Below are 54,684 nucleotides of genomic sequence, written 5' to 3' on the forward strand. Positions count from 1 at the left end.
GATGGCGGAGGCTTAGCAGACAACATGGCGGGAGGTACAGGAGATGACATCTATGTGGTGGACGTCTTCAACGATGTGGTGACCGAAGCGCTGAATGAAGGCATTGATACCGTAATGAGCTCTGCAGCTAACTGGACGCTGGCTGCCAACTTCGAGAATCTCACGCTGATCGGAACTGATGCGATCAACGGCACAGGCAACCTGGGGGACAACGTTCTCACGGGCAACAGTGGCGTGAACGTTCTGAGTGGTGGTGCTGGTAACGACACTTACGTTGTGACCGCAGGAGACAGCACCATAGAAACGGCCAATCAGGGCATTGATACGGTACAAAGTTCAATCACCTGGACCTTGGGCGCCAACATTGAGAACCTCACGCTGACCGGGACTGCTGCGATCGATGGAACAGGCAACGCCCTAGACAACGTGCTGACGGGCAACAGTGGCATGAACGTTCTGATTGGTGGAGCAGGTAACGATACCTATGTTGTGACAAGCGGCGATACCGTCACAGAAGTGGCCAATGAAGGCATTGATACTGTCCAAAGCTCAGTCACGTGGACCTTGGGGGGCAACTTCGAAAATCTCACGCTGACTGGAGCCGCCGCAATCGACGGCACTGGCAACGAGCTGAACAATGCGCTCACGGGCAATTCGGGCAACAACACCCTATCCGGTGGTGCTGGCAATGACCAACTGGACGGTGGTGCAGGTGCAGACACCCTGTTGGGCGGAACAGGCAACGACACCTACCTAGTGGACAACGTTGCTGACGTGGTGATTGAGGTATTCAATGAAGGCATTGACACCGTGCAATCCAGTGTGAGCTACACGCTGGCGGCCAACGTTGAGAACCTGACACTCACAGGAACCGCAGCGATCAACGCTACGGGCAACGTCCTGGACAACGTCCTGACAGGCAACAGTGGCGTGAACGTCCTCACGGGAGGAGCAGGTAACGACACCTACTACGTGGACGCTAACACGGACGTGGTGGTAGAGGCTGTCAATGAAGGCATTGATACGATAGTGAGTTCGGTGAGCTTGAACCTGGTAGCCAACGTCGAGAACATTACGTATACCGGGACTGGTGCGTTCAGCGGAACTGGCAACGCCTTAGACAACGTCATGACAGGCAATAGCGGAAACAACACGCTGCTCGGAGGCGCAGGCAATGACACTCTTGATGGAGGAGTGGGTGCAGATGCTCTGCAGGGAGGTATCGGAGACGACACCTACGTAGTGGACAACGCCAGCGACGTTGTGACAGAAAATGCCAACGAAGGCATTGATACGGTGCTAAGTTCAATCACCTGGACCCTGGGTGCGAACATTGAGAATCTGACGTTGACTGGAAACAATGCAGTCAGCGGCACGGGTAACGCATTGGACAACGTTCTGAAGGGGAATTCAAACGCGAACACACTGACCGGTGGAGCAGGCAACGACACGCTCGATGGCGGAGGCTTAGCAGACAACATGGCGGGAGGTACAGGAGATGACATCTATGTGGTGGACGTCTTCAACGATGTGGTGACCGAAGCGCTGAACGAAGGTATTGATACCGTTCAAAGCTCAATTGACTGGAGTCTGGGTGGCAACATTGAGAACCTCACACTGACCGGAACAGCAGGACTCAGTGGTACGGGCAACAACCTGGACAACGTGATCAAGGGTAACGCAGGCTACAACACGCTGACCGGAGGTCTAGGCAATGACACCCTGGATGGTGGAGCGGGACTGGATACATTGGTGGGTGGAGCCGGTAATGACACCTATTGGCTGGGCCGTGGGTATGACGTTGACACTATCAGTGAAAACGATGCGACAGCCGGGAATATCGACATGGCAAGGTTTGATGCTGGTATTGCTGTGGATCAACTCTGGTTTACCAAGGCCGGAAACAACCTGGATGTAAACATAGTTGGCACCAGCGACAAGTTCACATTGACCAATTGGTATCTTGGCAACCAGTATCACGTTGAGCAGTTCAAAACCAGCGACGGAAAAATATTGCTGGATAGCAAGGTACAAAACCTAGTGGATGCAATGGCTGCGTTTGCGCCACCCGCAGCTGGGCAAACTACGCTGCCTGCCAATTACGCTACTTCACTCACCCCAGTGATCGCGGCCAACTGGCAGTAATGCAGTAATGGATGTGCCTATAACAGGGCACATCCATTTGGCGATTTTCGGTGTCCCAACAATGACAGGAGCGATTCCATGAAGGTAAAGTTCATTGAAGCGCTCACCAAATGGGCGGAGGCCTATTCCGATGCGTTGTTCAAGAAGGATGGAAAAACAAGACCGAAATTCCTGCGTTCCCTTTAGTTCCTGAACAGTAGGCGCTGCCCGCCGTGGGGCGTCGTTGGAAACTAAAACAGCTGCCCGGTCAGCGTGTCTTCTGCTCCTGAATTGCTAGCTGCCTGCGCAATAGATTCAGGGGCTATCGGCCTGTTTGACTTGTAATTGAGGGCTTCCTCGGCGTTCAGCAGCGCGCCCATGCGCACCCCCAGCAGGCGCAGCTTCTTTTGCAGCGGCGCGCGCTTTAGGCACAACCCGGCCACGCGGCGTATCTCCTTGGCGTTGTCGATGTGGCGCTCAATCGTGATGTCGCGCGTGACCGCTGTGAAGTCCTCGTACTTGAGCTTGATGCCAATGGTTTTGCCCACATAACCCTTGCGCTGCAGGTCGTCGGCTAATTGTTCGCACAGGCGGGTGAAGATGGCGCCCAGTTCGGCCTTGTCGCGCACGGCGTGCAGGTCGCGTTCGAACGAGGTTTCGCGGCTGATGCTGACGGGTTCGCTCTCCAGCGAGATGGGTCGGTCGTCGCGGCCATGCGAGGCCTCATGCATCCAGGCGCCGGTGCGCTGGCCAAAGATGTCCATCAGCCATTGCAGGTCTTTGGCGGCGAGCTGGCCTATGGTCTCTATGCCGTGACCCCTGAGCTTGGCGTCGGCCTTGGGGCCAATGCCGTTGATCTTGCGGCAGGCCAGCGGCCAGATCATGGTCTCGAGATCACTTTCATGGACGACGGCAATGCCGTTGGGCTTGTTGAACTCGCTGGCCATCTTGGCCAGGAGCTTGTTGGGCGCCACGCCTACCGAGCAGGTCAGGCCCGTGTCGTCAAAAATGGCTTTCTGGATCAGCCGCGCCAGCACGCGCCCGCCTTCGCGCTGGCCGCCCGGCACGTCGGTGAAATCGATGTAGACCTCGTCCACGCCACGGTTCTCCATCAGCGGTGCGATCTCGGTGATGATGGCCTTGAAGCGCTGGGAGTAGTGGCGGTACTGCGAAAAGTCCACCGGCAGCAAGATGGCTTGCGGACACAGCTTGGCCGCCTTCATCATGCCCATGGCCGAGCCCACGCCAAATTGGCGGGCAGGGTAGGTGGCGGTGGTGATGACGCCACGGCCGGTGTAGTCGCGCAGCAGCGGAAATGCGGCCACCGGAATTTCATGCAATGGAAGCTCGGCGTACTCGGCACGCAGCGCATCGTCCAGTGCGCGCCGCCCACCGCCAATCACCACCGGCAGGCCCTTGAGCTGCGGGTAGCGCAGCAGCTCCACCGACGCGTAAAACGCGTCCATGTCCAGGTGGGCAATGCGCCGGATGGCGGGGCTGGGCGAACTCATGGGCCCAAGGATAGCAAGCGCCTGCCGCCCCGGTGGCGGTTAAGCGCAGTTGGTCAGTAGGTGCCGGGAATCAGGATGCCTTGGTCTACGTTCTGGATGTTGGTGTGGCCGCAAAAGGCCATGGTTACGTCCAGCTCTTTGTGGATGATTTGCAGCGCCTTGGTCACGCCGGCCTCGCCCATGGCACCCAGGCCGTAGACCATGGCGCGGCCGATCATCGTGCCCTTGGCGCCCAGCGCCCAGGCCTTGAGCACGTCCTGCCCGCTGCGCACGCCACCGTCCATCCACACCTCAATCTGGCTGCCCACGGCCGCCACGATGGCGGGCAGAGCGCTGATGCTGCTGGGCGCGCCATCCAGCTGGCGTCCGCCGTGGTTGCTCACCACAATCGCGTCGGCCCCGCTGGCCACGGCCAGTTGCGCGTCTTCCACGTCCTGAATGCCCTTGAGGATCAGCTTGCCGCCCCATTTCTCCTTGACCCACTTCACGTCGTCCCACGACAGGCGCGGGTCAAACTGCTCGTTGGTCCAGGCTGCCAGCGACGACATATTGCTCACCGCCTCCACATGGCCTACCAGGTTGCGGAAGGTGTGGCGCTTGGTGCCCAGCATGCCCAGGCACCAGCGGGGTTTGGTGGCCAGGTTGATGATGTTGGCCAATGTAGGCTTGGGCGGCGCGGTCAGGCCGTTCTTTAAATCCTTGTGGCGCTGGCCAATCACCTGCAGGTCCAGCGTCAGCACCAGGGCGCTGCAGCGCGCTGCGCGGGCGCGCTCGATCATCTTCACCATGGCGCCGCGGTCGCGCATCATGTAGAGCTGGAACCAGAACGGTGCGCTGGTGTGCTCCGCAATGTCTTCAATCGAGCAGATGCTCATGGTGGACAGCGTGAAGGGGATGCCGAACTTCTCGGCCGCGCGCGCAGCGTGGATCTCACCATCGGCATGCTGCATGCCGGTCAGGCCCACCGGGGCAATGGCCACGGGCATCTTGGCGTCTATGCCAATCATCTTGGTGGCGGTCGTCCGGTTCTCCATGTTCACAGCCACGCGCTGGCGCAGTTTGATCTTCTGGAAGTCGTCCTCGTTGGCACGGTAGGTGCTCTCGGTCCAGGAGCCCGAGTCGGCGTAGTCGTAAAACATGCGCGGCACGCGCTTTTCGGCCAGAACGCGCAGGTCTTCGATGTTGGTGATGGTGGGCATGCAGTCTCCAGTAATGGCGCAAATGGTAGCGGGGAGGGGCGCGGAACATGCGTGAAATCTGCCCGGCGCGGATTGAAATAATTTGAGCGTCTTGGGCTAGACTGGCCCGCCACACAGGCAGACAACGACAACAAGGGAGCAGCAGCATGGTGCTATGGGGAGTGATTTGGGGGGCCATCATCGGTTACCTCACGGTGCAATATGACGAGGGCCTGGGTCTGTTTGCGGGTGCCATCCTGGGCGCAATCGCCGGGTGGACCCTGCGCCGTGCGGTGCGCAGCGAGATGGCTGCCCAGCGCCAGTCGGCCACAGCCGCCCCAGCAGTTCAGCCACCGGAGCAGGTGGACACCGTGCCCCCGTTTGTGCCCGCCACCGCGTCAAACGCACTGCTGGACCCCAATGAGCCCGATGAATTCCTGGACGCGGTGGACACCGTGCCAACGCCTGCGCCTGCCATGGCTCGCAGTCAGGTGGTGGACTTGCCCGAGGCACGCGAATGGGGGGCACAGCCGCCCGATGTGCTGATGCGCCTGGTGGACCAGGCCAAGGCTTGGCTGCTGGGCGGCAACACCATCGTGCGTGCTGGTGTGCTGGTGCTGTTCGTGGGCCTGGCCTTTCTGGCCAAGTTTGCTGTGGACAACGCGCTGCTGCCGCCCGAGCTGCGCCTGGCCGCCATTGGCGCCGCCGGCATCGCGCTGTTTGTGTTCGGTTTTCGCCTGCGCGGCCGCCAGCCTGAGAAGCTGGCCTATGCGCTAACGCTGCAGGGCGCTGGCGTGGGGGTGCTCTACCTCACGGTGTTTGCGGCCTTTAGGCTTTACCAGTTTTTGCCAGCGAGCGCGGCGTTTGGCGTGCTGGCGCTGGTGTGTGTGTTCTCTACCGCCATTGCCCTGATGCAAAACGCCATGCCCATGGCCTTCATCGGGTTTGCGGGTGCGTTTGCGGCGCCCATCCTCGTGTCCACGGGGCAGGGCAACCACGTAGGCCTGTTCAGCTACTACCTGGTGCTGAACCTGGCCATCGTCGCCGTGGCCTGGCTGCGCGCTTGGCGCCCGCTGAACCTGCTGGGTTTCTTTGCCACCTTTGGCGTGGCCACGGCCTGGGGGGCGCTCAAGTACCAGCCCGAGTACTTTGCGACGACCGAACCATTTTTGTTGGCCTTCTTCGCCATCTACCTGCTGGCCAGCCTGCTGTACGCCACGCGCCATTCGCTGGCGCCCAAGCAGGCGGTGGACGCCACACTGGTGTTTGGCACGCCGCTGGTGGCCTTTGGCCTGCAGGCTGCGCTGGTGCGACACATGGAATACGCCACGGCCTTCTCATCCCTGGCCCTGGGAGCCTTGTATTTGGCCTTGGGCTGGTGGGCGGTGAAGCGCGAAGGCGCCAACAAGGAAGTGGGCCAGTGGCTGGCCGAGTGCTTTGCGGTGCTGGGCTTGGGCTTTGTGACCTTGGCCGTGCCACTGGCGTTGGATGCACGCTGGACCAGCGCCGTCTGGGCCGCTGAAGGTGCGGCCGTGTACTGGATGGGCCAGCGCCAGGGCCGCTGGCTCGCGCGCTTGGCCGGGCTGGTGCTGCAAGTGCTGGCCGCGGGCAGCTACCTGCAGGGCTTGGACGAGATGCAGGCAAGCGTCTGGTTCATTGCCAATCCGGCCTTCATCGGTGCGACGCTGCTGGCCGTATCAGCCCTGGCACTGGCGCACTGGACGCGCTTTGCCACCGAATCGGTGCAGACAGGCTCGGGCGCCAGCTGGCTGCTGGCCAAGGTGGAGCAACAGATCTCGCCGGTGCTGTTCTGGGTGGGGTTTGCCTGGTGGCAGTTTGCGCTGGTGCACGACATTGAGCGCGCTGTGCAGAATGCCGACGGCAACTGGGGCGCAGTGCTGAGCAAGAATATGCAGTCGCACCTGGAGATGCTGGGTTGGCTGGTGAGCGCCTGGGTGGCGCACCGCCTGGCCCTGCCCACGCGCACCAAGCCCTGGGCCGTTGCGGCCACGCCAGCGTGGTTCTCGCTGCCCATCATGGTGTTGTTTGCGCTGGACGACATAGTGTCGCTGGACCATGTGTTCCAGGCCTGGGGCTGGCTGGTCTGGCCGGTTGCGCTGGTGCTGCATTTCGCCACGCTGAGAAACCTGGATGCACTGGCGCCCCGCACGTGGTGGAGCGCGGTGCACACGGGCGGCGTGTGGCTGGTGGCACTGCTGGTGGGCAACCTGCTCGTGTGGGCCGTGGAGCAGGCGCAACTGCAAGGCACTTCGTGGGCGGCGGTCATCTTCTTGGTGGCCAGCGTGCTGGTGCTGCTGGTGCTGTGCACGCGCAGCCTGTATGACGCGGGCAGTCGCGTGCGCCAGGCTTGGCCGCTGGACCGCTTTGCCATCGCCTACTTATGGCGCGCCGCCGCACCGCTGGCCGTGGCTGTGGGTCTGGGTGCCCTGCTGGTGGCCGTGTCGTCCAATGGCAATGCGCGCCCACTGCCCTATGTACCTTTGCTGAACCCCACCGACATCACCGTGGCGCTGGCCTTGCTGGCCTGCGCCCTGTGGCTCACCCGCGTGCGCCAGAGCGACCTGGCCGTGCCCGCCTGGGTGGGCCACGCTCGCTGGACGCTGGTGCTGGCGGGCCTAGGCTTTATTGCGCTGAATACCGTGTGGCTGCGCGTGGCGCACCATTACGCCGGTGTGCCTTGGGATGCCGAGCGCCTGTTCGAATCCTTCCTGGTGCAGGCGGGTTACTCCATCTTGTGGACGCTGTTGGCTCTGGGCCTGATGCTGGTGGCGCACCGCCGCCATGCGCGCCCGGTCTGGATGGCGGGCGCGGCCCTGCTGGGGCTGACCGTGGCCAAGCTGTTCCTGGTGGATCTGAGCAACCGCGGTGGCTCCGAGCGCATCGTGGCCTTTATTGCCGTGGGCGTGATGATGCTGGTGGTGGGCTACTTTGCGCCCATTCCCCCGGCCCAAACGGCGCCCCAAGAAGAGGAGGGTGTGGCATGAAGGCACGCATGGTGTTGGTGGCAGCCTTGGCCGCTACGGTGGTGACATGGGCGCTGGCGGCCGAAGCGCCGGCGCCGGTCGAATTTGCCTGGCGCGGCACATTGACTTTGCCCGCAGGCAGCAGCCTGGTGCGAGCCGAGGTGCCGGCGGAGGCCCTGCTGCGCATGCAAAGCAGCGCCGCCCACGACCTGCGCGTGTTCAACGCCGAGGGTACGGTGGTGCCTTACGCATTGCTGCGCTCGGCCGATCTGGAGCGCACGGCGCCTTTGGTGCAAACCCGCACCTACACCGCCTACCCGCTGTTTGCCACCGCTGCGGGTGCCAAACCCGTGCGCGGTGCTGTGGAGGTGCGTGTGTCTGCCGATGGCAGTGCCTGGGTACAGTGGGGCGCCAAGGCCGCAGCACTGCCGGACGACGCACAGCCCTTGCAGGCCGCACTGTTTGACACCCGGGCCGAGAAACATGCATTGGCGGCGCTAGACATCAAGGCCGAGCTGCCGCGCAACGCGCTGGTGCACCTGGCGCTGGCCAGCAGCGACGACTTGCAGGACTGGCACCCCGTGCCCGTCAAAGGCCCATTGTTCCGTTTTGATGGTGCCGACGCGCCCGCCAGCAGCACGCTGGAGCTGCAGCAGCCGCTGAACCCGCAGGGCCGCTACCTGCGCCTGAGCTGGGCCGGGCAGAGTGGGGTGAAGCTTGCGTCCATTACCGGCCGCGTGGCGCCGCAAACCGCGGTGCTGCCGCGCGTGCGTTCGGCCTTGTCGGCAGGCACACCCGATGGCAGCAGCCTGAGCTGGACCTTGCCCTTTGCCACACCCATTGCGGCCCTGCACCTGCAGGCCACGCAAGACAACACCTTGTTGCCGCTGCGCATCTCGGGCCGTGCGGACGCCACCCAGCTGTGGCGCACGCTGGCGTCCACCGTGGTTTACCGGCTGGACACCGTGGGCCAGGGCAGCAGCAATCCGCCGGTGCTGCTGCAGGGTGCCTCGGTGCGCGGGCTACGGGTGGAGGCCAGCAATGGCCAAGCCCTGGCTAGCAGCAGCTTGCAGGCGAGTGTGGAATTTGCGCCGCTGCAGGTGGCCTTTCTGGCCTCAGGCCCTGGACCGTTCACGCTGGCCGTGGGGCGTGCCAACACTGCTTCTGCGGCCGTAGACGCCTCGTTGTTGGGATCGGTATCACCCGCCAAGCTGGCGGAACTGCCCGCAGTGGCGGTGCAGCAGGTGCGGGCCGATGCGCCCGATGCCCCCCACGTATGGGCCGCAGCTTTGCTGCCCGATGGGGTCACCGTGCGCACCGCTCTGCTCTGGGCGGTGCTGGTGGTGGGAGTGCTATCGCTGGCTGGCGTGGCTTATGCCCTGCTGCGCCAGATCACTGGTTCAAAATGATCTGCGCAATGATGCCGGTGGCAATGGCGATCAGCACATAGTCGGCGCCCACCTGTACCCATTGGTGGCCGCGGGGTGGCGAGGGCAGGTGGTGGCCGTAGTAGTTGTTCACCACATAGACCGGGCGGCGGTACTCGTAGGGCAGGTGGCCACCGCGGCGGAATTCGGGCCCGCGGGCACCGTAGTAGCCACCGGGGTGGCCATCCCAATGGTTGTCCCATCGGCCGTCGCGACGGTCATCGTGTCGGTCGTCGCGGTCATTGCCACGCCCGTTGTCGTGGCGTCCCCGGTCCTGCTGGCTCCAACGTTCGTCGTCCGGCCCGTGTCGACCACGGCCCTCGGCCTGCGCCAGGGTTCCGAACCCCATGCTGGCGATGACGATGGTGCACACAATGGCGGTGGATTTCATACAGTAGCCTATGGAAGTGAAGGAGCTTGCATAGTCCCCCTCCCAGGTGTCGGCCATGTAAAGCCTTGGCGCATTTGTGCAACCAATGGTTGGGCGCTGCGGCGGCCAGCGCCGCATGAAAGCTTATTTCTTCTCTTTGCCGCGGGGGATGACGGCGGTGATGGGGGGCATGGGGCGGTCGGACACGCCACCGGGTTTGGGAGCGGAGGTGTCCTTCTTCGGCTTCTTAGCCATCTTGTTGCTGCGTTGTTCGCCTTTGGCCATGGGCCTCTCCTTGGTGTGGTCTCGACATGAGACGTTCAGACGGGATGTTACGCCAGACTGACTCTAAAACGACGCGCCGGTTTGCGTGGCGGATGCGCTGTTTACTCTTCCTCGTCGAAGAAGTTCTTCAGCGTGGGTGCATCGGCCGGGTCACGGGGTTTGCGAACCCCGTGCTTGGCTAGAATCTCCACGTAGAACTGGGTGCCGCCGTCTTTCACCAGTGCGTCGATCAGGGGCGTGATCTCGGCCAGGTGCACCACCACGGCGCTGTCCTGGTTGGCGCCAAACTTGCAGTCGAAGTCCCAAAAATCCACGCCCTTGGGCAGGTCACGGCGGCGTTCACGCTGGATATATTTGCGGATTTCGTGCTTGGTGGCTTCCAGCAGGCGGTCGGGGTGTTTGCCTTCTACGGCGAGGGGGAAAGTCTTTTTCATGGGTGTCCTGGGCCAATACGGGCGGGTGGGCGATGATACGCCCCATGCAGGAACGCCACCCCACCCCCGACAAAGACGCCATTGCCTTATTGCCCCCGTTTGAGCGCCTGGGGCTGGACCGCATCACCTTGGTCAGCACTGGCGCGCAGGCCCAAAAGGCCTACGCCGCGCTCACCGCTGCACCTGCCTGGGGCTTTGATACCGAGTCCAAACCCACGTTTAAAGTGGGCGAGGTGTCTGACGGACCACACATCCTGCAGCTCTCCACGCCTGAGCGGGCCTGGGTGTTCCAGCTGCACGACCCCGCATGCCGCGCCGTGGCGGCCGAGCTGCTGGCGCTGGGCGGCATTGCCAAGGCCGGCTTTGGTCTGGGCGACGACAAAAAGCGCATCGTGCAAAAGCTGGGCGTGCAGCCCCAGGGCATTCTGGAGCTCAACACCATCTTCCGGGAGCGCGGCTACCGCAAAGACATGGGTGTGAAGGGCGCGGTGGCCGTGTTGTTCCACCAGCGCTTCATGAAATCCAAAAAGGCGGCCACGAGCAACTGGGCCAACGCGCACCTGACCGAATCTCAGCTCGTCTACGCTGCCAATGACGCCTACGCGGCGATTCGCGTGTTTGACGCGCTGGGCCTGTAGCCTTTGCAGCCTTAAGGCACCAGCACCGGCTGCGCGCGGTACACCGCGGGCATCAGCTTTTGCAGGTTGGCGATCTTGGGCAGGTCAAACCGCGCGATGTAGCCCGACTCCGGGTGCAAGGTGGCGTAGTTCTGGTGGTAGCCCTCGGCCGGGTAGAAGCCCTGCAACGCATTGAGCTGCGTGACGATCTTGTTGGGAAACACATGGGCCGCATCCAGCTGCGCCACATAGCGCTCGGCTGCGGCTTTGTGCGCGGGCTCCTGGAAGAAGATGGCCGAGCGGTACTGTGTGCCCGAGTCCGGGCCCTGGCGGTTGAGCTGCGTGGGGTCGTGCGCCACCGAGAAATAAATTTGCAACAGCTGCGCGTAGCTGATCTGGCGCGGGTCGTAGGTGACTTGCACCGCCTCGGCATGGCCGGTACTGCCGCTGCTCACGCGGTTGTAGTCCGCATCGGCGGGAGATCCACCCGCGTAACCCGACACGGCATTGAGCACGCCCTTGGTGTGCTGAAACACCGCTTGCACACCCCAGAAACAACCGCCTGCGAAGACGGCGGTTTCGCGGTCTTTGGTGGCTGTCGGCAAGGCGGCCAATACCGCAGCCGATGGGGCTGGCAGCACCGTGGCCTTTTCGGCACTGGCGTTGGGGCTGAAGTACAGCGCGGCCAGGACCATTGCCCCTGCCAGCAGAAGAAGCTTGCTTTTGGTCAGGCCGAGGGCCGTTGAACGTGGGGTGGTTGGCAGGTGGGGCATGGCAGTTCCTTGCAGTGGTTCCCCGTTGGTCGGTGGCGGCCTTGGGTTCTTACACCCGTGCCCAGACCAGCAGCAGGTTGTTGGCGGGCAGGGCGTGGCGTGCCTGCAGGCGCAGGCCGGCACGCTTGGCCTCCTCGGCTACATCGGCCAGTTGGCGGATGCCAAAACTGGAATCGTGCGCGCGCAGGCTTTTGTCAAAGTCCAGGTTGCTCTGCGTGGGCACCACGTCGGCTTCAAAGTAGGGGCCATAAGTGACCAGCACGCCGTCCGGCGTCAGGTATTGCGCCGCACCGCGCATCAATGCGGCGCAGGCCGCCCAAGGTGCGATGTGCAGCATGTTGATGCACAGCACCAGGCCGTAGGGGCCAGCCTGCGCGCTGCCGTCGGGAAACCAGGGCTCCTTGCACACATCCAGCTGCAGCGCCGTGTCGATGTTGACCAGGTCGGCTTCGGTGGCGCGCACCTCGACGTTGTAGAGCGCGCCTTGGTGCACCTCGGTGGGCTGCCAGTCCCACAGCGGCAGGTGCTGCGCAAACCACACCACATGCTGCCCGGTGCCGGAGGCAATCTCCAGCGCCCGGCCGCTGGCGGGCAGCAGGCTTTGCAGCACCTCCAGAATGGGTTGCTTGTTGCGTTCTGCAGCGGGGCTGTGGTCGGGTTGCGCCATGGGCTTAGGGGCTGCTTAGTGGGTCACAAATTCGTACGACACTTCTTCGCTTTCCACCATGTCCAGGATGTCGTTGAGCTCGTCTTCGCTCTCTGTGCTGCTCCAGGTGTCTTCGGGGTCGGCAGAGAACAGGGGTTCGATGGCGATGTCCAGAAACTGGCCATTGGGCAGGCTCAGTACCGGCGTGCCTTCAGAAGTTTCTACCAGCGCCCAATCGTCGGGAACAGACATTTCGAGCTTGATGGTGACATTGAGTTTTTTCATGGAATGGTCCTTGTTGTGCCGTTTAGGTGAGGCGGCGAGGGTAACCCAGTTGGGTGACACGGGATTCAGTTGGGGCTGATGTCTGCAGCCACCACGTCCTGTGGGTAATATTTTTCAAAGTAGGCACGCAGGCTGCCGTCTTTAGACGTCTTGAGCATCTGGCTACTGAGCAGGTCCAGATCTGTCGTGCTCAAGGTCTGGCGTGATAGGTAGGCGCCCACCTTGGACCTGGGCAGCCCGGCCAACGCCGTGTAGCGAAACTCGCCGGTTTGGATGCCCGCAGACGCGATCTGCAGCGCCGAGTACAGCAGCGTGGGCGGCAAGATGGTGAAGTCCACCCGGCCTATGCGCAGCATGCGGCCTATGGTCTCCAGGTCATTGACAAAATCCACGCGGTTCTCGGCCATCAGTTCGCGCACCAGGGCTTCGTATTCATCGCCCCAGCTGTAGCTGCGCACCAGCGCCGCGCGCATGTTTGTCCGGCCCAGCAGGGCGCGCACATCCCGTGGCACATTGGGCAGGCCGTGCAGGGTGATCAGGGAGGGGGTGAGGTTTACTACATGGACAAACTGCGCCTTCTGGTCCCGCTCGGCATTTTGCGAGGCGGGTAGCAGCATGTCCGACTGGTTGGACACAAACAGCATGGAATCCGCACGGGCCCGCGGCATTACCGGAAACTGAAACTGGCATCCGGCCCTGCGGCCCACATCACGCAGCCAGTCGGGGTAGACGCCTGTTACCAGGTCATCCACCACCTTGACATTAAAACCGGTGGGGGCGGCCGGAACCACGATAACCCGCGAACAGTCGGCCCAGGCGGATGCGCTGCACATGCCTGCTACGCCGCATACCCATGCGCGCCAAGAGCCCCAGTGACGCCGAGAAATGGTTCCAACTTCCATCGGCCAACTATACACACGGGCCACTTTTGGCGTTGTGTGACCAGAGACAACATACATTACGGATTTGCCGATGTTTGGGTCTTGAAAGGGAGCGTAATGAAAAAAATAGTGTCTTTGTGGTGCTTGGTTCTGAGCGGTTTGTTTGTGGCGCATAGCGCATGCGCACAGGGCAGCTCGGCTGCGATTCAGAAAGACTGTGATGTATGTCCCGACATGGTGCAGATACCTGCTGGCAGCTTCACCATGGGGAGCGCCGCAGGCTTGTCTATTGAGCGCCCTGTGCATCAGGTGACAGTGGGTAGCTTTTACATGGGACGTATGGAAGTGACTCAGGCGCAATGGACTGCGGTGATGGGTAGCACTCCGAGCGCCAACGCCACATGTGGGGCGAACTGTCCGGTGGAGATGGTGAGTTGGGATGAGGTGCAACAATATCTCAAAAATCTGAGTGTGTTGACTGGCAAGAAGTACCGCTTGCCCAGTGAGGCTGAATGGGAATATGCCGCACGTGCTGGTACTACCACCGCATACTGGTGGGGAGATACAGCGAGCCATGCCTATGCCAACTATGGCAGTGAAGAGTGCTGTGAAGGCCTTGTACAGGGGCCAGACCTGTGGACCTCCACGGCCCCTGTGGGCAGTTTTTCCGCCAATGCCTTTGGGCTGTTCGATATGCTTGGCAATGTTGCGGAATGGACCGAAGATTTTTACCACAAGAGCTATGCGTTCGCCCCCTACGATGGCCGCGCCTGGCTGGACGATGACCTGCGGTTCCAGTATGCACGCGTTGTCCGCGGCGGTGCGTGGAACAGCGGTGCCGAAGGGATCCGTTCGGCCAAGCGGTCTCAGGCAATCACGGTAGAGCCCGCTGACAGCATCGGCTTTCGGGTAGCGCGATCGCTCTGATTGGGCGCGCAGTGCTTGCCTATAACCAGCAACCCAACCGCGTATTCATCGCGTCTGTGTCGGGCGCATCAAACACCATGTTGTGCTGGTCTGTCAGCGGGCCACCACCGGGCTCCACGGCGCCGGTCGCGTCGTAGCCCACGGCCTTGAACTTCCACACCGCGCCTATGCGTTTGAGGTTGCCCACATGCGCCCCGCTAGGCAGGTGCACGCTGTGCACATTGGCGTTCACTTCTGTCAGAGTAAGTTCGGTCATGGCAGGTACCAGGCCTGGTTGGCAAACGGCTGGCCAAATTCAAACTTTTCGCCCACGCGCGGTGTCGCTACCTGCACATCCGCGCCCTTGGCTGCAGCCAATGTGCGCTGCACGGGTTCTGCCCAGGCATGGTAGGCCAGGTTGAAGGTGGCCCAGTGCACGGGCAGCAGCGTGGTGGCGCCTAGGTCTTGCACGGCCTCGATGGCCGATTCGGGGTTCATGTGAATGTCCATCCAGCTGTCGCCATAGGCGCCTACCTTTACCAGTGCCAGCTCCGGCGTGCCCAGCTTGGTGCGGATGGCCTTGAAGTGCTCGGCATAGCCCGTGTCGCCGCTGTAGTAGGCCGAGTGGTTGGGGCCTTTGAGCATCCACGAGGCCCACAGGGTGGAATTGTTCATGCTGGTGCGGCCTGAGTAGTGGCGCGCTGGTGTGCAGACAATCGTCACGCCCTTGATATTGGCCTGCTCCCACCAGTCCATTTCATGGATCTGCTCGGCGGGCACCTGCCAGCGTTCCAGGTGTGCGCCCACGCCAAGGCCCACATAAAAGTGGGTGCCACTCTGTGCCAGGTGCTGGATGGTGGCCATGTCCAGGTGGTCAAAGTGGTCGTGCGAGATTACGACCGCGTCAATGTTCTGCCACTGCTCCAGTGGCAGCGGGGCCGGGTGCAGCCGCGCAGGGCCGGCGAACTGAAAGGGCGATGCGCGCTTGGAAAACACCGGGTCGGTGAGGATACGCACGCCGTCCACCTCTATCAGCGCGCTGGCATGGCCCAGCCACCAAGCGCGCAGCCCGGGCGCTGCGGGGAGGGCCAGGTCCTCGGTGCGCATCTTCTGCACCGGCACCTCGAACGTGGGCGCGCGTACCTCGTCACCCATCAGGTCGTGCAGCTCGAGCAGGATGGACATGTCGCTCACATAGGGAGGGGTGTTTTCAAACCGGCCGTTGTGCCACTGGGGCGACGTCTGCATGCGCGCCAGCCGTGCGCCCTGGGCCATGCCGCCAAAGCTGGGCAACTGCAAGACCAGCCAGGTGGTCACTCCCAGTGCCACTACCACGAGCAGTAGCCCTTTAATCCGCTTTTTCCAGCGTGTCATACCTCTCCTTTTTTCCGATAAACAGAGTCAACTGTTGTTATTAGGGTAAACCCTTGCATTGAGACTAGGGTTTACCCTATACTGCAGTGCAGCAAGCAATCTTTTTGCTGTTTTCAGGAGAACCTTATGGCCAGCACTACTTTGAACGCGCTTTCTTTGCCCTCCACTGCCCAGCCCACCGTGGGCGCATCGGTTCGCGAGTTGCTGGTGGCAGGCCAACATCTGGCCGCCGCCCTCTGGTACACCGCTTTTGCCCCCGCAGCGGCGCAATCTACCGCCCAAACCGCCTTTGAAGAAGCCGAAGCACTGCGCTCCTTTGCCGCCACGCTGCAGCGTACCGACCCCGAGTTTGCCCGCGATCTGTTCGCCGCTGCCGACCGCCACGAAGCGGCCTAAGCCACCCAGCCCAGCGCCGCTATGGGCGGCAAGTCCTGGCTCACACCGTGCCAGTGCTCGCCTGCATCAGCGCTGACCCACAGCCCACCCGTGGTGGACGACATGGCCAGTGTGTTCCGGTCCGGGGCTAGTTCCAGGCTGTGGCGGTAGACCAAATGGTAGGCGTGGCTCTGTGGCAGGCCCGCGCCGAAGGTCTTGAACGTTTTCCCGCCATCGTCCGTGCGGTTCACCACCATCTTGCCGTCCACCGCATAGCGATGTGTATCAGCCTTGGCCGGTACAAACCAGGCCCGCTGAGGGTCGTGCGGATCACAGGCCACCGCAAACCCAAACTCTGAAGGCGCAGGTGCCGCAATACGGGCCCAATGTTGCCCGCCGTCGGTAGACCGGTAGATGCCGCAGTGGTGCTGCACCCACAGCACATCGGGCTGGGCCGTGCACTGCACCATGCGGTGCGGGTCTTGCGTGTTCTGGTCTTCCGCACTGTCTGCGGGCAGATAGTCCGCCGTCATGCCCGCAGCCGTTAGCGCCCAGTGGTCTCCCCCATCATGCGTTTGCCACACTCCGCCGCAGGAAATTGCCACGCTGATGTGTTGCGCATTGCGCGGGTCTACCAACACCGAATGCATGCCCGGGTAATCGTTGCCCCCGCCAAACCAGCCTGGGCGCAGGGGGTGCTCCCACAGCGCCGTGTTCAGCGCCCAGCTGTGCCCACCATCTTCCGACTTGAACAAGCCCGCGGGCATGCAGCCAGCCCACAGGGTGCCGGGTTGCGTTGCGCTGCCGGGCGTCAGGGCCCAGACCAGGTCCACATTCCAGGGCGTGGGGTCGGTCGCCAGTGGACCCTCTTTGGGTTTGGGGGGGAAGGCCGGCGCGGTGATGTCTGCCCACGTGGCGCCCTGGTCGGTGCTCTTGCGCAGCTTCACGCCAAAGTGGCCCATGCGCAGGGCGGCGTACCAGTGGCCGTCGCGCGGGTCGGCCAGTACCTGGGTGACCGGGTCGCCCGCAAAGTGGTGGGCCACTACGGCCCATTGCGTGCCCTGGCCGCGCACCACAAACAAGCCTTTGCGGCTGGCTACCAAGAGGGTTTGCATCATGAAGTCTCCATGCAGGGGCAAGCGTATTAGCCGCCGCTCAGGGCCTGAATCACCAGCACGCGGTCGCCGTTGGCGATGGGCTGGCTGAGGTCTTCACGGTTTGCCACCAAGGCCTGGTTCACAAACACGGCCACGTGCTTGCGCACGTTGCCTTGGTCGTCAAACACATAGTGGCCCAGCTCCGGGGCAGCCAGCAGCGCGGTGTCCAGCACCGCACGCAAGCTGCCCGCAGCGACTTGCTGCGGCGCGCACTCCACGTGGCGCCGCAAGCTGGACGCGAACTCCACCTTCACCATGGCATTCCCCATTCAGACGCCGCAGTATTGCAACCGCAGCGGCAATTGGCAATACGGGGATGCGCTGGTGGGCTTACAGCGTCGGGTAGTCCGTATAGCCCTTGGCGCCGGGGCTGTAGAAGGTGGTTTGGTCCGGCGTGTTCAGCGGCGCCTTGGTTTTGATGCGCGCGGGCAGGTCCGGATTGGCCAGGAAGGCGGTGCCAAAGGCCACGGCATCCAGCGTGCCAGCAGCAATGGCTGCCTCGGCTTCTTCACCCGTGTATCCCATATTGCCCACGATCACGCCCTTGTACTTTTCGCGCGCCACGGTCAGCACGTCGCCCTGTTGCGCGCCAAAGAAGTCTGCGCGCATCACATGCAGGTACGCCAGGTTGAAGGCGTTGAGCTTCTCGGCCAAGAAGCCGATGAAGGCCAGCGGGTCGCTGTCTTTCATGCTGTTGTAGCTGTTCAGGGGCGATAGGCGCAGGCCCACTTTGTCCGCACCAATCGCAGCGGTCACGGCAGTCAGCACTTCAAACAGGAAGCGCGCACGGTTTTCCAGCGAGCCGCCGTAGGCGTCGGTGCGTTGGTTGGGTGTGTCGCGCAGGAACTGGTCGATCAGGTAGCCGTTGGCACCGTGCACTTCCACACCGTCAAAGCCGGCGGCAATAGCGTTCTTGGCGCCTTGGGCGTAGGCAGCCACCAGGGCAGGAATCTCTTCGGCCGTCAGCGCGCGTGGCACGGCGTGGGGCACTTTGCCATTGGGCGTGTGGATGTCGCCTTCGGCCGCTGTGGCGCTGGATGACACGGTGGGCACACCGCCGTTGATGTCCGGGTGGGCGGCGCGGCCGGCGTGCCAGATCTGCATGAAGATGCGGCCGCCCTTGGCGTGCACGGCTTGGGTCACCTGCTTCCAGGCGGCGATTTGTGCGTCGCTGTAAATGCCGGGCTCGTTGATGAAGGCCGAGGTACCGGGCGCCACCATGGTGCATTCGGTGATCAGCAAGCCGCCGGAGGCGCGCTGTGCGTAGTACTCGGCCATCAGGGCGTTGGGCATGTGGCCGGCGTCGGCACGCGTGCGCGTGAGCGGCGCCAGCAGAATGCGGTTGGGGAGGGTGAGGGCGCCGAGTTTCAGGGGATTGAAGAGCATGGTGTTGAACGTGAGTGGGTGACAGGGAAACGGAAGGTACCAGCCGCGGAATATTCGGACCTCGGGCGGGTTACTGCAAAGTGATGTATTAGGGGCCCAGGTGTTTTAGCGCGGCGTGTGCTGCTGCACCCAGCGCACGATGTCGGCCGCGCCCATGGCGCCGGCCTGGCGCGCCACCTCGCGGCCGTTCACAAACAGCGCAAGGGTGGGAATGCTGCGAATCTGGTAGCGCGCGCCCAGGGCCTGGTGCGCCTCGGTGTCCACCTTGGCCACGCGCACACGCGGCTCCAACTGGCCCGCGGCCTGCACATAGGCGGGCGCCATCTGGCGGCAGGGGCCGCACCAGGGTGCCCAAAAGTCCACCAGCAGAGGAATCTGGTTGCGCTGCAGGTGCTTGTCAAACGCGGCTACGTCCAGGTCCGTCGGCTTGCCGATGAACAGGGGCTTCTTGCAGCTGCCGCAGTCGGGCGCACTGCCCAGCTGGTCGGTGCGCACGCGGTTGGTGGTGTGGCAATGGGGGCAAACAATGTGCAGGGCTTCGCTCATTCAACGCAGATAGTGGCGGAGGGCTGGTTTGCAAGGTGTTTATGGGAAAAATTGGCTCCTGGCCCCCGTGGAGTATGCATGAGCAGCTCCTAAATCAGTAGCAACTAGACGCCGAAGAAGAAAAACCCGTCGCGCGAAGCATCGGCCTGGTGGTCAAAGTATTTGTTCTGCCAGCTGTCAGTTTCGCTGAGGTCGCCCCAGGCCTGGTCCAGCTTGTTGTCACGCGCCAGCTGCGAGAGCTTGTAGCGCCAGGAGAAGTGGTTGGTCACGTCCAGCACGTGGGCGGCATAGGCCTGGGCCAGGCGCTGGTGGCCGCGCACGATGACCAGGTTCTCGTCGTTCTGGTAGCTGGCCTTGTAGCCCAGGTTGTGGCTGCCGGTGACCACCACGCAGTGCGGGCTGAAGGGGTCGATGACGATGATTTTGTCGTGGATGACGGCGTGGCCCAGCTTGTACAGCTCTTTCTCCCAGTAGCCGAAGGTGTCGGGCACACCGGCCACGCCGGACACCAGCACATCGGGCGCGGCCGTGGCATTGCGCTTGGTGATGAAGGTGGCGAACTGGCCCAGCGGTGCGGGATCGGTGATCGCGCCGCGCACGTAAAAGGGCTTGCCGTCCTCCTGCATCTGCACCGCCTTGTCGTGCACCTGTTCGAGGAAGCTGGGCGCACCGGGGTTGAACGCCAGAAACAGCACGCCCTGCTTGGCCGCGCGTATCAGCCCAAACACCTGGTCCAGGTCGGGTGGGGGCGTGTCGGCATCCTTGGTTTTTGCCTTGGTGTTGGGGGAGAACCAGACGGATACGCTGCCCGTGCCCAGCGCCGCATCCACCGCGCCACCGCCGCACCATTCGCGCAGTCCATGGCCCTGGGCGGGGTGCTCTGCGGCGTCCTGCACCAGCCAGTCCCAATAGTCCCGGTAGCCCGCGGCCACGGTGGGGTTGCGGATGATGAGCGTGTTGTTGGTTTGTGAGCACAGGCCGGTGGAGGTCCAGTTGGTGCTGCCCGTCAACACCTCTTGCGGGCCCGCCGCGTCGGACCACACCACAAACTTGTTGTGCCCAATGGAGCTGGACGGCACAAACCGGTCGGTCAGCGGCACCCCGGCTGCATGCAGGGCCTTGCGCGTGGCCGCGTTGGTGCCGTCAAAAATCTTGCGCGTGTGCTTCTTGCCGTCCTCGCTCTTGTATTCCTCGGACGTGTCGGCGTTGGCCAGGCACAGTGCCAGCTGGTTGTTGGCTGCCAGCGTGGTGATGGCGTCCAGGAGCTGTGCGTCGGTCAGCTCATACAGCGCCAGGTGGCAAAAACCGCCCTGGGCCTGTGCCTTGTTCAGCAGCGACAGCACACCCTTGTCCAGCACATCGCCGCTCAGCAGCTTGCGGATGGGGCTGCCCACCTTGGCAATTTCGCCACGCAGCGCCGTGGTGATGTTGTCGTAGCTGCCATTGGCTACCAGCGCGTTGATCTTCTTGGTGACCGCCTGGGTAGAAATCAGCCCCACGTTGAAATAGGCTGCCACATCGCCATAGTCCCCGCCTATGGTCACTGGGTTGGACTGCAGCGCAATGGTGGGGTGGGGCGTGAGCGCGTCTACGTCGGGCCCCATCATGGGCACCACGGCGTAGCGGTAGGTGCCGGGCGCGGCAAATACGTCTTTCCACTGGAAGGACTGCACGGGCCACACATCGGTGGTCTGGCGCGCATGGGGTTGGCCCGGCACCCCGGGCGCAAAGCCCACAAAGGCGGGCAGGGCAGTGGCGCTGCCATCGGCATCCAGGCGCCGCACCGAAAACCCCAGGCAGCCCGGCACCTTGTGCTCCAGCTGCCAGAAGATGTAGGCAATGTCGTTGTTGGCGAGCGCCAGGCATGCGTCGGACATGGTTTCCTCCCTGTGTTGGTCTGTACCCTATTGATAGTCAATATGCGGCGCACGCGCATCAGTGAAAGTCACTAGGGCGGGTGGCCTGTTTTGTCACGCGCCTGCCATGCAAAACGAGTAGCCATGTCGCATTCACATGCAGCCTGTACGATGGGGCACACACAAGGGAGGTACCGCCATGGCCACCAACACCAACCAGAAGCTCGCCGTCCTCATCGACGCCGACAACGCGCAGGCTTCTGTCATTCAGGAGCTGCTGGCCGAGGTGTCGCGCTACGGCACCGCCACCATCAAGCGCGCCTATGGCGACTGGACCACCACCAACCTCAAGGGCTGGAAAGAGGTGCTGCACACCATGGCGATCCAGCCTATCCAACAGTTCAGCTACACCAGCGGCAAGAACGCCACCGACTCGGCGCTCATCATCGACGCCATGGATGTGCTGCACACGGGCGCAGTGGACGGCTTTTGCCTGGTTAGCAGTGACAGCGACTTCACCCGCCTGGCCACGCGTATCCGCGAGGCGGGGCTGGTGGTCTACGGCTTTGGCGAACGCAAAACACCCGAGCCCTTTGTGGCCGCGTGCGACAAGTTCATCTACACCGAAATTTTGCGTACCGAGCCCGAAGAGACCAAGCCTGACCAAGTGCCTCTGGCCGAGCTCCCCAAGCTGCCCAAGCTCAAGCCCCTGCTCTTGAACGCGTTGAACGCCATCGCGCGGGAGGATGGCTGGACCACGCTGTCGGCTCTGGGCAGTCAGATCACCCGCAGCAACCCGGCTTTTGATCCACGCAACTATGGCGTTCCCAAGCTGGGCGAACTGATCCGCCAGCAGGCCGCTTACCTGGAAGTCAAAGAGGTGAAGTCGGGCGAGGGCGATGCCGTGCAGACGCACCTGCATGTGCGGCGCAAGGCCACGGGCAAGGGTTGAGATGCACGTCACTGTTTACAGCACTCGCCCGTACGACCGCCAGGCGCTGGAGTCGGCTCCAGGCGTCTCTGTCCACAGCTTTAGTTTTTTGGAGGCGCGGTTAGACGCCGACACCGTGGCTACGGCTGCCGGGGCCGATGCCGTGTGCGCGTTCGTCAACGACCAGCTGGACCGCAAGGTGCTGCAAGGCCTGAAGGGCCTGGGCGTGCGTTTGGTGGTGCTGCGCTGTGCGGGCTTTAACCAGGTGGACCTGGTGGCGGCGCACGAGCTGGGTATCGCCGTGGGTCGCGTGCCCGAGTATTCGCCCTATGCCGTGGCCGAGCACACGCTGGCCCTGCTGCTGACGCTGAACCGCAAAATCCACCGCGCCCATGCCCGCGTGCGCGAAGGCAATTTCGCGCTGGATGGACTGTTGGGTTTTGATGTGCATGGCCGCACGATTGGCGTGGTGGGTACTGGCCGCATTGGCGAAACCTTTTGCAAATTGATGACGGGCTTTGGCTGCACGCTGCTGGCGTTTGACCCCACGCCCAACCCTGCGTGCGTGGCCATGGGCGTGCAGTATGTGCCGCTGCCCGAGCTGCTGGCGCGTAGCGATGTGGTCAGCCTGCACTGCCCGCTGACGCCACAGACCCACCACCTGATCAACGCCACCGCCTTTGCGGGCATGAAGCGTGGCGCCATGCTACTCAACACCAGCCGTGGCGCGGTGATTGACACGCAAGCCGCCATTGACGCGCTGAAGGCGCGTCAGTTGGGCAGCCTGGGGCTGGATGTGTACGAGGAAGAGGCCGGCCTGTTCTTCCGCGACCTGTCGGGTGCGGGCATTCAGGACGATGTGTTTGCCCGCCTACTGACCTTTCCGAACGTGGTGGTGACCGGGCACCAGGGTTTCTTTACCGAAGACGCGCTGGCCGCGATTGCGAGTACCACGCTGGCCAATCTGGATGCCTTTGCCGCGACCGGCCAGCCTATGTACCCGGTTGCTCCTTAGTCTCCTTGGCCTCCTTAGCTTCTTCATCCAGCGCAATGCTGTGGTCGCGCACGTACTGTTTGAACTGCGTGATTGGAATGGCCGTCAGGCCATGGGCACCGTTGTCCTCGGTCCAACTCAGCGTGGCGCTGTCGGGTGCCAGGTCCACTTCTACAGGGCCTTTAGGGATCTCCAGCGGCGCGCCGTCGCCGGGCCGGTAGGTCACGGTATCGGTAATGGTGGCGTGTTGGCTCATCGTGTTCTCCTAAAGCTTTATTACACGCCCCAGGCGCGCCGCTGTCTGTCAGACAACTGCCCGTCTGTGGTTCGCACAAGGTTGCAGCTGTAGCGGGATGTAACGACGCATTTGGGCATGAAATTGGCCTCTAGCCCCCATGAAATATGCGCTAGTAGCTCCTAAAAGCGTAGCAATTTTCGGCCCTGTACGATGCTGCACCTATGAGCAGCACCTACTTCTATCCGATAGGCATCCCCGGCCAAGCCTGGGCCCCCGCAGAGCGTGCCCAGTGGCGCGCACGCCAAGTACGACAACGCAGCTATGCGGATGACGTGCTAACGGCCGTGGAGCGCTTGCGCAACCGGTTTGACGTGGAAACCTATGGCGAGGTGGCCTATGTGGACGCGCAGCACCCGGTTGAAACATTCCCACTCATGGCGATCCGCAGCCGCCAGTGGGATAAGTCCTTGCCTACCGTACTGATCACCGGCGGTGTGCATGGCTACGAGACCAGTGGCGTGCACGGCGCGCTGCGTTTTGTGGATGCGCATGCGGCGGAGTACGCCGCCCGCGTGAACCTGCTGGTAGCGCCCTGTGTGAGCCCCTGGGCCTACGAGCGCATCCAGCGCTGGAACTTTGACGCGCTGGACCCCAACCGCAACTTCCGCGCGGGCAGCCCTGCCCAAGAGTCCGCCGCGCTCATGCGCCTGATTGCCCCTTTGCTCGGCCAGTTTGCCGCCCACATCGACCTGCACGAAACCACCGACACCGACGAGAGCGAGTACCGCCCCGCCGTGGCCGCGCGTGATGGCAAGCCGTTTGAGCCCGCCACCATCCCCGATGGCTTCTACCTGGTGGACGACACCGCCAACCCGCAGCCCGCGTTCCAGGCAGCCATCATTGACGCCGTGCAGCGCGTTACCCACATTGCCCCGGCGGATGCACAGGGCGGCATCATCGGCTCGCCCCTGGTAGCGCATGGCGTCATCCACTACGCCATGAAAGAACTGGGCCTGTGCGCCGGCATCACCGGCGCCCGCTACACCAGCACCACCGAGGTCTACCCCGACAGCCCGCGCGCTACGCCGGAGCAATGCATTGCCGCGCAGGTGGCGGCGGTGTGTGCGGGGGTGGAGTTTGTGCTGGCCTAGCGCGGCTTCAACTGCGCCAACCCCGTCACCCCAGCCTCAATCTCCTGTGGCTGCAGCGCCGCAAACCCCAGCAGCCATCCATCCACCGCACCGGGCTTGCTGTGCAGGGCGCTCAGGCTGGGGGTGGCGATGCCGCGCTCGGCGGCCTGGCGGGTTAGCGTGGCTTCGCTGCCCGGTGGCAGGGTCACGCTGATCTGCAGGCCGCCGGTGCTGTTCAGCGGTTGGGCCCAGGGCAGCTTGCGGTCTATCAAGTCCAGCAGCAGGTCGCGCCGGCTGCGGTAGAGCTGGCGCATCAGCCGCAGGTGCGCGGCAAAGTGGCCGTGGGCCATGAAGTCGGCCGTCACCGCCTGCGCCAGCTGGGCCACGTGGCCGTCGTACACGCTGCGCGCCGTCACCATGGGTTGTACCAGCGCCTCGGGCAGTACGGCATAGGCCATGCGCAGGGACGGGAACAGCGTTTTGGAAAACGTGCCTATATAGACCACGCGCCCACCATCGTCCAGCCCCTGCAGGCTGGGTGTGGGGCGGCCGTCGTACAAAAACTCGCTGTCGTAATCGTCCTCCACGATCCAGCAGCCCTGGCGCTGCGCGTAGTCCACCAGCGCCATGCGCCGCTGCAGGCTCAGCGTGCCGCCCGTGGGGTATTGGTGGGTGGGTGTCAGGTAGATCAGCTTGGGTGCGGGCAGCGTGAAGTCGGGCACCAGGCCTTGCGCGTCCACCGGCAGTGGCACCAGCTGCGCACCACTGGCGGCAAAGGCCGTGCGCGCGCCGCGGTAGCCGGGGTCTTCCAGCCACACGCGGTCACCGGGGTCCAGCAGCAGCGTGGCCAGCAACTGCAGCGCCTGCTGCGAACTGGTCAGCACCAGCACCTGCGCCGCGCTGCAGCGTACCCCGCGTGAGCTGACCAGGTACTGCGCAATCGCCTCGCGCAGGTCCGCGCGACCCTGCGGGTCACCATAGCGCATCAGCGCCTCGGGCGCGTGGCGCAGGCGTTTGTTGGTCAGCTGGCGCCATAGCGTGTGCGGAAACGCGCGCAGGTCCGGGCTGCCCGCGGCAAAGGCCTGCAGCTGCAGCGGCTCCATGCAGCCGCCCGTGTTCACCATGCCCTGGCCGCGCTGCGACAGCACCGCCTGCGGCACCAGCGGTGCGGCCTTGCTGCGCCGCTTGGCGGCCACTGGCGCTGCGCTGGCCTGCACCGCCACAAAGCTGCCGTGGCCCGTGCGCCGCTGCACATAGCCCTCGGCCTCCAGCTGCGCATAGGCCGCCTCCACCGTCACGCGGGACAGCGCCAGGTCGTGCGCCAGCACGCGCGTGGCGGGCAGGCGCGCGCCTTGGCTCAGCATGCCGTTGCGCATGGCGTCACGCAGGGCCGCACACAGGCGCTCCCGCAGACCCATGCCGGGGCGTGCGGTGGCATCCATCAGGCCCATCCACAGGCTGGGTTGCGCGGTTTTCATGGGTCTTAATTGGTCTTATTTATGTTGATAAATTGGTATCAATAATAAGTCCGCTGTTTTTTACACTGCCTGCATGGCCGCAAGGCTTTGTGTTTTGACCACCACCCGGAGAACCCCACCATGACTGCACCCGTTGCCTCTCAAGTGCTTGCCTTCCCACCCGCCAGCGCGGGCCAGACCGCCGACTACATGCTGCACAAGCTCAGCTTCCACGCCGATGCCTGGGACGTGGCCGAAGACCTGCGCAACGGCATCACCGCGCTGGTGGTCATCGACACGCGGTCGGAGTCGCTCTACGCCCAGGGCCATGTGCCCGGTGCCATCAGCTTTCCGCACCGGCTGATGGATGCGCAGAGCACCGCCGCGCTGGACCGCAGCAAGGTCTATGTGACGTATTGCGACGGCATTGGCTGCAACGGCTCCACCAAGGGCGCCTACAAGCTGGCCAAGCTGGGCTTCACTGTGAAAGAGATGCTGGGCGGGTTGGACTTCTGGGTGCGCGACGGCCAACCCGTAGCCACCGGCAGCGCACCCGGCGCCATGCCGGCAGACGCACCGGCCATCGAATGCGCGTGCTGAGCAACAGCGTCACGCCGCAGGTGGTGCGCGCAGCGGTGCCGGCCGATGCCTCAGCGCTGGCGCCCCTGTGCGCGGCCCACGCCGCGTACGAGCGCCTGCCCTACAGCGCCGCGGGCCACGCAGAGCGTCTGCTCGTGGCGCTGGCCAGCGGGCAGCTGCACGCCTGGCTACTGGAACAGGGAGGCAGCCCCATGGGCTACGCCAGCGTCACGCTGGACTTTGCCACCCTGAGCGGCCAGCGCTACGCGCACCTGGACTGCCTATACCTCACCCCCGCCGCCCGGAACCAGGGCGGTGGCCTGGCGCTCATGCAGGCCGTGCAGGCCTATGCGCGTGCGCAAGGCAGCACCACGCTGCAATGGCAAACCCCCGCCTGGAACCGCGGTGCCATGCGCTTCTACGCCCGGCTGGGCGCCCGGGCCTACGCCAAGCAGCGGTATACGCTGGCGCTGGATGGAGTGGGGCAGAGAATTGGGGAGAAATGAGGCTCTAGCCCCCGTGGAATATGCGCCAGCAGCTACTAAAAGCGTAGCGCTTTAGCCCAAGGCATCAGCCCCGATCCAGATCCCGCACCAGCGTCTTCACCTTGGTGGTGATGATGTCCACCGCCGGCCCGTTGGCGCCGTGGGGCAGGATCACGTCGGCGTTGCGTTTGGTCGGCTCGATGAACTGCTTGTGCATGGGGCGCACGGTTTCCAGGTACTGGGCGATCACGCTCTCGGCGCTGCGCTCGCGTTCGGCCATGTCGCGCTGCAGGCGGCGGATAAAGCGCACGTCTGACGCGGTGTCCACATAGATCTTCAGCGACATCATGTTGCGCAACTTGGCGTCAAACAGCGCAAACAGACCCTCGACCACGATCACCGGCGCGGGCTTCACGGTGATGGTCTTGCTGGCGCGGTTGTCCTTCGCAAAGTCGTAGGTCGGCATTTCAATCGACTCGCCGCGGCGCAGCGCCTGCACGTGCTGCACCATCAGCGGCCAGTCAAACGCGTCACCGTGGACTTGCCGCTGCCACTGCCGCCTGCGACACCGATCACGAAAGGTTTGTTGTTGGTTTTGGGCATGCGGACTCCGACTTCAGGCTGGCAAAAGGGCGTGATCTTACTAGCCAGCCGTTGCGCGCTGGAGCGACCCGCAGGCGTATATTGGCACGATGCACGCCAAGCCACCATCCCACCACCGCAGCGACCTGGTTCGCATCGCCATCCACGCCATGGCGGAGCGCGGCCTGCAGCCCGAGTTCTCTTCCGCGGTTGAGCGCCAACTGGCCGGCATCACCGCCACCGGCCACAGCGCAGACCCCGCCGTCCACGACCTCACCACCTTGCTGTGGTGCTCTATCGACAACGACGACTCGATGGACCTGGACCAGCTCACGGTGTGCGAACCCTTGCCCAACGGCAGTGTGCGCCTGTGGGTGGCCATTGCCGATGTGGACGCCCTAGTGCCACGCGACACCCCCATCGACCACCACGCCAGTACCAACACCACCTCCGTTTACACCTCGGCACGCATCTTCCCCATGCTGCCCGAGCGCCTGTCTACCGACCTCACCTCGCTCAACCCCCACCAGGACCGCCTGGCCATGGTGACCGAGATGGTGTTTCACCCCGACGGCGCGCTGGCCGGCTCCACCGTCTACCGCGCCCGGGTGCGCAACCAAGCCAAGCTGGCCTATGACGCTGTCAGCGCCTGGCTGGACGGGCAGGGCGATTTACCCGCCGCAGCGGCCGCCGCCGCCGTGCCCGGCATGGACGCCCAGCTGCGCACGCAAGACGCGCTGGCCCAGCAGCTGCGCGCACGCCGCCATGGCGAAGGGTCGCTGGAATTTGAGAGCTTTCAGCCCCGCGTGGTGTTTGACGGCGAACGCGTGTCCGCCATCCACCTGCAAGAACACAACCGCGCCCGCCAGCTGATTGAAGAAGTGATGATCGCCACCAACACCTGCACCGCGCGCTACCTGGCGGGGCGGGGCGTTGCGTCCCTGCGGCGCGTGGTGCGCTCGCCCGAGCGCTGGCTGCGCATCGTGGGCGTGGCCAAGGAATATGGCGAGGTGCTGCCCAACGAGCCGGACTCGAAAGCGCTGGAAAACTTTCTGGCCAAGCGCCGCCGGGCCGACCCGCTGCGCTTTCCCGACCTGTCGCTGGTCATCGTCAAACTCATGGGGCGTGGCGAATACGTGCTGGAGTCTCCCGGCGGCCCACCCGTGGGCCACTTTGGCCTGGCGGTGAGTGACTACACCCACTCCACCGCGCCCAACCGCCGCTTCCCCGACCTCATCACCGCGCGCCTGCTCAAGGCTGCGCTGGCCCACCAGCCTGCGCCATATTCCAACGCCGAGCTGGCCGAACTGGCCACCCACTGCACCCGCCAGGAAGACGCGGCGCAAAAGGTGGAGCGCCAGATGCGCAAGTCCGAGGCTGCGCTGCTGCTGGAATCCCGCATTGGTGAACGCTTTGACGCCATCGTCACCGGCAACGCAGCCGACGGCATGTGGGTGCGCCTACTGAACCCGCCCGCCGAAGGCAAGCTGCTGCGCGGCGCCAGCGCGCTGAAGGTGGGGGACAAGGTGCGCGTGAAGCTGGTGGCCACCAATGTGGAGCGCGGGTTTATTGACTTTGAGGCGGGTTAGCAGGGTAGTTTGCTACGTCCCCGGTGTTGAAGAAATAGGCCTCTAGCCCCCGTGGAATATGCGCAAGCAGCTACTAAAAGCGTAGCAAGCGGAAGGTCACGGGCATGAAACGATGCGTCCGGCTCATTCAGCAAAGCCAGTGCTTCTTCAGCTTTATCCGCCAAAGCCTGCGCAGACCGTTTGTTATTCTTGGGCAATGCCCTTTCGAAACCTGCAGCGCCGCTTCTGTGGCGTGCTCATTGCCTTCATCTGTTTGGGCGTTGTGGTGCCAACCTTCGCGGCCACCGCCCAGGAGCCACTGGACCTCACGCGTGTACTTGCAGCTCCTGTTTCACTGACCGCGCACTTTGAATATCTGGAGGACCCTGGCGCTGCCTGGACCTTGACGGATGTCATGGAGTCAGCCCGTGCAATGGAGTTTCGTCGGCCGAACAATCCGTCCAGCGCAGCAATCGGTTTCTCCTACACGCGGTCCGCGGTGTGGCTGCGCCTGCCGCTGGCTAACCCCAGCAACCAGCCTCTGCAGCGCGTGCTGGAGATCAACTACGCGCTGCTGGCGCACATCGACTTTTACGCACCCGATGCGCGGGGTGTTTATCAGCTCACGCAAACGGGCTACGCCCGCCCGTTTGCCAACCGCCCCTTGCCAGGCCGCTTCTTTCTCCTGCCCGTCACGCTGCCGCCCCAGTCGCAGCAGGTGGTCTATCTGCGGGTGGAAACGCCCAACTCGCTGAACATCCCGGCGCGCATGTGGGAGCCGCAGGCGCTGCAAACCCACCAGCACGCCGACTACGCCCTGCAAGCCCTGTACTTTGGCGTTGTGCTGGCCATCGCGTTCTACAACCTGATGCTGTTCGTCGTCCTGCGCGACAAAAACTACCTGCTGTACGTCATCTTCTCCGGCTCCGTCGCACTGGCGCTTGGCACCTTCAGCGGGCTGGGTACGGAATTCGTTTGGGGAGACATCCCCGCATTGACCACCATCGGCGTGAACGTCTTTACAGCCGTCGCAGCCGCGGCCATGCTGGAGTTTGCCCGGCGCATTCTTAACACTGCTGCATTGTCCAAACCGTTGGACCGGGTGCTGCAGGGGCTGATTGTGGTGAATGGCATTTCCTTCTTCGCTCTGATCTTCTGGTTTCGCACTTTCACCCCCTGGTTTATCGTGCTCAGCGTGATCACACCGCTGGTTCTGCTGGCCACCGGCATCTGGAGTGCGCTGCGCGGGCAGCGCAGTGCCTACTTCTTTGTGGCGGCGTTCGCGGCCATCCTGTTGGCAGTGGTGCTTACCCACCTGCGCAATCTGGGCTTGCTGCCCACCAATTTTTTGACGACCGATGGCACCCAGATAGGCTCTGCCATGGAAATGCTGCTGCTGTCGTTTGCCCTGGCCGACCGCTACAACGGCATGCGCCGCGACCAGCTGCAAGCACAGGAACAGACCCTGAAGGCCCAGGAAGAACTGGTGTCCACCCTGCGAGAGGCCGAGCATGTTTTGGAGGCCAAGGTAGAGGAGCGCACCGCGGAGCTGCGCATTCTCAACCGCAAGCTCGAAGCCCTCAGTGCCACCGATGGCCTCACCGGCATTGCCAACCGCAGGCACTTTGACACCACACTGGCCGCCGAATGGACCCGCGCCGCGCGCCAGGGGCATCCGCTGGCGCTGGGGCTGTTGGACGTGGACTGGTTCAAGCAATACAACGACCACTACGGCCACCAGGCCGGCGACGACTGCCTGCGCAAGGTAGCGGACACGCTTGCCGCCACCATGGCCCGCACCGGTGATCTGGTGGCGCGGTATGGCGGAGAGGAGTTCGTCTTCATTGCGCCCGCCACCAGCGCGCAAGAAGCACTGGGCATGGCCCGCAAAATGTGCGAGGCCCTGCAGGCGCTGGCACTGCCACACGCCCTGTCAGACGTTGGCTGCGTAACCGCCAGCGTGGGCGTGGCCAGCATCATCCCGGACGAAACCAGCACCCCCCAGACCCTGATCCAGGCCGCGGACGAAGCTCTGTACGCCGCCAAGGCCGCGGGACGCAACCGCGCGGTGCTGGCTAAAGGCTAAACAAGCCTCTAGCCCTCGTAGAATATGCGCCAGCAGCTACTAAATGAATAGCGGACTCTGCGTCAGTTCAGCCGGGTTTTCCAGTAGAGAGGCTTGCGGTGTTGATGCGCTATGGCCAGCACAAGGATGTCTGTGCCATCTTGTGTGTAAACCACGCTGTAAGGAAAGCGCCGCAAACGACAGCGGCGAATGTACATGGTGAGTGGATGCCACGCCTGCGGATGCTGCTCAATCAGTTGAATGGCTTTGAGGGTTTCAATCAAGAATGTTTCGCCCAGCCCCGGCGCTTGCTCTGCGTACCACGCTATCGCCTCATCCAGCTCTGCCTGCGCTGGCGCTAACAGGCGGACGGTCATTCTGCTGTCGGCGTGACTTGGTATTTGGCAATCACTTCTGACAAGGCCATCGCCTTGATTTCGCCGCGCCGGTATGCAGCCAGGCGGTCGTCCGCTTCGTGGGCCCACGCAGAGTCCAAAGATGCATCAGGCTGGTCTAGGCTGTCCAGGATGCGCTCCACCACTTCCAGGCGCTCTTCGGGCGGCAGCTTGGCGGCTTGGGCGCTTAGGGCTTCAGCGGTGGTGGTCATGGCGGCTCCAGTTAAGTGGGGTAGGACATCACTATAACGCTGACATGGAAAGCCTGCCGCATCCCTAACTTATGTGTCAAATCGTCCTCCAGTCCCCGTGGAATATGCGCAAGCAGCTCCTAAAAGGATAGTAAAAGTGTCTGCCGTAGGCCCCCCTAGAATACCCAGAACAACGTAAGAACACACAGCGCAAAGCGCCTGTGCAACGGGAGTGATAGTTGTCTTTTCCTGATTTTCTGAGCAAGCTATTCAAATCGGTCGCACTACCCACCGCAGGTATGCAAACACCGAGCGACTCGCAGTATCCGTGGGGACGAGAAGTTTATGGACTACACGACACCGCGTATTCCAATGTGTACTTTGCTTGGCGCAAAGACCAGCGCATTCCTGCGGCTCGCCTCCAAGCTTTGTCTCCAACGACAGCGATTGAGCGCCTAGACAATCGCAGCGGCTACGTCCGCGAATTCAGCCTGCGTGTGCTCATGGCGCAAGACTGGGTAGATGGTTTGCAGCCAGTGACCAAGCGGCTCAATGACTATGTGCCCGTCAACCGCGAGCTTTCTCTGCAATTGGTGTTGCACTGGCTGGCGCACATGCCATTTGAGTCTCTGGTCGATGCGTTGCCAGCCCTCTATGCGCTGGAGACACAAAGTCGCGCGGACTTTCAACAAGTCTTGGCGGCATTGCAGGCTCGCCTTGCGGAGCCTCAGAACCGCGATCTGGTGTTGGCTGGCACTAGCCACGGCAGCGCCAAAGTACGTTTCCAGTGCTGGCGACTTTGCCTGGCCCTGTATGACTGGTCGGACTTGGAGAAAGTGGAGCGCGCCATAGAAAGCGGTGACTCCGCGCTGGCCCGCTCCGTAGAGCCACTGGTTTACAAGCTGGCGGATTCTGAGCTGCAAGCGCTTTTGACCCAACGCCATCATCTGAAGGCCATGGCACTGCGCCGCGCTGTGTACCTCAGCCTGTGGCGCCGAAAGCTTGGGGACACGGACGAACTTTTGTCCATCGCGCTTTGGGACCCTTCGTTCTCCATCCGATGGCTTGCGCGGCACTGGAGCAAAGACCAACCGCAAGTGTTGGTTGCCGCTTATCGCCGCGTATTGGCGGAGCCAGTCTCTATCCGGCTTAAGCGCTACGCGCTGGAAGGCTTGGGCCAACTGGGCCGTGCCGATACTATGGATTGCTGCGAGGCAGCGCTCTTGGATGTAAACCCGTCATTGCGCAAGGCCGCACTGGTGGCGCTGTGCAGTTTTACGTCTGCAACACGCTACGCGTATTTGACTCAAGCGCTGAATGATGGTGACCTTGCCGTGGTGCGCATGTGCTTTGAGCTATCACTCAATACGGGTGACCACTTGGCCTATGACGATCTGCTGCCCGTGGTTCAGGCTCGTAGCCAAGAGCTGGACTTCTTCGTTCGCCTGGTCGAATACGCAGGCCACGTGTCGGTTTGGCTCAGTATTCACTTGGTATCACTGACTCGCTTGGCGGGTGCGGACGTGCAAGGGCCGCTGAAACCCCATGTCGACAATTTCTTGAACCGATGGGGGCAGCAGCAAATCTATTTCGCACCCAGCAAGAAACAATGGGCGGATGTAGACGCTTGGATACCCTATGAAACCCTGGCGCCTCGATCCGCCTTGCGATTTGCTCTGGAGGGAGAGGCAAAGCGCATGAAAGCCCGTGGTTAGAAAGGTTTTTGTGTTCTAGCCCCCGTGGAATATGCGCTAGCAGCTACTAAAAGCGTAGCAATTTCAAAAACCAGGGACCGGATTGCTGCCGCTGACCAAGGTCAGCTTGCCGGGTGTGGCTTCGTAGACCACTTGTTGCGCAATCTTCTGGGTGGGTTGCAGCTGGCCTTTGGTGTCGGGTTGGCTCAGGCGGCCCTGGTACGACACCAGCAGGCGGTTGCCCTGAAACTTCCACTGGCCTTCAATCTCCACACACTCGCTGGCAGGCTCGGCATTGCTGTCTGCGGAGGGCGGGGCGTCCAAGGCGCTGCAGGCTCCGCGTGCGCCATCGTTGTCTTGTGCCAAGGTAACCCCGGGGTTCAGCAAGGTGGCATGCTCACGCTGCAGGCCCACCACCACAAGCCACGTGCCGCAGTTGCCTTGCCAGCAGCTGCCCCATTCGGCGGTAACGGCAAATTGCCCATCACCTAGTTTGGCGACACCGGTTTTGCCAATATTGCTTTCCACACCACTCTCGGCCACGGAGTCCTGCTTGGACGTCAGCCGCCATCCGCTGCCGCTGTGCTCGAAGAAGTAGGCGCCCATCGCGCCCGAGCAGGCATGGCAGTCGTCGGGCACATCGCTCGCGCCCACGGGCAACGCCTGCGTCACCAGCGCCGCATGGGTGTCATCTAGCTTCACCACGTACAGCGGCGTCACTTCGGCCCGCGTGCTTGCTGCATCGGCCGTCTTGGCTTTGCTGGCCAAGGCCGACATGTCCACGGTTTGAACCCTGGCCGTGCCTGACGGCGCCCAGCCAGGGAACGGCAAGGCCATCAAGGCGTTTTTGTCCAAGGTGTCGGAATATCGAACCTCAGTTTTTTGGCAGCCGGTCACTAGCAACAGGCTGGTGGTGATCAACACGCAATGAACGGCGAACTTTTTCAATAACTTCATGGGATTTTTTGCCGAAGTGCTATCGGCATCAGTAGGCGACAACCTAGAACGAAGAACCCGGCTCGCTCAGAAAGGCCAGCTCTTCCGCGCTGGAGCTACGCCCCAGGATGGTGTTGCGGTGGGGGTAGCGGCCAAAGCGGTCGATGATGGCTTTGTGGCGCAGCTCGAAGTTCAGGTTGTCTTGTATGCCCAACTGCGTAAACAGCGCCACCGCCTGCGTATGCACCAGCGCGGACTCGCTGTGCATGTAAGGCATATACGCAAACACGCGCTGCGCGACGGGCAGGCTGCGGTCCTGCTCGCTGGCAACCAGCTCTTGCGCCAACACCAGCGCCAGCGCGTCCTGCGCAAAGGCGCGCGGCGTGTCGCGGTGCACGTTGCGCGAGAACTGGTCCAACACAATGATCTCCGCCAGCCGCCCCTCAGCGGTGGTGCGCCACGCAAACAGCTCACACCGCGCCGCGGCTTCCAGCGTGTCGCCAAACCGCGCGCGAATAGTTTCGTCCAGCGCGGCGTCTTTGACGAAGTGCTGCTTGGCGGTTAGCTCTTCGAACCAGAAGTGGAGGATGGGTTGGGGTTGCATGGGCAAAGTGTAGCTAGGGGGCAATTTTGTACCAAATAGGCCTATAGCCCGCTTGGGATGTGCGCAGATCGCTATGCATTGCATAGCGATCAGTGTTTGCGGTGCCTAGAATGTGTATAACAAAAGGGAGAGAGGCTACATGCCCAAGTTCATCAAGAAGAAGTCAGCGGCTTCTAGTGCAATCAAACCTGTGTGGTCGCATAAGACGCGTCGAATATTTCTCTCACTCAGCGAAATACCGTGGCTGAGCCTGACCGCGCTGGGAACCTTACTTGGCGTCACTATTCTCTTTTGGTACTTCCGCTCCATAGACTTCTTTCCATCTGATTACTCTGTCCTAATCGGCTTGGGGGTTGGCGCGGCGGCGAGTGCGTTTGGTGTGCTGTGCGTACTGGCCCTTGGCTTGTTTGCACCCGCGGCTCTCTATCGAGCGCACATCTCGGAATCGGAGGAGAAGAAAGCAGAGGTCAAGCAGCATTTCACTGAACTAGAAATGGTTGGGCTGCAGCTTGGCGGTGTTGGATTGGTGTTCGGCGCGACGGCCTATCCTGAGTTGCGTGACTGCGGAATTTGGTTGAGTTTCTCTAGCGTGTTGTCCGTAGGAATGCTGCTGCTTTGGTTAGTAACGCTTGTAAAAATTCTGCTTGCCAGGGAAAAGCAGACTTCATGGCGAGACACGACTTCTACGGCAGTCGGCATTGCTGCTGCGAACATGTTCACTTTCGTCATATTGGCATCTCTATTGCCGGTGTTCAGCTCGGCGTATTTGTCTGCAGGCGTGATCCTCATTACTTTGTGGATGGTTGCAATATTTGCCAATGCATCTGCAGCGGTCAGGCTGCGATTGCTTGAGATTTCTATTGCAGCTGGAATCGTCGTCGTAGTTCTTTTTGTCTTGCTACCGGCTGCCGCGAGTAAAAGGAACCTGTTCCCGGAAATGACAGCCAGTTTTCTTGGCATCCGTGATGACGCTCCTGCAGATCTGCGGGTACCCACCAAAACATGTCAGTTGATTCGCAGTGCTGTTCCAGATGGCATGGTGAGCAAGGACTTGAGATGCGACGCCGATGATTGGGGAAAGGTCAAAGCCCAAGTACTTTCCAAGGTGGGTGACCAGTGGTTGATCGAATTTTCTGCAGAGAAAAAATCCGATCCGGTGGCAGTTGCCACGTTTCGCATAACGATTCCGCGTAGCGATGTGCAGGTCATTCGAGAAATCGAGGATCGTCCATTTCTTGGTCAAACACGGGCCTGCCAGGTAGCCGGGAACTAGGGTGGCATCTCAAAAAGGCGTCCTTGCCTAGTGCCATTGTGCGCAAGGCGCGTGGCATGTCGCGGTAGATGGTGCGCGAGAACTGGTTCAGTACCACGCTGCAGCGTTTAGCGTGTCGCCAAACCGCGCTCGAATGGTTTCGTGATATTGGTATCGCGAGGTAGACTGGCGTAATAAAAATGTAAGGGGAGGTCAAGATGCCATCTGATTCGGCGGAGCTGCGTGCAGAGTTGCAGGCCTGTATTCCATCCATTGTTATAGATGGAGTGGCAAAGGAGTCTGGGCAACGAGTTGTCTACTTCTCACATTTCGAAGATCGTCAGATCCCAAATGAATTGATCCTTGACAAGGATTCTCTTTACCTCAAGGGTTGGGAGACTTGGGGGAAGGTAGTAGTCAAAGTCGTATCTGGCGCAGGAACAGTCGCTCTGACCAGGTTGCAAGCAGAAGCAAACTTGCTAGCCGAACTTCAGTCACCTCAATTTCCTCGGCTTTTGTACTCAAATTACTTTACCGAGAATCCCGTCACCGATGAAGCGTTGCCTGAAGGGCTGTATGTAAGCGTTGAAGAGTTTGTCGAGTCGGTCCCCCTTTCTGACAAGTTGCATGACTATGTGGCCAAGCCAGTAGAAGTTTTCAACATCGCGAAGAGTGTGGTTTGCGGTCTGCGTCCGCTTTGGGAGCACAAACGCAAGCTTGTCCATCGTGACGTGAAGCCAGACAACCTTCTGCTGACTTCTAAGCAAGAGATCGTAATCATTGATTTTGGAATTGTTCGCGAAACGGGTGCTGCTGGAATAACCCAAGAGGGGTGGGGAAAAGCGCCAATTTCGATTGACTATGCTGCACCAGAACACATCGCCAATGACAAGGACTTGGTGAGTTTCAAAACGGATGTGTTTTCACTTGGCGTCTTGATGTACCAACTGATTTCTGGAACGCATCCTTTTCGAACTCGTCATGGAATGGACATGATGGAAATTATTGAGGCGACTGAGAAGAATGTCCCTCCTTCACTTTTTAAATTGGGTTTTGCCAATCAAAGGCAGTCCGACCTAGTTGAAAGAATGATGGAGAAGAAGCCGTATCTGCGCCCTAGAACGGTCGATCTCTTGATACAAGAATTAAGTCACGTGGAGGAATAGAAGATGAAGATATCTGTGCACCATCAAGTCGGTCATAACGCAACATGGAATGTTGAGTCCTTTGAAAAGGATGATTGTGGCGATGGCCTTATTTTGAGTCCCGTACATCAGGCGCCAGCGAGCATTGAAAAACTGTCTGCATCGGTGCGAACAGCCTCCATTTTCGACCCGCAGTTCTATGTCCCAAGTTCACAGAAACCCAAGCTACTTCAATATGATTTCTTTCCAGAAAAGATAGTGGAGGGCGGGTTTGCAACGACTACATTTGAAGCAAACGTAAAGGACTCCGCGCAGAAATGCGTGGATTTCCAAATGGAGATGGGGTTTAGGCGGATTACCGTGCCCACTCGATTTTTAGATCAGATGTACAGTAACTATGTGGATCGACAGAAGGCGTTTTGCGTTGATGCCTTCATGGATTTGATTGATTCGAGTGAAGAAATTTGCCTGAGTTTGGCTGTTACTTCTGCAATGTTGGGAGATGAGGGCTTCCGTACCAAGTTGTTGAGTTGGATAACCAGCTATTCAAACGTGAAAGAGTTGTATCTCATCTACTCTAGTCCGCGTGATACGAAGCAGATTCACGACGCAGATTTTTTAGTTGCGTGCCACCGCTTGGGGCAAGAAATGAATGGCATTGGATTGGAGTTGACTTGGGGGCACCAAAACACTGAGGCGATTCTGTCTACCGCTCAGGGGGAGGTCGGTATATCCATCGGCAGCTTTGAGAACACGAGGATTTTCACTACAGACAAATTTATTGTCACCGATGAAGATAGAAGAGGGCCTAAAGCGCGAGTCTTTTTGAAAGGCTTACTCAATTGGGTTCAATTTGAGCAGGCCAAGGAAATTCGACAGAAGCTACCTAGAGTTTGGGCTGATATTTACGAATCCACCAGCTATGCAGAAGCCGCCTTTTCGCAGGTGTTGGAGCCCACCTTCAACCAGCCTCCACTGTATAAGCACTACTTTTTGAATATGTCCAATGAGGCCGAATTGATATCAAAAATTGATATTGATTCAAGAAAAAAATACTTGCGAGAACGAATTGAGAGAGCTCAAGCCGCGTATGCCCAAATTGGCAAAGTCATTCAATTGGAACGACATGGGCAAGGAACTCACCTTGAGTCTTGGCTCAAGGCGGTCGATGCGTTTTAAGTCTGCACTAAGTCTCGTGCGAGCAAGGCTTGAGTCCGCCAAGCCAAGGCGCTATTGGACCATGGTCGATTCACCGCTGGTACGTGAACGAAGAGTTTTCCACCTGTGGTGAAAGAGGCTAATCCCACGCCATAGGTCTGAAATTGCTCTTTGTGTCTGAGAGCAGATGACGACGTTCCATGGTCAATTAGTACCCAAGATTCATTTGCGAATTGAATGTACCTATAGGCTTGAACCAACGCTCTACGCCAATCCCGGAGCTTCGCCTCGATGGCGACTACTTGTTTGAATGGCGGAATAGCAATGGGGGAAATTTGAAAACCCGGCATTGCGTTGCTGCCTTTTTTGATTCGACCTATATCTGATAACTCTAAAAAAATACGACGTGTCGAATTCAGAGATGCACCTGTAGTCTGCGAGAGCGCCGCCAGCGTATCAATTCTTTTTGCAGTTGCTTCAGAAAGTAAAGGGGCCAGACGCGGATTGATGCAAGCCAAAGACGCGATATCTTTGGCCTTCCGCTTTTCAGGCAATGAATACAAAAGCAAATCTGGTATCCCAAAGCCGCCTTCGTATTCACGCAGCACTTCAAATTTGCTCTTCCGCGTTCTGTTCAGGAATAGAACGAAGTCGTTGACAAGAGATTCTTCAGTACGAAACCGAAGTGGTTTGCTGTTCGGCATGACCGCTATAGAGCAAGAGTTTTACAGAGCGGTCACTTCCCCCAAGAATCCTTCAACCCCACCGCCAAGTTAAACACCGGCTTGGAACCCGTGACATGGTCCACCCGATCCGCCACAAAGTACCCATGCCGTTCAAACTGAAACTTCTGGTCTGGCGCAGCATTGGCCAGTGACGGTTCAACAATCGCGGTCACCACTTTCAGGCTGTTGGGGTTCAGGCTCTCGATAAAGTCTTTGCCGCCCGCGTCGGGCTGCGCATCCAAAAACAAGCGGTCGTACATGCGGACTTCGGCGTTCACGCCGTTGGCCACGCCGACCCAGGTGATCGCGGCTTTCACCTTCACCAAGTCGCTGCCGGGCGTGCCGCTCTTGGTGTCGGGCACCACGGTGGCCAGCACTTCGGTGATGACGCCATTCGCATCCTTGGTGCAGCCGGTGCATTCGATCACATAGCCACCCTTCAGGCGCACCTTGTTGCCAGGGAACAGGCGCTTGTAGCCCTTGGGGGGCACTTCTTCAAAGTCTTCGCGCTCGATCCACACCTCTTTGCCGATGGTGAAGTGGCGTGTGGGCGATTCCACACCCTCGGGCGGGTGGGGCAGGGCGGGTTGGGTGCAGGGCTCCAGGTGGCCGGCGCCCATGACTTCGTCCCAGTTGGTCAGCACCAGTTTCACAGGGTTGATGACGGCCATGCCGCGGTGGGCCTTGGCTTCCAGGTCTTCGCGCAGGCAGCCTTCCAGCGTGCTGTAGTCGATCCAGCTGTCGCTCTTGGTCACGCCAATGCGCTCGGCAAACAGTTGCACGCTCTCGGGCGTGTAGCCGCGGCGGCGTAGGCCGACGATGGTTGGCATGCGCGGGTCGTCCCAGCCGCTCACCTTGTGGTCGTACACCAGTTGCGCCAGCTTGCGCTTGCTGGTGATCACATAGGTCAGGTTCAGGCGGGCAAACTCATACTGGCGCGGTGCGGGCGCAGCCAGCAGGCCGCCTTCGCTCAGGCGCTCCAGCAGCCAGTCGTAAAACGGGCGTTGGTCTTCAAATTCCAGCGTGCACAGGCTATGGGTGATTTGCTCCAGCGCGTCTTCAATGGGGTGCGCGTAGGTGTACATGGGGTAGATGCACCAGGTGTCGCCCGTGTTGTGGTGCGTGGCGCGGCGGATGCGGTAGATGGCCGGGTCGCGCATGTTGATGTTGGGGCTGGCCATGTCGATCTTGGCGCGCAGCACCATGCTGCCGTCTTCATGCTTGCCATCGCGCATCTCGCGGAAGATGCGCAGGTTCTCCTCAGGCGTGCGGCTGCGGAAGGGGCTGTCCACACCGGGCTTGCCAAAGTCGCCGCGGTTCACGCGCATCTGCTCTACGGTTTGCTCGTCCACATAGGCGTAGCCGGCTTCGATCAAATATTCCGCTGCGCGGTACATAAAGCCAAAGTAGTCGCTGGCCTGGTAGGCGGGGGCGTCGGGCGCGCCGTTCCAGTCAAAGCCGAGCCATTTCACCGCGTCGATGATGGAGTTGACGTATTCGGTGTCTTCCTTCTCGGGGTTGGTGTCGTCAAAGCGCAGGTGGCACACACCGCCGTAGTCGCGCGCCAGGCCAAAGTTGATGCAGATGCTCTTGGCGTGGCCGATGTGCAGGTAGCCATTGGGCTCGGGCGGAAAGCGGGTGCGGATCTTGGCGGGGTCGGGCTGGCCAGCGGCGTGGTGGGCGGCGTCGCCAGGGGAGCCAGCCCAGCGGCGGGCGGCGTAGGTGCCGTTAATCAGGTCGTTTTCGATGATCTGGCGCAAAAAGTTGCTGACTTTGGGCGTTTCGGGGGGGTTGGCAGGGGATGCAGGGGTATTGGCGCTCATAAGAACGATTCTAGACGCCACGTATATTTGCCCTGCGCCACATACACTTGGGCGCAACAGTTTCTCTGCACTTTCTTTTTCAAACACCTGTCCATGGCTTCGCCCCCTGTTGTGTCCAACGCCCTCGTCCAGCACATGGCGCGGTTGCATAAACAGTCGCCGTTGTTTGTGGCGCTGTTTGACGCGACGGACACCACGCGATACGCCAACCCGGCGTTTCTCAGCATTTTTGGGTTATCCACCTACGCCGGGCTAACTTGGTCCGACCTGATGCGCCACAGTTACATGTCGGGTGTAGGCGCCGCCATCAAAACGGATGACTTCGAGGCCTGGCTCACCTCCACCCGTTCGCGCCGGGGCAAGTTGCCGTTTCGCGCGTTCGAGACCGACCTGACCGATGGCCGCTGGATCTACATCACGGAGACGGTGGACGAGCAGGGGTGGGTGTTGCACGTGGCGTTTGACATTTCGGCCATGCGCACCAGCGAGCGTGCGCTTCGGCAGGCGCGCGATGGGGCGCTGCGGGCGGCGCAGACCGATGCGCTCACCGGCATCAGCAACCGCGCGCACATCCTGCAGCAGTTGGATCAGCGGCTGGAACAGCTGCGTACTTCGGGGCAGACCTGCGGCGTGGTGATACTGGACCTGGACCACTTCAAGTGCGTGAACGACACCCACGGCCACCACGCGGGCGATCTGGTGCTGACGCACTTTGCCCGGCTGGTAGCCGGCACGCTGCGCCGCGAAGACGGCTTTGGCCGCCTGGGGGGAGAGGAGTTCATGCTGTTGTTCCCCAACATCGAGGCGGCGGCGCTCACGCTGACCGTGAGCCGGGTGCTGGAACTGGTGCGCGCCGCCGCGCCGCTGTCGGATGTGCCAGACTTTAGCTACACCTGCTCGGCTGGCGTGGCCATGCTGAAGGCGGAGCTGGACGCGAAAGCAAACATCTGCAATGCGGACCGCGCAGCCTACGCGGCCAAGGCCAATGGCCGTGACCGGCTGGAGTGGGCGGCCTGAAGGTTGTCAGGCCTGGCCGTGGTTCCAGCCGGTGCGTAGCACCAGTTGCTCCAGGGCAAACGCGCCCAGCACCGAGTTGCCTTTGGCGTCCAGCTCGGGTGCCCACACGGCCACGGTGCCTATGCCTGGCGCAATGGCCACAATACCGCCGCCCACCCCGGTTTTGACCGGCAGGCCTATGCGGTAGGCAAAGTCGCCCGCGGCGTCGTAGGCGCCGCAGGTCAGCATCAGGGCGTTCACGCGGCGGGCGTCGTCGGCAGCCAGAAACTGTTCGTCGGGGCTGCCATCGCGGCGCAGGTCGCGGCCGTTGTTGGCCAGGAACATGGTGGCCTGGGCCAGCTGGGCGCAGCTCATTTCGGTGGCGCACTGGCGGCAGTAGTTGTCCAGCACCAGCTCGGGGTCGTTCACAAAGTTGCCGTAGCTTTTCATGAAATAGGCCATGGCCATGTTGCGGTGCGCGGTGTCGCGCTCGGACCTGGCGATGCGCGCGTTCCAGCTCAGTTCGGGGTCGTCGGTCAGGCGGCGCAGGGCGCCTAACAGCGCGTAGTCCAGGTGGGCGTAGCGGGTGGTCAAGATGTCGGTGATGACCAGGGCGCCCGCGTTGATGAACGGGTTGCGTGGAATGCCTTTTTCAGTCTCCAACTGCACCATGGAGTTGAACGCTGCGCCTGACGGCTCGCGCCCTACGCGCTGCCAGAGTTCATCGCCCACGCTTTTCAGCGCCAGCACAAAGGCAAACAGCTTGGTGATGCTTTGCAGCGAGAAAGAAGTGTGCGCATCGCCCACGCTGAAGGTGCTGCCATCTACCAGCGCCACCGCGATGCCAAACTGCCGTGGCGGCACCTCGGCCAGCGCGGGGATGTAGCTGGCCACCCGGCCCTGGCCGAACAGGGCCTGGGCGTCGGTGTGGATCTGGTCCAGGATGGCGGGCAGGGCAGAGGCGCTTGCCGCAGGCATAAGGTTTTGCATGGGCGGATTCTAGGAGGCTGGCTGTGGTACATATGCGCAAAACCACAGCAGGTATGCACCATGCACATCAAAGACTTCACCGACACCACCAATCTGGTAGTCGAGCTGCGTTACCAAGACCTGCGGGACGCGGAGCGCGATGGCCTGCTGACCAAAACCCAGGCCGACACCCTGTGGCGGCGCTGGAGCCGCGACGCCATGACCACCCACAGCACCCAGCCGCTGGAGCGCACCGCCGCGCCGGCAGCGGGCCCGGCGTTTGGCTTTGTGAATGTGCTGTATTACTTTGGCGGTCTGGTGGCCATAGGCGCCATGAGCCTGTTCATGACGCTGGGCTTTCAGGCGGTGGGGCCGGTGGCGCTGCTGGCCATTGGAGTGGCGTACCTGATTGCCTGCCTGAAGGTGGCCGACTACTTCAAGGCACGCGGCCTGCGCGTGCCTGCTGGGCTGCTGGCCACGCTGGCGGTGTGTCTGGTGTCGCTGGTGGCGTGGAGCGCGCAGAGTGTGGCTGGGCTGTGGCCGCCGGGCGGGCCAGATTCGTTCTCCAGCTACCACACGCGCATTGACTGGCGCTGGCTCACGCTCGAATTTGTCACGCTGGCCGCGGGCGTGGTGATGCTGTGGCGCTACCGCCTGCCTTTCATGGTGATGCCGCTGGCGGTGACGCTCTGGTACATGAGCATGGACGTGGCCAATGCGCTGCTGATGGACCATGGTTGGGAATGGGAGTTCACGCGCGATGTGTCGCTGGTGTTTGGTATAGGCACCGTGGCGCTGGCGCTGTGGGTGGATGTGCGCAGCCGCCTGTCCCGCACGGCCGAGTGGCGGCAGGACTTTGCATTCTGGCTCTACATCTTTGGCACCACCATGTTCTGGAGCGGCCTGAGCCTGAGCGATTCGGGCTCGCCGTGGGGCAAGGTGATTTACGCGCTGATCAACGTGGTGATGGTGCTGCTGGGTGCGGCCATAGGGCGACGCGTGTTCACGGTGTTTGGTGCGCTGGGCGTGGCGTTGTACCTGGGCTACCTGTCGCACCAGGTGTTCCGCGACAGCCTGCTGTTTCCGCTGGCGCTCACGCTGTTGGGCTTGGGGGTGGTGGCGCTGGGCGTGTGGTGGCAGCGGCACGAGGTGGCCATTGCCGCGCGGCTGGCGCGCTATGTGCCGGCGGGCTTGCAGCCACGCAACTAAAAACAAGCGGGCATAAAAAAAGCGCACTGCAGGCAGTGCGCTTTTTTGTTTCAAGGCAACTTGCGTTGCCCAGAGACTTGCGGTGATTAACGGATCACGGCCAGGTCGGTCAGCTTGCCGCCCTTGACGGTCTTCAGAGTCAAAGCGCCGTTCAGGATGTCGCCTTTGGCATCAAAGGAGATGTTGCCTGTCACGCCCTTGAAGTCTTTGGTAGCTGCCAACACGGGCAGGTACTTGGCGGGGTCAGAAGAACCGGCCTTGACCATGGCAGCAACCATGACCTTCACGCCGTCGTACACGTAGGGTGCGTACACTTGAACTTCAGAGCCGAACTTGGCCTTGAACTTGGTCTTGAAGGCTTCCATGCCGACCTTTTGTTGACCTTCCACGCCACCGGCTTCAGCACAGTAGACTTGGTTGTCAGCAATCGCGTCGCCACCCAGCTTCACCAGTTCGGTGGAGCAGATGCCGTCGCCACCCATGAACTTGGCGTTGATGCCCAGGGACTTCATTTGACGCAGCATGGGGCCGGCAACGGCGTCCATACCGCCGAAGAACACGACGTCAGCTTTCTTGCCCTTGATGGTGGTCAGGATAGCGGAGAAGTCAGTGGCCTTGTCGGTCGTGAATTCCTTGGCAACCACAGTGCCGCCGGCGGCTTCAACAGCCTTGGCAAACTCTTGTGCCACGCCTTGGCCGTACGCAGTACGGTCGTCGATCACGGCGATGGCTTTGCCCTTCAGTTCTTTCACAGCGTACTTGCCCAGTGTGCCACCCAGTTGGGTGTCATCAGCCACCAGACGGAAGGCTGTCTTGAAGCCTTGGCGGGTGTACTTGGGGTTGGTAGCGGAGGGGGAGATTTGGGGGATACCGGCTTCGGAGTAGATGCTGGATGCGGGGATGGTGGTACCGGAGTTCAGGTGACCGATCACGCCAGCAACCTTGGCATCAGCCAGCTTTTGAGCAACTGCAGTGCCTTGCTTGGGATCAGCAGCGTCATCTTCAGTCATCAGCTTGATGGTGACTTTTTTGCCGCCAATGGTCACGCCTGCAGCGTTGAGTTCTTCCACGGCCAGGATGGCGCCGTTTTCGTTGTCCTTACCCAAGTGGGCAATCGCACCGCTGGTAGGACCAACGTGGGCAATGGTGACAACCGCGTTTTGAGCGAATGCCAGACCAGTAGACAAAGCGATAGCTGCGGCTGCAACGATTTTCAACTTCATAGAAACTCCAAATTAAAAAAGTGTGAATAAATTTCTCACCGGGGCGAACATTAGCGCAAGTCTTATGCCATGGGCATAAGGCTTTCACTGATACGAGCCTACTATTCAAATCTCTAATGAGACATGAATTACATTACTCCCAGAAACGGGAATCGCGCCTGGGCAGGCGTCTTGATTTGGTGCTTCTCCTTCTTATGTGCACGCGCGTAGTGCGCGCTTATTCGAGCAATGTTTGGGCAAAGGCGTTGATGGTGTCCACGTCCGGCTGCAGGGCCGTGAATGGAAAACCCTCATGGATCAGGGTGGCGCGCAGGCCGCGGTCTACGTGGCGGGCCTGCTCTTCATCCTGAAAACGGCCGGTGTGCACGTACTTCTTCTCGCCGCGCTCCACCAGGATGTTGATGTTGTTGTGCTGCTTGTACCACTCCAGAATCTGCGCCCGCGTTTTGGCGATGTCGCAGATGTTCTCGGGGTAGTGTTCGTTGTAGTACAGCACCTGGGGCAATGAACACTCGGTGATCAGGTACTGCACCTGCCCGTCCAGCAGGTTCAGCATCTCGTATTGGCGCTGGGCGATGAAGTACTGGTTTTTCAGCACCTCAAAGTTTTGCTGCCAGACCAGCGACTTGGCGTAGTCGGGGATGGTCTCCACCGTCTTGTGATGCAGGTTCAGGAACAGGATGATGGCGGAGGAGAACAACGACTTGTCGCTACCCGGCCCGCCGATGATGTTGATCACCTTGGTGGGGTACAGGCGCATCTTGCTCTCTGGCAAGGTGTTGGGCACTGTGGTGTAGCGAATCGTCATGCCGTGTGTCTCCTCGGGGCAGAGGGCTTACCAGGAATCCGAGCGCATCTGGGATTCCCACAGCCCGCCACCGGCACTGTACACCCCAATCACGCCATAGCGCTGCTCGCCCTGGGCATCCCATTTCATGGAGCCGGTCACCGGTGCGTAGCCGTCGATCTTGCGCAGCGCGGCTACGATGTCCTTGGGCTTGGCCGATTCGGCACGGCGGATGGCCGATGCCAGCACGTACATGGCGTCGTAGGTGTAGTGGCCGGCGTAGGCGGGTTCGATCTTGTACTTGGCGCGGTACTTGTCCAAGAAGGCGCCACCGGCGGTGAATTCACGCGCTTCCAGGCTGGGGGAGGTGGCATAGAGCCCGCTGACGATGCCGGTGCCCTTGAGCATCAGCGTGGTCTTGATCGTGTCGCCGCCCAGCACCTTGATGTCGGTGTAGCTGATGGCTTTGAGCGCTTCGAGCAGCGCCAGCACCTGGAAGTCGTTCAGGGTGGAGACAACGATTTCCACGCCCGCGCTCTTGATCTTTGCGGCGGTTTCTTCGAATTTGGTGGTCTTGTCGTCAAACGACTGCTGCAGCACGATCTCTTTTTTGGCGGCTTTGAGCTGCACGCCTGCACCGGCGGCCAGGTCTTTGCCGTAGGGCGTGCCGTCGTCCAGCAGCGCCACTTTGGTGCCCCTGAACTGCGAGGCCGAGTAGCTGCCAATGGCCTTGGCCTGCAAATTGTCGTTGCCAACCAGGCGGAAGGTGGTGTCAAAGCCCAGTTGCGTGAATTTGGGGTTGGTGCAAATGCAGAGTTCGGCAATGCTCTTGGCTGCGTAGATGGGGGCAGCGGCAATGCTCACGCCCGAGTTCAGGTGGCCAATCACGGCCACCACACCGGCGTCCACCAATTGCTGGGCCACTTCTTTGCCGGTGTCGGCGTTGGCGCGGTCGTCCACGGCCACCACTTCAAAGGTCACGGACTTGCCCTTGACCTTGTAGCCTTCCTTGTTGATTTCTTCCACGGCCATGTTCACACCGTTGAGCAAATCCTGGCCCAAAGCGGCCAGGTTGCCGGTGAGGGGCTGTGCCACTCCAATTTTGATGACCGAGGGGGTCGAGTCGCAGCCCTGCAACAGGGCCGAGGTGAGAACTGCAGACAAGGCCAGCAGGCGCACAGCGCTGCGGCGAGAGAGATTCAGTTGCATATGAGGGGTTCCTGTTAGGACAAGGGGCCGATTGTAGGGAGCAAGCCTAAGCAACCGATATGCCAAGTCCCCGTGGTTTACCCGTAGCGGCGCATGTTCATTCGCTTCAAGTCCATGCGCAATTTGCATGGATCGACGCCTACATCGCTTTGAAGCGATGGGCGTAGAGCCGGCTGACGGCGAGTTTTTCGCCTCTGCGGTGCAAGGTCAAGGCCAGGCGGCCCGCCTCGTCGCGGGTGACGGTGTCGATGGCCTGCGCCCGCACCACGGTGCCGCGGTGGATTTGCCAGAACACCTGCTCGTCCAGCTGCGGCATCAGCTCCTTGAGCGGGGTGCGCAGCAGGTATTCATGGTTGGCGGTGAGTACGCGCAGGTACTTGTCGGCGGCCTCAATGAACACCACCTCGTCCAGCGGCACCATGCGGATGCTGCTGCCCACGCTGGCTTGCAGCACACGCAGCGGTGTGGCTGTTACTGGGGCGTTGGCCGCAGCCTCGCGCACCAGCAAGCCGCGCAACTGGGCCAGAGTGACATCCAGATTCGCTTCTGAATTGATAGCGGCTGGCGCAGGCTTGGCGAGGGCTAGCTGCAGTTTTGACACTGTTTTCTGCAGGCGGGCGGCCTGCACGGGTTTGAGTACATAGTCCACCGCCTGGGCTTCAAACGCCTGCACCGCGTACTGGTCATAGGCGGTGACAAACACCAGCGCGGGGAAGGGCTTGGCACTGGCGTCTATCGGCCAGGCATCGGCGAGTTCGGCGGCTGCCTCCAGGCCACTTTGGCCCGGCATGCGGATGTCAAAGAACAGCACGTCGGGTTGCAGCGCCAGTGCGGCTTCCACCGCCGACACGCCATCGCCGACTGTCTTGAGCACCTGCAGTGCGGGCCAGGCACGCGCCAGCTCGGCCTGCAGGGCCTGGGCCAGCAGCGGCTCGTCTTCTGCAATCAGCGCGCTGGGCTGGCTCATGCTTGGATGGGAAAAGTGATGCGAACCCGCGTACCCCCTGTGGGAACAGCTATCAATTTCATAGTGCCCAGGGTGTCAAAGGTGGTGAGCAAGCGGTCGCGCACCTGCTGCAGGCCAAAGCCGTGGCCGGGCCGGGACTGCAGCACTTCGGGGGCGCCCATTCCGGTGTCGGTCACCTCCAGGCACAGCAGGCCGCCCTCTTGCGCGGCGCGGATGGCGATGCTGCCGCCTTCCACCTTGGGCTCCAGCCCGTGCTGGATGCTGTTTTCCACCAGCGGCTGCAACAGCAGCGGTGGCACGGGCTGGGTGCGTAGCGCCTCGGGCAGGTCCAGCGTGAACTGCAGGCGCGGCCCCATGCGAATCTTCATGAGCTCCAGGTAGTCCTGCAGACGGGCAAACTCATCGGCCAGGGTGTGCTGTCCGTCTTGTCCGCTGGCGCGCGACGCGCTGAGCGTGGCCCGCAGGTAGGCAATCATGTGGTCCAGCATGGTTTGGGCACGCACGGGGTCTACGCCAATCAGGGCGCGCAGGTTGGCCAGCGTGTTGAACAGCATGTGTGGATCCAGCTGCGTTTCCAGCAGCTTGAGTCGGGCCTCGGCCGCCAGGTGGCGCGCCTCGGTCATCTTGCGCTCCAGGTAGGCGCTGTTGTTCAAGGTGTAGAAGTAGTAGGTGCCGGCAACGCCCGCGGTGAACGTGATGAGTATCTTGTTGCGCAGGTTCCCGGCGCCATCGGGCACGGGGTAGCCCGCGTACCAGCCAAAGGTGCGGCACAGGGTGTCGGCCAGCAGGTTGCCCAGAAAGTAGCCCGCCACGATGCCGCCGCCCATGAGCAGAAAACCCGGTGCGCCCAGGGGCCAGCCGGTCTCGTCTGCCGATGGGAAAAGGTGCCGCCCTAAGTCGATGATGGCCCAGATGAAGGTGCCTATGGCCAGCGAATACGCCATCAGCGGCACATAGGGCTTTTCGGGCTGAAAGGCGTATTGCAGCGTGGCAACTGCGAGGCTGAAGGCCCAGGTCTGCAGCAGGTGCTGCAGCTTGTTGATCCAGTCCAGGCGCATGGCGGTGTTAGCGCCCGCTTTGGGAGCGCTCGATGCGCTCGCGCTCGCGCTGCACCATGCGTTCGCGCAGGCTGCTGCCGCGGCCCAGCACAAACACCGAGATGCCGTGCAACACCAGCCCCACGCCCCAACCCAACAGTGGGCCCAGTGACCACGGCCGCGTGCCAAACGCGTACTGCGACATGGAGAAGATCAGCAAGTTAACCAGCACATACACCGTGGCGTGGATGTACCAGCCCAGCTTGGCGCCCGCGCGCTTGCGCGCCAGGCGGTCTATCTCTTCAGAGCTCAGGGGGGTGGGCATAGTGGGCCGCATTCTAGAGGGTGTGGCCTGGATCACGCAGTGGCGGGCTGGCCGTGCCAGGCCGCGTCAGCGGCGGCGGCCAGGCGCCACAGGCGCAGGGCCCGGCCGATCAGCACGCCGCTGGAGAGGCCGTAGACGGCGCTCACCACCAGGGCAACCGTGGTGCTGTGCAGCAGGCCGGGGTTGATGGCGTTGGTGATGCCCACGGCGTACTTGGTGCAGAAGATGGTCATCATCAGTGCCAGAGGGGCCCAGGTGCCGGGCAGGGTGAAGGTCTGGCTGGCCAGGTCAAAGCGGGTGCCGGGGGCGACGGGGCGGCGCAGCACCAGGTAGGTGGTGGCGGCAGCAGCCTTGGCCCAGATCAGCAGGGCCAGGGGTTGGTCGCCAAATACGGAGACCGTGCCATACAGGGACAGCACCACCAGGGCCAGCGGCATCAGGGTGATGCGGCGCAGGGAGGCGGTTTGGGTCAGGGTCTGGCGCAGGCCCAGCCAGGCCAGTGCGACCAGGAGAAACCAAACCCAGGTGGGGGTGCCGGAGAAGATGCTGTGTGCCATGGTGTGTTCCCTTTCAACGCGGTGGGTGGTGAATCAAGACAGGAGCGACTGTGCCGATGACCCCCGGCCGCGCCCAGCGGTTTGCGACGAAATGCGGTTTGTGCGGCGCGAAATGCAGCCACGTGGCGTGGCCGTCACCGCAGCTTCCTAGAATCGGGGCATGAAAAGACAACTGATAGCAACGGGCGCTGTGTTGGCGGTTGCCCTGGCGGGTGGCGGCTGGTGGTGGGTGCAGCAGGGCAATGCCAGCAAGGTGGAGTACCGCACCGCACCGATCGCACGCGGCAGCCTGCAGGCCACGGTGGCGGCCAGCGGCGCGGTCAGCCCGGTGTCGCAGGTCAGTGTGGGCACCCAGGTCAGCGGCCAGATCCGTGACCTGTTGGTGGACTTCAACACCGAGGTGAAGGCTGGCCAGTTGCTGGCCCAGATCGACCCTGAGACCTTTGAATACCGCGTGCGCAGCGCCCAGGCCGATGTGGACGCCTCGCGCGCCGCGGTATTGACTGCCCAGGCCAATGCACTGGCCGCGCAGACCCAGGTGTCGCGTGCGCAGGTGGACCTGGACGAGGCCCGGCGTGACTACGAGCGCAAGCAAAGCCTGGTGGAAAAGCAGTTCATCACCCAGAGCGAGGCCGACAAGGCGCGCGCCCTGGTCAACACCAGCACCGAGGCGCTGAAGGCGGTGCAGGCCCAGGTGGGCGTGGCCCAAGCGCAGGTGAAGACCGCGCAGGCCAATGTGGCACAGCGTGACGCCGCGCTGGCCCAGGCCCGCATTGACCTGGCGCGCACGCGCATCACTTCGCCCGTGAACGGCATCGTCATCAAGCGCGCCATCGAGCGCGGCCAGACCGTGGCCAGCAGCCTGCAGGCGCCCGAGCTGTTTGTGATCGCGCAAAACCTGTCGGACATGCAGGTGGAAGCCGCGATTGACGAGAGCGATGTGGGCCGGCTGAAGACTGGGCAGAAGGCCAGCTTCACGGTGGACGCCTTCCCCGGCCAGACCTTCGAGGGCGAAATCCGCCAGGTCCGCAAGGCCGCCACCAATGTGGCCAATGTGGTGACCTATGTGGCCATCGTCGGGTTTTCGAATGTGGGCGGCAAGCTGCTGCCTGGCATGACGGCCAATGTGCGTGTGGTGACCGACCAGCGCGAGAGCGTGCTGAAGGTACCCAACGCCGCGCTGCGTATGCGCATTGCCGGGGTGGAGGCACCCACGGCGCCGCAGGGTGCGGCGTCGGCTCCTGCGGTTAGCGCCAGTGCACCGGCGGTGGCAGAAGGCGCTACCGGTGGCCGGCCCGCAGGCGGTGGCGGCCCGGGCACCGAGTTCCGCAACCGGCTGGTGGCCGAGCTCAAGCTCAGCGAGGAACAGACCACGCGCGTAGACGCCATCTACACCGAGACCCGGCCCAAGTTTGGCGCCCTGCGCGACCTGCCCGCCGAAGAGCGCCCCAAGGCGCGCGACCGTTTGATGGCTGACGTCCGCGCCCGCATTGGCGAGGTGCTGACGCCGGAGCAGAAGACCCGCTACGGCGCCCTGGTGGCCGAGAGCGCAGGCCGTACCTCCACACGCGGCAGGGTCTACGTGCTGGACGAGCAGGGCCTGCCCAAGGCGCTGAACGTGCGCCTGGGCGTGTCGGACGGCAGCAGCACCGAGCTGCTGCTGCTGGGCCCCAACGCGGCGAACGGCGATCTGAAAGAAGGCGCCGAGGTCATCATTGGCATCAAGGTACAGGCCGCAGCTGGCGCAAAGGCCCCCGGCCCGCGCCCTCCGTTTTGAGGCACGGCGCATGACCACTGCCACCGCGCTGATTGCCGCGCGCGACCTGACCAAGACCTACACCATGGGCGACCAGACGGTGCACGCGCTGCACGGCGTGTCGCTGGAGATTGCCGAAGGCGAGATGGTGGCCATCATGGGTGCCTCGGGCTCGGGCAAGTCCACGCTGATGAACATCCTGGGTTGCCTGGACCAGCCCAGCACCGGCACCTACCACCTGGCGGGCGAGGCGGTGCAGGCCATGACGGCCGACGCGCTCGCCAGCATCCGCAACCGGCGCATCGGGTTTGTGTTCCAGCAGTTCAACCTGCTGCCGCGCACCAGCGCGCTGGAAAACGTGGAGCTGCCCATGGTCTACGCGGGTGTGCCCGCCGCCCTGCGCCATGCGCGCGCCCGTGCCGCGCTGGAGCGTGTGGGGCTGGGTCAACGCACCGGGCACACACCGGCCGAGCTGTCGGGCGGGCAGCAGCAGCGCGTGGCCATTGCGCGGGCGCTGGTGAACAACCCGCAGTTGATATTGGCCGACGAGCCAACGGGTGCGCTCGATTCGCACACCAGCGAAGACATCATGCAGCTGTTGACCGACCTGAACCGCCAGGGCATGACCGTGGTGCTGGTCACGCACGAGGCCGACATTGCCGCCTGGGCGCGGCGTCGGCTGGTGTTCAAGGATGGGTTGATGGTGGAAGACGTGCAACAGCCCGCACACGCCCAAGCGGTGGAGGCCAAGCCGCTATGAACCTGTTTGCTGCTTTGCGCAGCGCGCTGCGTTCGCTGTCTGCCAATACCTTGCGCAGCATCCTCACCATGCTGGGCATCATCATTGGCGTGGCCGCCGTCATCACCATGGTGGCGGTGGGCCAGGGCGCGACCAACCGCGTGCAGGAGCAGATGAAGGGCCTGGGCTCCAACATCATGCTGGTGCTGCCCGGCGGTGTGTCGCAGGCCGGCGTGCGCTTGGGGGCACAAACCCGCCAGCGCCTGACTGAAGAAGACGCGCTGGCCATTGCGCTGGAGATTCCTGAAGTGCAGGTGGCAGCGCCCACGTCGCGCACCAGCGGGCAGCTGGTGTTTGGCAACAGCAACTGGGGCAGCAGCATCGTCGGCGTGAACAACGACTACCTGGAAGCGCGCGACTGGCCACTGGCCAGTGGGCGTCTGTTTGATGCGGCCGAGCTGTCGGGCTCGGCCAAGGTGGCCTGGATTGGCGCCACGGTAGCGCGCGAGCTGTTTGGCGAACAGGACCCGGTGGAGCAGGTGATGCGGGTGCGCAATATCCCCATTACCGTGATTGGCGTGCTGGCACCCAAGGGCCAGAACTCCATGGGGCAGGACCAGGACGATGTGGTGATGATCCCGCTGGGCACGCTGCGCAACCGCATCTGGGGCGGCGATGCCACCAGCCGCCTGAAGCGTGTGGGCGCCATCAGCGTGAAGGTGCACGAAGGGCAGGACATGAAGCCGGTGGAGGACAGCATCAAAGACCTGCTGCGCCAGCGTTTCAAGGTGCAAGAGGGTGGCGACGATCCCTTTGTGGTGCGCAACCTGACCGAGATCTTGCAGGCGCAGGAAGAGTCCAGCCGCGTGATGACGCTGCTGCTGGCAGCGGTGGCGGGCATCAGCCTCGTTATTGGTGGCATCGGCATCATGAACATCATGCTGGTGAGCGTGACCGAGCGCACGCGCGAGATCGGCCTGCGCATGGCGGTGGGCGCGCGCGGGCGCGACATCCTAGCGCAGTTCTTGATAGAAGCGGTAACGCTCAGCGTGCTGGGCGGTGCGATTGGCGTGGCACTGGGTGCTGCGTCCACCTGGGGCGTGGGGCGGTTTGCCGGGTGGCAGGTGTCGCTGAGCCTGTGGGCGGTGCTGCTGGCGGTGGGCTTCTCGGGGTTTGTGGGCGTGTTCTTTGGCTACTACCCCGCAAGGCGCGCTTCCAAACTGTTACCTATTCAGGCACTGCGCTATGAATAAGTGAGCTGCTGGCGCAGATAATACGAGGGCTAGAGGCCTATTTTGTTGTTAAACCGGGAGAGAGCGTTTTGGACATTGCATTGCTGATCAAGGCCGCCATCATGGGCGTGGTCGAGGGGCTGACGGAGTTTTTGCCGATTTCGAGCACGGGGCATTTGATCCTGGCGGGCTCGCTGCTGGGCTTTGACGACGACAAGGCCAAAGTGTTTGATATCGCCATCCAGACCGGCGCCATCTTTGCCGTCATCCTGGTCTACTGGCAAAAAATCCGTGACACGCTGGTGGCCCTGCCCAACCAGAAGCAGGCGCAGCGTTTTGCGCTCAATGTTCTCATCGGCTTTCTGCCTGCCGTGGTGCTGGGGCTGTTGTTTGGCAAGGCCATCAAGGAGCATCTGTTCACCCCCGCCGTGGTGGCGACCACCTTCATCGTGGGCGGTTTCATCATCCTCTGGGCCGAGAAACGCCAAGCGGCCGGCGGCACGGCGGTGCGCGTGTACAGCGTGGACGACATGAGCGCGCTGGACGCGCTGAAGGTGGGCCTGGTGCAGTGCCTGGCCATGGTGCCCGGCACCAGCCGCAGCGGCGCCACC

Annotated in this window: 56 protein-coding genes (1 of these 56 only partly in view); 23 read left to right on the top strand and 33 right to left on the bottom strand. The window is 62.0% G+C overall.

The window, feature by feature from the left end; all coding sequences use genetic code 11:
* The coding region (locus tag J2X15_RS14480; protein WP_310344014.1) for a beta strand repeat-containing protein at positions 1 to 2,145 on the top strand (2,145 nt) is incomplete at its 5' end.
* 230 nt (positions 2,146 to 2,375) lie between these two features.
* On the opposite strand, the gene dinB is transcribed toward J2X15_RS14480, so the two are convergent.
* Complete coding sequence (gene dinB, locus J2X15_RS14485; protein ID WP_310344015.1) at positions 2,376 to 3,635, bottom strand: DNA polymerase IV; 1,260 nt, start codon at positions 3,633 to 3,635, stop codon at positions 2,376 to 2,378.
* A 53-nt stretch (positions 3,636 to 3,688) separates the two neighbouring features.
* Positions 3,689 to 4,834: an alpha-hydroxy acid oxidase gene (locus J2X15_RS14490; RefSeq protein ID WP_310344018.1), complete on the bottom strand. Its 1,146-nt coding sequence runs from the start codon at positions 4,832 to 4,834 to the stop codon at positions 3,689 to 3,691.
* 146 nt (positions 4,835 to 4,980) lie between these two features.
* Here J2X15_RS14490 and J2X15_RS14495 point away from each other — a divergent pair, with 146 nt between their 5' ends.
* Both J2X15_RS14495 and J2X15_RS14500 read left to right on the top strand, forming a co-directional pair.
* Positions 4,981 to 7,818, top strand: coding sequence for a DUF2339 domain-containing protein (locus J2X15_RS14495; RefSeq protein ID WP_310344021.1), 2,838 nt, complete (start codon positions 4,981 to 4,983; stop codon positions 7,816 to 7,818).
* Positions 7,815 to 9,206: a DUF3999 family protein gene (locus tag J2X15_RS14500; RefSeq protein WP_310344023.1), complete on the top strand. Its 1,392-nt coding sequence runs from the start codon at positions 7,815 to 7,817 to the stop codon at positions 9,204 to 9,206. The genes J2X15_RS14495 and J2X15_RS14500 overlap by 4 nt, the downstream gene beginning before the upstream one ends.
* Here J2X15_RS14500 and J2X15_RS14505 read toward each other — a convergent pair.
* The 3 genes from J2X15_RS14505 to J2X15_RS14515 form a co-directional block, all read right to left on the bottom strand.
* Entirely contained in the window at positions 9,190 to 9,615 is a 426-nt protein-coding gene (locus J2X15_RS14505) for an RcnB family protein (RefSeq protein WP_310344024.1), read from the bottom strand. The two genes, J2X15_RS14500 and J2X15_RS14505, sit on opposite strands and share 17 nt — an antisense overlap.
* A gap of 123 nt (positions 9,616 to 9,738) precedes the next feature.
* Positions 9,739 to 9,879, bottom strand: a complete 141-nt coding sequence (locus J2X15_RS14510; RefSeq protein ID WP_310344025.1) for a hypothetical protein — start codon at positions 9,877 to 9,879, stop codon at positions 9,739 to 9,741.
* A gap of 101 nt (positions 9,880 to 9,980) precedes the next feature.
* Complete coding sequence (locus J2X15_RS14515; protein WP_310344026.1) at positions 9,981 to 10,313, bottom strand: DUF6172 family protein; 333 nt, start codon at positions 10,311 to 10,313, stop codon at positions 9,981 to 9,983.
* Between the two features lie 44 nt (positions 10,314 to 10,357).
* Here J2X15_RS14515 and J2X15_RS14520 point away from each other — a divergent pair, with 44 nt between their 5' ends.
* A complete protein-coding gene (locus tag J2X15_RS14520; protein WP_310344028.1) occupies positions 10,358 to 10,951 on the top strand; it encodes a 3'-5' exonuclease in 594 nt (197 codons plus the stop codon).
* Between the two features lie 11 nt (positions 10,952 to 10,962).
* Here the strand turns inward: J2X15_RS14520 and msrA are convergent, their stop codons facing one another.
* From msrA to J2X15_RS14540, 4 genes are all read right to left on the bottom strand, one after another.
* On the bottom strand, positions 10,963 to 11,703 hold the full coding sequence (msrA, locus tag J2X15_RS14525; RefSeq protein WP_310344030.1) for a peptide-methionine (S)-S-oxide reductase MsrA: 741 nt from the start codon (positions 11,701 to 11,703) through the stop codon (positions 10,963 to 10,965).
* A gap of 49 nt (positions 11,704 to 11,752) precedes the next feature.
* Entirely contained in the window at positions 11,753 to 12,370 is a 618-nt protein-coding gene (locus J2X15_RS14530) for a DUF938 domain-containing protein (protein WP_310344032.1), read from the bottom strand.
* A 15-nt stretch (positions 12,371 to 12,385) separates the two neighbouring features.
* Entirely contained in the window at positions 12,386 to 12,634 is a 249-nt protein-coding gene (locus J2X15_RS14535; RefSeq protein ID WP_310344033.1) for a hypothetical protein, read from the bottom strand.
* Between the two features lie 65 nt (positions 12,635 to 12,699).
* A complete protein-coding gene (locus J2X15_RS14540) occupies positions 12,700 to 13,467 on the bottom strand; it encodes a substrate-binding periplasmic protein (RefSeq protein ID WP_310344035.1) in 768 nt (255 codons plus the stop codon).
* A 165-nt stretch (positions 13,468 to 13,632) separates the two neighbouring features.
* Between J2X15_RS14540 and J2X15_RS14545 the strand changes: the two genes are divergently transcribed.
* A complete protein-coding gene (locus J2X15_RS14545; RefSeq protein WP_310344038.1) occupies positions 13,633 to 14,442 on the top strand; it encodes a formylglycine-generating enzyme family protein in 810 nt (269 codons plus the stop codon).
* Between the two features lie 19 nt (positions 14,443 to 14,461).
* Here the strand turns inward: J2X15_RS14545 and J2X15_RS14550 are convergent, their stop codons facing one another.
* The gene (locus J2X15_RS14550) at positions 14,462 to 14,698 is read right to left on the bottom strand and encodes a hypothetical protein (protein ID WP_310344040.1); all 237 of its coding nucleotides are present in this window, start codon (positions 14,696 to 14,698) and stop codon (positions 14,462 to 14,464) included.
* Positions 14,695 to 15,795, bottom strand: coding sequence for an MBL fold metallo-hydrolase (locus tag J2X15_RS14555; RefSeq protein ID WP_310344042.1), 1,101 nt, complete (start codon positions 15,793 to 15,795; stop codon positions 14,695 to 14,697). The genes J2X15_RS14550 and J2X15_RS14555 overlap by 4 nt, the downstream gene beginning before the upstream one ends.
* A 126-nt stretch (positions 15,796 to 15,921) precedes the next feature.
* Here J2X15_RS14555 and J2X15_RS14560 point away from each other — a divergent pair, with 126 nt between their 5' ends.
* A complete protein-coding gene (locus tag J2X15_RS14560; protein WP_310344044.1) occupies positions 15,922 to 16,191 on the top strand; it encodes a hypothetical protein in 270 nt (89 codons plus the stop codon).
* On the opposite strand, the gene J2X15_RS14565 is transcribed toward J2X15_RS14560, so the two are convergent.
* The 5 genes from J2X15_RS14565 to J2X15_RS14585 form a co-directional block, all read right to left on the bottom strand.
* Positions 16,188 to 17,288: an exo-alpha-sialidase gene (locus tag J2X15_RS14565; protein ID WP_310344046.1), complete on the bottom strand. Its 1,101-nt coding sequence runs from the start codon at positions 17,286 to 17,288 to the stop codon at positions 16,188 to 16,190. The two genes, J2X15_RS14560 and J2X15_RS14565, sit on opposite strands and share 4 nt — an antisense overlap.
* A gap of 26 nt (positions 17,289 to 17,314) precedes the next feature.
* Complete coding sequence (locus J2X15_RS14570; protein WP_310344047.1) at positions 17,315 to 17,596, bottom strand: MoaD/ThiS family protein; 282 nt, start codon at positions 17,594 to 17,596, stop codon at positions 17,315 to 17,317.
* Between the two features lie 61 nt (positions 17,597 to 17,657).
* The gene (locus J2X15_RS14575; RefSeq protein WP_310344049.1) at positions 17,658 to 18,713 is read right to left on the bottom strand and encodes an alkene reductase; all 1,056 of its coding nucleotides are present in this window, start codon (positions 18,711 to 18,713) and stop codon (positions 17,658 to 17,660) included.
* 105 nt (positions 18,714 to 18,818) lie between these two features.
* Complete coding sequence (gene trxC / locus J2X15_RS14580) at positions 18,819 to 19,259, bottom strand: thioredoxin TrxC (protein WP_310344051.1); 441 nt, start codon at positions 19,257 to 19,259, stop codon at positions 18,819 to 18,821.
* A gap of 104 nt (positions 19,260 to 19,363) precedes the next feature.
* Positions 19,364 to 21,136, bottom strand: coding sequence for a phospholipase D-like domain-containing protein (locus J2X15_RS14585; protein ID WP_310344053.1), 1,773 nt, complete (start codon positions 21,134 to 21,136; stop codon positions 19,364 to 19,366).
* 178 nt (positions 21,137 to 21,314) lie between these two features.
* Between J2X15_RS14585 and J2X15_RS14590 the strand changes: the two genes are divergently transcribed.
* Both J2X15_RS14590 and J2X15_RS14595 read left to right on the top strand, forming a co-directional pair.
* Entirely contained in the window at positions 21,315 to 22,067 is a 753-nt protein-coding gene (locus J2X15_RS14590) for an NYN domain-containing protein (RefSeq protein ID WP_310344055.1), read from the top strand.
* Position 22,068: 1 nt separating this feature from the next.
* Positions 22,069 to 23,061 (top strand): 2-hydroxyacid dehydrogenase, encoded by a 993-nt coding sequence (locus J2X15_RS14595; RefSeq protein WP_310344057.1) that lies wholly within the window; start codon positions 22,069 to 22,071, stop codon positions 23,059 to 23,061.
* Here J2X15_RS14595 and J2X15_RS14600 read toward each other — a convergent pair.
* Positions 23,039 to 23,296, bottom strand: a complete 258-nt coding sequence (locus tag J2X15_RS14600) for a hypothetical protein (protein ID WP_310344058.1) — start codon at positions 23,294 to 23,296, stop codon at positions 23,039 to 23,041. The genes J2X15_RS14595 and J2X15_RS14600 overlap by 23 nt on opposite strands.
* Before the next feature lie 203 nt (positions 23,297 to 23,499).
* Here J2X15_RS14600 and J2X15_RS14605 point away from each other — a divergent pair, with 203 nt between their 5' ends.
* Positions 23,500 to 24,429, top strand: a complete 930-nt coding sequence (locus J2X15_RS14605) for a M14 family metallopeptidase (protein ID WP_310344059.1) — start codon at positions 23,500 to 23,502, stop codon at positions 24,427 to 24,429.
* Here the strand turns inward: J2X15_RS14605 and pdxR are convergent.
* On the bottom strand, positions 24,426 to 25,886 hold the full coding sequence (pdxR, locus tag J2X15_RS14610) for a MocR-like pyridoxine biosynthesis transcription factor PdxR (RefSeq protein ID WP_310344061.1): 1,461 nt from the start codon (positions 25,884 to 25,886) through the stop codon (positions 24,426 to 24,428). The two genes, J2X15_RS14605 and pdxR, sit on opposite strands and share 4 nt — an antisense overlap.
* Before the next feature lie 120 nt (positions 25,887 to 26,006).
* On the opposite strand from pdxR, the gene J2X15_RS14615 reads away from it, so the two are divergent.
* A complete protein-coding gene (locus J2X15_RS14615; RefSeq protein WP_310344062.1) occupies positions 26,007 to 26,465 on the top strand; it encodes a rhodanese-like domain-containing protein in 459 nt (152 codons plus the stop codon).
* Positions 26,453 to 26,950, top strand: coding sequence for a GNAT family N-acetyltransferase (locus J2X15_RS14620; RefSeq protein WP_310344063.1), 498 nt, complete (start codon positions 26,453 to 26,455; stop codon positions 26,948 to 26,950). The genes J2X15_RS14615 and J2X15_RS14620 overlap by 13 nt, the downstream gene beginning before the upstream one ends.
* 64 nt (positions 26,951 to 27,014) lie before the next feature.
* Here J2X15_RS14620 and udk read toward each other — a convergent pair whose 3' ends face one another.
* Positions 27,015 to 27,440, bottom strand: a complete 426-nt coding sequence (gene udk, locus J2X15_RS14625; RefSeq protein ID WP_310344065.1) for a uridine kinase — start codon at positions 27,438 to 27,440, stop codon at positions 27,015 to 27,017.
* 181 nt (positions 27,441 to 27,621) lie between these two features.
* On the opposite strand from udk, the gene J2X15_RS14630 reads away from it, so the two are divergent.
* Complete coding sequence (locus J2X15_RS14630) at positions 27,622 to 29,100, top strand: RNB domain-containing ribonuclease (protein WP_310344066.1); 1,479 nt, start codon at positions 27,622 to 27,624, stop codon at positions 29,098 to 29,100.
* Between the two features lie 196 nt (positions 29,101 to 29,296).
* Positions 29,297 to 31,165: a diguanylate cyclase gene (locus J2X15_RS14635; RefSeq protein WP_310344068.1), complete on the top strand. Its 1,869-nt coding sequence runs from the start codon at positions 29,297 to 29,299 to the stop codon at positions 31,163 to 31,165.
* A 62-nt stretch (positions 31,166 to 31,227) separates the two neighbouring features.
* Here J2X15_RS14635 and J2X15_RS14640 read toward each other — a convergent pair whose 3' ends face one another.
* Both J2X15_RS14640 and J2X15_RS14645 read right to left on the bottom strand, forming a co-directional pair.
* Positions 31,228 to 31,521, bottom strand: a complete 294-nt coding sequence (locus J2X15_RS14640; RefSeq protein ID WP_310344069.1) for a type II toxin-antitoxin system RelE/ParE family toxin — start codon at positions 31,519 to 31,521, stop codon at positions 31,228 to 31,230.
* Positions 31,518 to 31,751, bottom strand: a complete 234-nt coding sequence (locus tag J2X15_RS14645; RefSeq protein ID WP_310344071.1) for an addiction module protein — start codon at positions 31,749 to 31,751, stop codon at positions 31,518 to 31,520. The genes J2X15_RS14640 and J2X15_RS14645 overlap by 4 nt, the downstream gene beginning before the upstream one ends.
* Positions 31,752 to 31,969: 218 nt before the next feature.
* On the opposite strand from J2X15_RS14645, the gene J2X15_RS14650 reads away from it, so the two are divergent.
* A complete protein-coding gene (locus J2X15_RS14650; RefSeq protein WP_310344073.1) occupies positions 31,970 to 33,445 on the top strand; it encodes a HEAT repeat domain-containing protein in 1,476 nt (491 codons plus the stop codon).
* A gap of 63 nt (positions 33,446 to 33,508) precedes the next feature.
* Here the strand turns inward: J2X15_RS14650 and J2X15_RS14655 are convergent, their stop codons facing one another.
* Both J2X15_RS14655 and J2X15_RS14660 read right to left on the bottom strand, forming a co-directional pair.
* Complete coding sequence (locus J2X15_RS14655; protein ID WP_310344074.1) at positions 33,509 to 34,381, bottom strand: hypothetical protein; 873 nt, start codon at positions 34,379 to 34,381, stop codon at positions 33,509 to 33,511.
* 43 nt (positions 34,382 to 34,424) lie between these two features.
* Positions 34,425 to 34,964 carry a DUF924 family protein gene (locus J2X15_RS14660; protein ID WP_310344076.1) on the bottom strand — a complete coding sequence of 180 codons (540 nt, stop codon included), beginning with the start codon at positions 34,962 to 34,964 and terminating at the stop codon, positions 34,425 to 34,427.
* A 139-nt stretch (positions 34,965 to 35,103) separates the two neighbouring features.
* Between J2X15_RS14660 and J2X15_RS14665 the strand changes: the two genes are divergently transcribed.
* From J2X15_RS14665 to J2X15_RS14675, 3 genes are all read left to right on the top strand, one after another.
* A complete protein-coding gene (locus J2X15_RS14665) occupies positions 35,104 to 36,237 on the top strand; it encodes a hypothetical protein (RefSeq protein WP_310344077.1) in 1,134 nt (377 codons plus the stop codon).
* A gap of 197 nt (positions 36,238 to 36,434) precedes the next feature.
* Positions 36,435 to 37,382: a serine/threonine protein kinase gene (locus J2X15_RS14670; RefSeq protein WP_310344078.1), complete on the top strand. Its 948-nt coding sequence runs from the start codon at positions 36,435 to 36,437 to the stop codon at positions 37,380 to 37,382.
* 3 nt (positions 37,383 to 37,385) lie between these two features.
* The gene (locus J2X15_RS14675) at positions 37,386 to 38,540 is read left to right on the top strand and encodes a hypothetical protein (protein ID WP_310344080.1); all 1,155 of its coding nucleotides are present in this window, start codon (positions 37,386 to 37,388) and stop codon (positions 38,538 to 38,540) included.
* Here the strand turns inward: J2X15_RS14675 and J2X15_RS14680 are convergent.
* Entirely contained in the window at positions 38,537 to 39,223 is a 687-nt protein-coding gene (locus tag J2X15_RS14680) for a hypothetical protein (RefSeq protein ID WP_310344082.1), read from the bottom strand. The genes J2X15_RS14675 and J2X15_RS14680 overlap by 4 nt on opposite strands.
* 32 nt (positions 39,224 to 39,255) lie before the next feature.
* Entirely contained in the window at positions 39,256 to 41,067 is a 1,812-nt protein-coding gene (locus J2X15_RS14685; RefSeq protein ID WP_310344083.1) for a glutamine--tRNA ligase/YqeY domain fusion protein, read from the bottom strand.
* Positions 41,068 to 41,160: 93 nt separating this feature from the next.
* Here J2X15_RS14685 and J2X15_RS14690 point away from each other — a divergent pair, with 93 nt between their 5' ends.
* Entirely contained in the window at positions 41,161 to 42,084 is a 924-nt protein-coding gene (locus tag J2X15_RS14690) for a GGDEF domain-containing protein (protein ID WP_310344085.1), read from the top strand.
* A gap of 6 nt (positions 42,085 to 42,090) precedes the next feature.
* Here J2X15_RS14690 and J2X15_RS14695 read toward each other — a convergent pair whose 3' ends face one another.
* On the bottom strand, positions 42,091 to 43,053 hold the full coding sequence (locus J2X15_RS14695) for a glutaminase (protein ID WP_310344087.1): 963 nt from the start codon (positions 43,051 to 43,053) through the stop codon (positions 42,091 to 42,093).
* Between the two features lie 60 nt (positions 43,054 to 43,113).
* Here J2X15_RS14695 and J2X15_RS14700 point away from each other — a divergent pair, with 60 nt between their 5' ends.
* Positions 43,114 to 44,241 carry a DUF2157 domain-containing protein gene (locus tag J2X15_RS14700; RefSeq protein WP_310344088.1) on the top strand — a complete coding sequence of 376 codons (1,128 nt, stop codon included), beginning with the start codon at positions 43,114 to 43,116 and terminating at the stop codon, positions 44,239 to 44,241.
* An 86-nt stretch (positions 44,242 to 44,327) separates the two neighbouring features.
* On the opposite strand, the gene J2X15_RS14705 is transcribed toward J2X15_RS14700, so the two are convergent.
* The 7 genes from J2X15_RS14705 to J2X15_RS14735 all read right to left on the bottom strand — a co-directional run bounded on the left by J2X15_RS14705 (position 44,328) and on the right by J2X15_RS14735 (position 50,346).
* On the bottom strand, positions 44,328 to 45,464 hold the full coding sequence (locus J2X15_RS14705) for a branched-chain amino acid ABC transporter substrate-binding protein (RefSeq protein ID WP_310344089.1): 1,137 nt from the start codon (positions 45,462 to 45,464) through the stop codon (positions 44,328 to 44,330).
* Positions 45,465 to 45,681: 217 nt separating this feature from the next.
* Complete coding sequence (locus J2X15_RS14710) at positions 45,682 to 46,272, bottom strand: hypothetical protein (protein WP_310344090.1); 591 nt, start codon at positions 46,270 to 46,272, stop codon at positions 45,682 to 45,684.
* 27 nt (positions 46,273 to 46,299) lie between these two features.
* Positions 46,300 to 47,460, bottom strand: coding sequence for a branched-chain amino acid ABC transporter substrate-binding protein (locus J2X15_RS14715; RefSeq protein WP_310344091.1), 1,161 nt, complete (start codon positions 47,458 to 47,460; stop codon positions 46,300 to 46,302).
* Positions 47,461 to 47,599: 139 nt separating this feature from the next.
* Entirely contained in the window at positions 47,600 to 48,427 is an 828-nt protein-coding gene (locus J2X15_RS14720; protein ID WP_310344092.1) for a LytR/AlgR family response regulator transcription factor, read from the bottom strand.
* Positions 48,424 to 49,485 (bottom strand): sensor histidine kinase, encoded by a 1,062-nt coding sequence (locus tag J2X15_RS14725; RefSeq protein WP_310344093.1) that lies wholly within the window; start codon positions 49,483 to 49,485, stop codon positions 48,424 to 48,426. Before J2X15_RS14725 ends, J2X15_RS14720 begins: the two co-directional genes overlap by 4 nt.
* A gap of 7 nt (positions 49,486 to 49,492) precedes the next feature.
* A complete protein-coding gene (locus J2X15_RS14730) occupies positions 49,493 to 49,789 on the bottom strand; it encodes a 2TM domain-containing protein (RefSeq protein ID WP_310344095.1) in 297 nt (98 codons plus the stop codon).
* 32 nt (positions 49,790 to 49,821) lie between these two features.
* Positions 49,822 to 50,346, bottom strand: a complete 525-nt coding sequence (locus J2X15_RS14735) for a DUF6622 family protein (RefSeq protein ID WP_310344097.1) — start codon at positions 50,344 to 50,346, stop codon at positions 49,822 to 49,824.
* Between the two features lie 160 nt (positions 50,347 to 50,506).
* Between J2X15_RS14735 and J2X15_RS14740 the strand changes: the two genes are divergently transcribed.
* The 4 genes from J2X15_RS14740 to J2X15_RS14755 form a co-directional block, all read left to right on the top strand.
* On the top strand, positions 50,507 to 52,123 hold the full coding sequence (locus J2X15_RS14740; protein ID WP_310344099.1) for an efflux RND transporter periplasmic adaptor subunit: 1,617 nt from the start codon (positions 50,507 to 50,509) through the stop codon (positions 52,121 to 52,123).
* Between the two features lie 10 nt (positions 52,124 to 52,133).
* Entirely contained in the window at positions 52,134 to 52,862 is a 729-nt protein-coding gene (locus tag J2X15_RS14745) for an ABC transporter ATP-binding protein (RefSeq protein ID WP_310344101.1), read from the top strand.
* Positions 52,859 to 54,094 carry an ABC transporter permease gene (locus tag J2X15_RS14750; RefSeq protein ID WP_310344102.1) on the top strand — a complete coding sequence of 412 codons (1,236 nt, stop codon included), beginning with the start codon at positions 52,859 to 52,861 and terminating at the stop codon, positions 54,092 to 54,094. The genes J2X15_RS14745 and J2X15_RS14750 overlap by 4 nt, the downstream gene beginning before the upstream one ends.
* A 68-nt stretch (positions 54,095 to 54,162) precedes the next feature.
* Positions 54,163 to 54,684, top strand: partial view of an undecaprenyl-diphosphate phosphatase gene (locus J2X15_RS14755; protein WP_310344104.1) — the 5' portion only. It continues 312 nt past the right edge of the window; the window shows 522 of its 834 coding nt (coding positions 1–522); the start codon lies at positions 54,163 to 54,165; its stop codon lies beyond the right edge, outside the window.

The sequence above is a fragment of the Rhodoferax saidenbachensis genome, assembly GCF_031457975.1.
Classification (GTDB): domain Bacteria; phylum Pseudomonadota; class Gammaproteobacteria; order Burkholderiales; family Burkholderiaceae_C; genus Allorhodoferax; species Allorhodoferax saidenbachensis_A.

Excerpts from the sequence above, each read along its gene's own strand:
- msrA (WP_310344030.1), bottom strand. The coding sequence starts at position 11,703 with ATGCCCCACCTGCCAACCACCCCACGTTCAACGGCCCTCGGCCTGACC.
- J2X15_RS14565 (WP_310344046.1), bottom strand. The coding sequence starts at position 17,288 with ATGATGCAAACCCTCTTGGTAGCCAGCCGCAAAGGCTTGTTTGTGGTG.
- J2X15_RS14665 (WP_310344077.1), top strand. The coding sequence starts at position 35,104 with ATGCCCAAGTTCATCAAGAAGAAGTCAGCGGCTTCTAGTGCAATCAAA.
- J2X15_RS14740 (WP_310344099.1), top strand. The coding sequence starts at position 50,507 with ATGAAAAGACAACTGATAGCAACGGGCGCTGTGTTGGCGGTTGCCCTG.
- J2X15_RS14535 (WP_310344033.1), bottom strand. The coding sequence starts at position 12,634 with ATGAAAAAACTCAATGTCACCATCAAGCTCGAAATGTCTGTTCCCGAC.
- J2X15_RS14635 (WP_310344068.1), top strand. The coding sequence starts at position 29,297 with ATGCCCTTTCGAAACCTGCAGCGCCGCTTCTGTGGCGTGCTCATTGCC.
- J2X15_RS14555 (WP_310344042.1), bottom strand. The coding sequence starts at position 15,795 with ATGACACGCTGGAAAAAGCGGATTAAAGGGCTACTGCTCGTGGTAGTG.
- J2X15_RS14630 (WP_310344066.1), top strand. The coding sequence starts at position 27,622 with ATGCACGCCAAGCCACCATCCCACCACCGCAGCGACCTGGTTCGCATC.
- J2X15_RS14620 (WP_310344063.1), top strand. The coding sequence starts at position 26,453 with ATGCGCGTGCTGAGCAACAGCGTCACGCCGCAGGTGGTGCGCGCAGCG.
- J2X15_RS14495 (WP_310344021.1), top strand. The coding sequence starts at position 4,981 with ATGGTGCTATGGGGAGTGATTTGGGGGGCCATCATCGGTTACCTCACG.
- J2X15_RS14515 (WP_310344026.1), bottom strand. The coding sequence starts at position 10,313 with ATGAAAAAGACTTTCCCCCTCGCCGTAGAAGGCAAACACCCCGACCGC.
- J2X15_RS14500 (WP_310344023.1), top strand. The coding sequence starts at position 7,815 with ATGAAGGCACGCATGGTGTTGGTGGCAGCCTTGGCCGCTACGGTGGTG.
- J2X15_RS14640 (WP_310344069.1), bottom strand. The coding sequence starts at position 31,521 with ATGACCGTCCGCCTGTTAGCGCCAGCGCAGGCAGAGCTGGATGAGGCG.
- J2X15_RS14520 (WP_310344028.1), top strand. The coding sequence starts at position 10,358 with ATGCAGGAACGCCACCCCACCCCCGACAAAGACGCCATTGCCTTATTG.
- J2X15_RS14510 (WP_310344025.1), bottom strand. The coding sequence starts at position 9,879 with ATGGCCAAAGGCGAACAACGCAGCAACAAGATGGCTAAGAAGCCGAAG.
- J2X15_RS14490 (WP_310344018.1), bottom strand. The coding sequence starts at position 4,834 with ATGCCCACCATCACCAACATCGAAGACCTGCGCGTTCTGGCCGAAAAG.
- J2X15_RS14670 (WP_310344078.1), top strand. The coding sequence starts at position 36,435 with ATGCCATCTGATTCGGCGGAGCTGCGTGCAGAGTTGCAGGCCTGTATT.
- trxC (WP_310344051.1), bottom strand. The coding sequence starts at position 19,259 with ATGAGCGAAGCCCTGCACATTGTTTGCCCCCATTGCCACACCACCAAC.
- J2X15_RS14725 (WP_310344093.1), bottom strand. The coding sequence starts at position 49,485 with ATGCGCCTGGACTGGATCAACAAGCTGCAGCACCTGCTGCAGACCTGG.
- pdxR (WP_310344061.1), bottom strand. The coding sequence starts at position 25,886 with ATGAAAACCGCGCAACCCAGCCTGTGGATGGGCCTGATGGATGCCACC.
- J2X15_RS14690 (WP_310344085.1), top strand. The coding sequence starts at position 41,161 with ATGGCTTCGCCCCCTGTTGTGTCCAACGCCCTCGTCCAGCACATGGCG.
- J2X15_RS14730 (WP_310344095.1), bottom strand. The coding sequence starts at position 49,789 with ATGCCCACCCCCCTGAGCTCTGAAGAGATAGACCGCCTGGCGCGCAAG.
- J2X15_RS14595 (WP_310344057.1), top strand. The coding sequence starts at position 22,069 with ATGCACGTCACTGTTTACAGCACTCGCCCGTACGACCGCCAGGCGCTG.
- J2X15_RS14680 (WP_310344082.1), bottom strand. The coding sequence starts at position 39,223 with ATGCCGAACAGCAAACCACTTCGGTTTCGTACTGAAGAATCTCTTGTC.
- J2X15_RS14560 (WP_310344044.1), top strand. The coding sequence starts at position 15,922 with ATGGCCAGCACTACTTTGAACGCGCTTTCTTTGCCCTCCACTGCCCAG.
- J2X15_RS14655 (WP_310344074.1), bottom strand. The coding sequence starts at position 34,381 with ATGAAGTTATTGAAAAAGTTCGCCGTTCATTGCGTGTTGATCACCACC.
- J2X15_RS14615 (WP_310344062.1), top strand. The coding sequence starts at position 26,007 with ATGACTGCACCCGTTGCCTCTCAAGTGCTTGCCTTCCCACCCGCCAGC.
- J2X15_RS14600 (WP_310344058.1), bottom strand. The coding sequence starts at position 23,296 with ATGAGCCAACACGCCACCATTACCGATACCGTGACCTACCGGCCCGGC.
- udk (WP_310344065.1), bottom strand. The coding sequence starts at position 27,440 with ATGGTGCAGCACGTGCAGGCGCTGCGCCGCGGCGAGTCGATTGAAATG.
- J2X15_RS14550 (WP_310344040.1), bottom strand. The coding sequence starts at position 14,698 with ATGACCGAACTTACTCTGACAGAAGTGAACGCCAATGTGCACAGCGTG.
- J2X15_RS14540 (WP_310344035.1), bottom strand. The coding sequence starts at position 13,467 with ATGTGCAGCGCATCCGCCTGGGCCGACTGTTCGCGGGTTATCGTGGTT.
- J2X15_RS14700 (WP_310344088.1), top strand. The coding sequence starts at position 43,114 with ATGCACATCAAAGACTTCACCGACACCACCAATCTGGTAGTCGAGCTG.
- J2X15_RS14660 (WP_310344076.1), bottom strand. The coding sequence starts at position 34,964 with ATGCAACCCCAACCCATCCTCCACTTCTGGTTCGAAGAGCTAACCGCC.
- J2X15_RS14750 (WP_310344102.1), top strand. The coding sequence starts at position 52,859 with ATGAACCTGTTTGCTGCTTTGCGCAGCGCGCTGCGTTCGCTGTCTGCC.
- J2X15_RS14645 (WP_310344071.1), bottom strand. The coding sequence starts at position 31,751 with ATGACCACCACCGCTGAAGCCCTAAGCGCCCAAGCCGCCAAGCTGCCG.
- J2X15_RS14695 (WP_310344087.1), bottom strand. The coding sequence starts at position 43,053 with ATGCAAAACCTTATGCCTGCGGCAAGCGCCTCTGCCCTGCCCGCCATC.
- J2X15_RS14715 (WP_310344091.1), bottom strand. The coding sequence starts at position 47,460 with ATGCAACTGAATCTCTCTCGCCGCAGCGCTGTGCGCCTGCTGGCCTTG.
- J2X15_RS14570 (WP_310344047.1), bottom strand. The coding sequence starts at position 17,596 with ATGGGGAATGCCATGGTGAAGGTGGAGTTCGCGTCCAGCTTGCGGCGC.
- J2X15_RS14505 (WP_310344024.1), bottom strand. The coding sequence starts at position 9,615 with ATGAAATCCACCGCCATTGTGTGCACCATCGTCATCGCCAGCATGGGG.
- J2X15_RS14675 (WP_310344080.1), top strand. The coding sequence starts at position 37,386 with ATGAAGATATCTGTGCACCATCAAGTCGGTCATAACGCAACATGGAAT.
- J2X15_RS14605 (WP_310344059.1), top strand. The coding sequence starts at position 23,500 with ATGAGCAGCACCTACTTCTATCCGATAGGCATCCCCGGCCAAGCCTGG.
- J2X15_RS14710 (WP_310344090.1), bottom strand. The coding sequence starts at position 46,272 with ATGACGATTCGCTACACCACAGTGCCCAACACCTTGCCAGAGAGCAAG.
- J2X15_RS14575 (WP_310344049.1), bottom strand. The coding sequence starts at position 18,713 with ATGCTCTTCAATCCCCTGAAACTCGGCGCCCTCACCCTCCCCAACCGC.
- J2X15_RS14585 (WP_310344053.1), bottom strand. The coding sequence starts at position 21,136 with ATGTCCGACGCATGCCTGGCGCTCGCCAACAACGACATTGCCTACATC.
- J2X15_RS14720 (WP_310344092.1), bottom strand. The coding sequence starts at position 48,427 with ATGAGCCAGCCCAGCGCGCTGATTGCAGAAGACGAGCCGCTGCTGGCC.
- J2X15_RS14685 (WP_310344083.1), bottom strand. The coding sequence starts at position 41,067 with ATGAGCGCCAATACCCCTGCATCCCCTGCCAACCCCCCCGAAACGCCC.
- dinB (WP_310344015.1), bottom strand. The coding sequence starts at position 3,635 with ATGAGTTCGCCCAGCCCCGCCATCCGGCGCATTGCCCACCTGGACATG.
- J2X15_RS14705 (WP_310344089.1), bottom strand. The coding sequence starts at position 45,464 with ATGAAGTTGAAAATCGTTGCAGCCGCAGCTATCGCTTTGTCTACTGGT.
- J2X15_RS14530 (WP_310344032.1), bottom strand. The coding sequence starts at position 12,370 with ATGGCGCAACCCGACCACAGCCCCGCTGCAGAACGCAACAAGCAACCC.
- J2X15_RS14545 (WP_310344038.1), top strand. The coding sequence starts at position 13,633 with ATGAAAAAAATAGTGTCTTTGTGGTGCTTGGTTCTGAGCGGTTTGTTT.
- J2X15_RS14590 (WP_310344055.1), top strand. The coding sequence starts at position 21,315 with ATGGCCACCAACACCAACCAGAAGCTCGCCGTCCTCATCGACGCCGAC.
- J2X15_RS14735 (WP_310344097.1), bottom strand. The coding sequence starts at position 50,346 with ATGGCACACAGCATCTTCTCCGGCACCCCCACCTGGGTTTGGTTTCTC.
- J2X15_RS14745 (WP_310344101.1), top strand. The coding sequence starts at position 52,134 with ATGACCACTGCCACCGCGCTGATTGCCGCGCGCGACCTGACCAAGACC.